General features: G+C 38.5%; 49 protein-coding genes and 1 pseudogene (2 of these 50 cut by a window edge). 31 read left to right on the top strand and 19 right to left on the bottom strand.

Features of this window, described 5'->3' with window-relative positions; genetic code table 11:
* A protein-coding gene (locus IPJ83_07630; GenBank protein MBK7880412.1) for a hypothetical protein crosses the window boundary here: on the bottom strand, positions 1-1,917 show its 5' portion. The gene continues 1,539 nt to the left of window position 1, outside the view; the window shows 1,917 of its 3,456 coding nt (coding positions 1-1,917); it begins with the start codon at positions 1,915-1,917; its stop codon lies off the left edge, out of view.
* Positions 1,918-2,063: 146 nt separating this feature from the next.
* Here IPJ83_07630 and IPJ83_07625 point away from each other — a divergent pair, with 146 nt between their 5' ends.
* Complete coding sequence (locus IPJ83_07625) at positions 2,064-3,050, top strand: Omp28-related outer membrane protein (GenBank protein MBK7880411.1); 987 nt, start codon at positions 2,064-2,066, stop codon at positions 3,048-3,050.
* Between the two features lie 127 nt (positions 3,051-3,177).
* Positions 3,178-5,037 carry a molecular chaperone HtpG gene (gene htpG, locus IPJ83_07620; protein MBK7880410.1) on the top strand — a complete coding sequence of 620 codons (1,860 nt, stop codon included), beginning with the start codon at positions 3,178-3,180 and terminating at the stop codon, positions 5,035-5,037.
* A gap of 5 nt (positions 5,038-5,042) precedes the next feature.
* Here htpG and IPJ83_07615 read toward each other — a convergent pair whose 3' ends face one another.
* From IPJ83_07615 to IPJ83_07580, 8 genes are all read right to left on the bottom strand, one after another.
* Complete coding sequence (locus IPJ83_07615; GenBank protein MBK7880409.1) at positions 5,043-6,086, bottom strand: rhodanese-related sulfurtransferase; 1,044 nt, start codon at positions 6,084-6,086, stop codon at positions 5,043-5,045.
* Between the two features lie 13 nt (positions 6,087-6,099).
* The gene (locus IPJ83_07610) at positions 6,100-7,821 is read right to left on the bottom strand and encodes a S8 family peptidase (protein MBK7880408.1); all 1,722 of its coding nucleotides are present in this window, start codon (positions 7,819-7,821) and stop codon (positions 6,100-6,102) included.
* A gap of 110 nt (positions 7,822-7,931) precedes the next feature.
* A complete protein-coding gene (locus IPJ83_07605) occupies positions 7,932-9,038 on the bottom strand; it encodes a hypothetical protein (protein ID MBK7880407.1) in 1,107 nt (368 codons plus the stop codon).
* A gap of 217 nt (positions 9,039-9,255) precedes the next feature.
* Positions 9,256-11,580: a gliding motility-associated C-terminal domain-containing protein gene (locus IPJ83_07600; GenBank protein ID MBK7880406.1), complete on the bottom strand. Its 2,325-nt coding sequence runs from the start codon at positions 11,578-11,580 to the stop codon at positions 9,256-9,258.
* A gap of 485 nt (positions 11,581-12,065) precedes the next feature.
* Positions 12,066-13,430: a peptidylprolyl isomerase gene (locus IPJ83_07595; protein MBK7880405.1), complete on the bottom strand. Its 1,365-nt coding sequence runs from the start codon at positions 13,428-13,430 to the stop codon at positions 12,066-12,068.
* A gap of 57 nt (positions 13,431-13,487) precedes the next feature.
* The gene (locus IPJ83_07590) at positions 13,488-14,366 is read right to left on the bottom strand and encodes a hypothetical protein (GenBank protein MBK7880404.1); all 879 of its coding nucleotides are present in this window, start codon (positions 14,364-14,366) and stop codon (positions 13,488-13,490) included.
* 5 nt (positions 14,367-14,371) lie between these two features.
* Positions 14,372-16,342: a peptidylprolyl isomerase gene (locus IPJ83_07585; GenBank protein ID MBK7880403.1), complete on the bottom strand. Its 1,971-nt coding sequence runs from the start codon at positions 16,340-16,342 to the stop codon at positions 14,372-14,374.
* Between the two features lie 196 nt (positions 16,343-16,538).
* Positions 16,539-16,811: an HU family DNA-binding protein gene (locus tag IPJ83_07580; GenBank protein MBK7880402.1), complete on the bottom strand. Its 273-nt coding sequence runs from the start codon at positions 16,809-16,811 to the stop codon at positions 16,539-16,541.
* A gap of 183 nt (positions 16,812-16,994) precedes the next feature.
* On the opposite strand from IPJ83_07580, the gene IPJ83_07575 reads away from it, so the two are divergent.
* A complete protein-coding gene (locus IPJ83_07575; protein ID MBK7880401.1) occupies positions 16,995-17,237 on the top strand; it encodes a hypothetical protein in 243 nt (80 codons plus the stop codon).
* A gap of 34 nt (positions 17,238-17,271) precedes the next feature.
* Here the strand turns inward: IPJ83_07575 and IPJ83_07570 are convergent, their stop codons facing one another.
* Positions 17,272-18,264 carry a bifunctional phosphoglucose/phosphomannose isomerase gene (locus tag IPJ83_07570; protein ID MBK7880400.1) on the bottom strand — a complete coding sequence of 331 codons (993 nt, stop codon included), beginning with the start codon at positions 18,262-18,264 and terminating at the stop codon, positions 17,272-17,274.
* A 42-nt stretch (positions 18,265-18,306) separates the two neighbouring features.
* Here IPJ83_07570 and IPJ83_07565 point away from each other — a divergent pair, with 42 nt between their 5' ends.
* Both IPJ83_07565 and IPJ83_07560 read left to right on the top strand, forming a co-directional pair.
* The gene (locus IPJ83_07565; GenBank protein MBK7880399.1) at positions 18,307-18,663 is read left to right on the top strand and encodes a YraN family protein; all 357 of its coding nucleotides are present in this window, start codon (positions 18,307-18,309) and stop codon (positions 18,661-18,663) included.
* Positions 18,664-18,987: 324 nt separating this feature from the next.
* Positions 18,988-19,398, top strand: coding sequence for a hypothetical protein (locus tag IPJ83_07560; GenBank protein ID MBK7880398.1), 411 nt, complete (start codon positions 18,988-18,990; stop codon positions 19,396-19,398).
* A gap of 75 nt (positions 19,399-19,473) precedes the next feature.
* Here the strand turns inward: IPJ83_07560 and IPJ83_07555 are convergent, their stop codons facing one another.
* The 3 genes from IPJ83_07555 to guaB form a co-directional block, all read right to left on the bottom strand.
* Entirely contained in the window at positions 19,474-21,024 is a 1,551-nt protein-coding gene (locus IPJ83_07555; protein MBK7880397.1) for a glycine--tRNA ligase, read from the bottom strand.
* Positions 21,025-21,179: 155 nt separating this feature from the next.
* A complete protein-coding gene (locus tag IPJ83_07550) occupies positions 21,180-23,486 on the bottom strand; it encodes a hypothetical protein (protein ID MBK7880396.1) in 2,307 nt (768 codons plus the stop codon).
* A gap of 379 nt (positions 23,487-23,865) precedes the next feature.
* Entirely contained in the window at positions 23,866-25,347 is a 1,482-nt protein-coding gene (guaB, locus tag IPJ83_07545) for an IMP dehydrogenase (GenBank protein ID MBK7880395.1), read from the bottom strand.
* A 46-nt stretch (positions 25,348-25,393) separates the two neighbouring features.
* Here guaB and IPJ83_07540 point away from each other — a divergent pair, with 46 nt between their 5' ends.
* The 7 genes and pseudogenes from IPJ83_07540 to IPJ83_07510 all read left to right on the top strand — a co-directional run bounded on the left by IPJ83_07540 (position 25,394) and on the right by IPJ83_07510 (position 31,822).
* The gene (locus tag IPJ83_07540) at positions 25,394-25,852 is read left to right on the top strand and encodes a nucleoside deaminase (protein ID MBK7880394.1); all 459 of its coding nucleotides are present in this window, start codon (positions 25,394-25,396) and stop codon (positions 25,850-25,852) included.
* Positions 25,853-26,110: 258 nt separating this feature from the next.
* Complete coding sequence (locus IPJ83_07535) at positions 26,111-26,803, top strand: succinate dehydrogenase cytochrome b subunit (protein ID MBK7880393.1); 693 nt, start codon at positions 26,111-26,113, stop codon at positions 26,801-26,803.
* 5 nt (positions 26,804-26,808) lie between these two features.
* Positions 26,809-28,811 (top strand): annotated as a pseudogene (locus tag IPJ83_07530) (fumarate reductase/succinate dehydrogenase flavoprotein subunit).
* A gap of 103 nt (positions 28,812-28,914) precedes the next feature.
* On the top strand, positions 28,915-30,180 hold the full coding sequence (locus IPJ83_07525) for a hypothetical protein (GenBank protein MBK7880392.1): 1,266 nt from the start codon (positions 28,915-28,917) through the stop codon (positions 30,178-30,180).
* A gap of 42 nt (positions 30,181-30,222) precedes the next feature.
* Entirely contained in the window at positions 30,223-30,483 is a 261-nt protein-coding gene (locus IPJ83_07520) for a DEAD/DEAH box helicase (GenBank protein ID MBK7880391.1), read from the top strand.
* Positions 30,471-30,899, top strand: a complete 429-nt coding sequence (locus IPJ83_07515) for a hypothetical protein (protein ID MBK7880390.1) — start codon at positions 30,471-30,473, stop codon at positions 30,897-30,899. The genes IPJ83_07520 and IPJ83_07515 overlap by 13 nt, the downstream gene beginning before the upstream one ends.
* A gap of 44 nt (positions 30,900-30,943) precedes the next feature.
* Positions 30,944-31,822 carry a DEAD/DEAH box helicase gene (locus IPJ83_07510; GenBank protein MBK7880389.1) on the top strand — a complete coding sequence of 293 codons (879 nt, stop codon included), beginning with the start codon at positions 30,944-30,946 and terminating at the stop codon, positions 31,820-31,822.
* A 14-nt stretch (positions 31,823-31,836) separates the two neighbouring features.
* On the opposite strand, the gene IPJ83_07505 is transcribed toward IPJ83_07510, so the two are convergent.
* Positions 31,837-33,003 (bottom strand): FAD-binding oxidoreductase, encoded by a 1,167-nt coding sequence (locus tag IPJ83_07505; protein ID MBK7880388.1) that lies wholly within the window; start codon positions 33,001-33,003, stop codon positions 31,837-31,839.
* A 19-nt stretch (positions 33,004-33,022) separates the two neighbouring features.
* Positions 33,023-33,355, bottom strand: coding sequence for a cation transporter (locus IPJ83_07500; protein MBK7880387.1), 333 nt, complete (start codon positions 33,353-33,355; stop codon positions 33,023-33,025).
* Between the two features lie 132 nt (positions 33,356-33,487).
* Here IPJ83_07500 and IPJ83_07495 point away from each other — a divergent pair, with 132 nt between their 5' ends.
* The 3 genes from IPJ83_07495 to IPJ83_07485 all read left to right on the top strand — a co-directional run bounded on the left by IPJ83_07495 (position 33,488) and on the right by IPJ83_07485 (position 34,751).
* On the top strand, positions 33,488-33,922 hold the full coding sequence (locus IPJ83_07495; GenBank protein MBK7880386.1) for a DUF4293 domain-containing protein: 435 nt from the start codon (positions 33,488-33,490) through the stop codon (positions 33,920-33,922).
* A 70-nt stretch (positions 33,923-33,992) separates the two neighbouring features.
* A complete protein-coding gene (locus IPJ83_07490) occupies positions 33,993-34,247 on the top strand; it encodes a 30S ribosomal protein S20 (GenBank protein MBK7880385.1) in 255 nt (84 codons plus the stop codon).
* 96 nt (positions 34,248-34,343) lie between these two features.
* Positions 34,344-34,751, top strand: coding sequence for a 6-carboxytetrahydropterin synthase (locus IPJ83_07485; protein ID MBK7880384.1), 408 nt, complete (start codon positions 34,344-34,346; stop codon positions 34,749-34,751).
* Positions 34,752-34,806: 55 nt separating this feature from the next.
* Here the strand turns inward: IPJ83_07485 and IPJ83_07480 are convergent, their stop codons facing one another.
* Both IPJ83_07480 and IPJ83_07475 read right to left on the bottom strand, forming a co-directional pair.
* The gene (locus IPJ83_07480) at positions 34,807-35,505 is read right to left on the bottom strand and encodes a T9SS type A sorting domain-containing protein (GenBank protein MBK7880383.1); all 699 of its coding nucleotides are present in this window, start codon (positions 35,503-35,505) and stop codon (positions 34,807-34,809) included.
* 395 nt (positions 35,506-35,900) lie between these two features.
* Complete coding sequence (locus IPJ83_07475) at positions 35,901-37,913, bottom strand: T9SS type A sorting domain-containing protein (GenBank protein MBK7880382.1); 2,013 nt, start codon at positions 37,911-37,913, stop codon at positions 35,901-35,903.
* A gap of 246 nt (positions 37,914-38,159) precedes the next feature.
* Here IPJ83_07475 and IPJ83_07470 point away from each other — a divergent pair, with 246 nt between their 5' ends.
* The 4 genes from IPJ83_07470 to IPJ83_07455 all read left to right on the top strand — a co-directional run bounded on the left by IPJ83_07470 (position 38,160) and on the right by IPJ83_07455 (position 44,166).
* Positions 38,160-39,596 (top strand): hypothetical protein, encoded by a 1,437-nt coding sequence (locus IPJ83_07470; GenBank protein MBK7880381.1) that lies wholly within the window; start codon positions 38,160-38,162, stop codon positions 39,594-39,596.
* An 81-nt stretch (positions 39,597-39,677) separates the two neighbouring features.
* The gene (locus IPJ83_07465; protein ID MBK7880380.1) at positions 39,678-41,399 is read left to right on the top strand and encodes a gliding motility-associated C-terminal domain-containing protein; all 1,722 of its coding nucleotides are present in this window, start codon (positions 39,678-39,680) and stop codon (positions 41,397-41,399) included.
* 86 nt (positions 41,400-41,485) lie between these two features.
* A complete protein-coding gene (locus IPJ83_07460; GenBank protein ID MBK7880379.1) occupies positions 41,486-42,841 on the top strand; it encodes an NAD(P)/FAD-dependent oxidoreductase in 1,356 nt (451 codons plus the stop codon).
* Positions 42,838-44,166: a 4Fe-4S binding protein gene (locus IPJ83_07455; protein ID MBK7880378.1), complete on the top strand. Its 1,329-nt coding sequence runs from the start codon at positions 42,838-42,840 to the stop codon at positions 44,164-44,166. The genes IPJ83_07460 and IPJ83_07455 overlap by 4 nt, the downstream gene beginning before the upstream one ends.
* A 108-nt stretch (positions 44,167-44,274) precedes the next feature.
* On the opposite strand, the gene IPJ83_07450 is transcribed toward IPJ83_07455, so the two are convergent.
* Together IPJ83_07450 and IPJ83_07445 are read right to left on the bottom strand one after the other, a co-directional pair.
* Complete coding sequence (locus IPJ83_07450) at positions 44,275-45,747, bottom strand: T9SS type A sorting domain-containing protein (protein MBK7880377.1); 1,473 nt, start codon at positions 45,745-45,747, stop codon at positions 44,275-44,277.
* A gap of 98 nt (positions 45,748-45,845) precedes the next feature.
* Entirely contained in the window at positions 45,846-47,015 is a 1,170-nt protein-coding gene (locus IPJ83_07445; GenBank protein MBK7880376.1) for a T9SS type A sorting domain-containing protein, read from the bottom strand.
* Positions 47,016-47,664: 649 nt separating this feature from the next.
* Between IPJ83_07445 and IPJ83_07440 the strand changes: the two genes are divergently transcribed.
* The 12 genes from IPJ83_07440 to nuoL all read left to right on the top strand — a co-directional run.
* A complete protein-coding gene (locus IPJ83_07440; protein MBK7880375.1) occupies positions 47,665-48,048 on the top strand; it encodes an NADH-quinone oxidoreductase subunit A in 384 nt (127 codons plus the stop codon).
* Between the two features lie 26 nt (positions 48,049-48,074).
* Complete coding sequence (locus IPJ83_07435; GenBank protein ID MBK7880374.1) at positions 48,075-48,620, top strand: NADH-quinone oxidoreductase subunit B; 546 nt, start codon at positions 48,075-48,077, stop codon at positions 48,618-48,620.
* Positions 48,621-48,685: 65 nt separating this feature from the next.
* Positions 48,686-49,126, top strand: coding sequence for an NADH-quinone oxidoreductase subunit C (locus IPJ83_07430; GenBank protein MBK7880373.1), 441 nt, complete (start codon positions 48,686-48,688; stop codon positions 49,124-49,126).
* Positions 49,127-49,138: 12 nt separating this feature from the next.
* A complete protein-coding gene (locus IPJ83_07425; GenBank protein MBK7880372.1) occupies positions 49,139-50,365 on the top strand; it encodes an NADH-quinone oxidoreductase subunit D in 1,227 nt (408 codons plus the stop codon).
* 263 nt (positions 50,366-50,628) lie between these two features.
* Positions 50,629-51,117: an NAD(P)H-dependent oxidoreductase subunit E gene (locus IPJ83_07420; protein MBK7880371.1), complete on the top strand. Its 489-nt coding sequence runs from the start codon at positions 50,629-50,631 to the stop codon at positions 51,115-51,117.
* A 1-nt stretch (position 51,118) separates the two neighbouring features.
* The gene (gene nuoF, locus IPJ83_07415; protein ID MBK7880370.1) at positions 51,119-52,456 is read left to right on the top strand and encodes an NADH-quinone oxidoreductase subunit NuoF; all 1,338 of its coding nucleotides are present in this window, start codon (positions 51,119-51,121) and stop codon (positions 52,454-52,456) included.
* Between the two features lie 122 nt (positions 52,457-52,578).
* A complete protein-coding gene (locus tag IPJ83_07410) occupies positions 52,579-53,547 on the top strand; it encodes a (2Fe-2S)-binding protein (GenBank protein MBK7880369.1) in 969 nt (322 codons plus the stop codon).
* Positions 53,538-54,557, top strand: coding sequence for an NADH-quinone oxidoreductase subunit NuoH (nuoH, locus tag IPJ83_07405; protein MBK7880368.1), 1,020 nt, complete (start codon positions 53,538-53,540; stop codon positions 54,555-54,557). The genes IPJ83_07410 and nuoH overlap by 10 nt, the downstream gene beginning before the upstream one ends.
* Positions 54,558-54,618: 61 nt before the next feature.
* Positions 54,619-55,080: an NADH-quinone oxidoreductase subunit NuoI gene (gene nuoI / locus IPJ83_07400; protein ID MBK7880367.1), complete on the top strand. Its 462-nt coding sequence runs from the start codon at positions 54,619-54,621 to the stop codon at positions 55,078-55,080.
* Entirely contained in the window at positions 55,077-55,586 is a 510-nt protein-coding gene (locus IPJ83_07395) for an NADH-quinone oxidoreductase subunit J (protein MBK7880366.1), read from the top strand. Before nuoI ends, IPJ83_07395 begins: the two co-directional genes overlap by 4 nt.
* Positions 55,587-55,596: 10 nt before the next feature.
* Positions 55,597-55,929: an NADH-quinone oxidoreductase subunit NuoK gene (gene nuoK, locus IPJ83_07390; protein ID MBK7880365.1), complete on the top strand. Its 333-nt coding sequence runs from the start codon at positions 55,597-55,599 to the stop codon at positions 55,927-55,929.
* A 29-nt stretch (positions 55,930-55,958) separates the two neighbouring features.
* On the top strand, positions 55,959-57,671 hold the 5' portion of the coding sequence (gene nuoL, locus IPJ83_07385; protein MBK7880364.1) for an NADH-quinone oxidoreductase subunit L. The gene runs 165 nt beyond the window's last position; only the first 1,713 of its 1,878 coding nucleotides appear in the window; its start codon is at positions 55,959-55,961; the stop codon falls past the right edge of the window.

Raw genomic sequence — 57,671 nt, 5'->3', positions numbered from 1 at the left:
ATCATTCCATTGAATACCCACTTCCTGTTTGCTTCCTTTAAAGCCTATGGAACGATCGAAAGCCTTGTATTCTGCAAAGGAATTCAAATGCTTTCCAAAAATCATGTTCGCGCGTCCGGTATAGATTTGATCTCTGGAACCGGTTTGAGATTGAATGTTCCAATCTCTGCTGAATTCCTGATTTCGGTAGGGATTTAAAGCAACAAACCTGTAATCGTTAAACTCATGATTACCCATCATTTGAATGCCAAACCACTTTTTGGAATATTTCTGGCTACGAAGATCAATTCGTGAGGCGAAACCAATATTGTCACCATCATCTTTGGATGAAATCCTGTTTTTGTCCAATAGTGAAATTCCCGTCTCCAAATTAAAACCGGCTTTATCCTTTTCTAATGAGTTATAGTGGACACCTGTCATCAGCATGCTGTGACTTCGTGGAGCGATAAGCGGAATTGCAGGGGTATAAGAACCCAATAAAACACCAGTTAATGGATGGTATCCTACCCATTCATATACTCTGCCATTTGCATTAGAACGTTTAAGTTGATAAGTGCCTTTCCCGGGTCCTATTTCAGCAAAAGAGGCCTGCAAGGAATTGCTGTCCGGCATGTCATTATATTCCAGTATACTGAACAAACGAAGCTGACCCTGGATCAGAACACTGGTATCTTTTAAGGAATAATATATTCTGTTTGGATTAAATTGATTTCCACTTTTACTTATGCTTGACCTTACAGCCAATTCACTTTGATCACCACTGGCAAATAAAATTACCCGATCTGTAGAATCCTGGTCGGAAGATACGGCGGGTCTTTTACTGTCTTTCTCCTGGTAAAAATTTAGGTAAGTAAACCATTTTCCCTTAGATGCCTGAGCATTGTAGGTGTTTATGGTCCGTAGATAATACTGATCAGCATATTCGAATTCTACAAAGACCCTCATTTGGTCCGTTACCAGGCGCTTTGGTGTAAAACGAATTTCCGCAAGATTGTAATCCATTACATAATCCGCATCCTCCCCTCTGGTCAGCTGAATTCCATCAATAAATACTTTTTCTGTTCCAGCCAATAGAATGATAAAGCTTTCTCCATCACGGCCCTTAAGTCTGTATGGTCCTTGATTGCCGTTAACAATGAGGATATTTTGCCGGTTGAATTTACCTCTTGAAATTCCAAGGGATAATTTATGATTTAACTTCCATTTGCCTAGATTATGATAGTAATCGATTAATCCACCCTGAGATTTTTTGTAATAATTTTGGAAATAACCGATCGGCCTGGTCAGTTCAAAATCTCCGGCAGTGAGACTGTTTTTCCCTTTGCTCAATTTTAGAAACAACCGGTCGAATTCCTGTATTTGCCGGGTATTTCCATCGGGCTGGATGGGAATCTGATTGTCCGAGATGGCACCTGTCAAGGTAATTCCATCTCCAAGATCGCCACTCAGCTGAAGGTTAAGTGCAGAATTCAAAATTAAGGATTGGTTGCTACCTAAACTCAATCCACGGGTATAGTTACCTGAATATTCGATGCCTTTGGAATCCCACCAGTCTGTATTTTTCTTTGGACGGTAACCTTCCAGGGCATAATCCGGAATAGCAGCATTTTGGTGGAGGGAAGAGTCCAGAATAAATTTATATTTGTTGAATACAATTGGAAAGACACGCAGGCTAAGCCATAGAGAGTCGTATTGCTTAATCAGTTCAGGGCCAAAGTATATGGTAGACCCTGAAATTTTTAACTTTTCATAGCCAAAACTTACTGAACGATCTTTGGAATAACAGAAGGATTCGGGAAAGTAAAAGTTAAGACTGTCCGAAAGCCTTAAACTATCTTTAGTGGCTAGGTAATAATCTTGCCGCAAGGTCTCCTGGGCATAACAAACCCTACTGATACAGACAAATATGCCGATCAATGTAAACCGTTGGAAAACAGAACCCCAATAAAATTCCCGCAATCTATGCAAGTCAAGATAATATTACAAAAATAATTAATATGTTGAACATTATGCAATATGGCGATGTTTAATTATTTTTGTAACTGATATTGCAATACATGCTTATGAAAAGAATTCTACTCCTCTCTTTATTGATCATCCAAATAGCTTCTGATATCAACGCGCAAGCAAAGCGTTATATTTTTATGGAGCACTTTACAAATACATATTGTGGCATCTGTGGTGCTAGAAATCCTAGTTTTTATAGCCTTCTCACAAAGTATGAAGGAAATTATCACCACATGACGGTGCATCCTTCATTTCCATACACAGCTTGTACTTTATACCAGGCCAACAAAACAGAGAATTCGCTAAGAGCAAATTATTATGCAATAAACAGCACACCCACACTGGTTATTCATGGTACTTCCAAAAAATCTCTATCATCCGTTAATGCTGCTGTATTGGACGCTGAGTTAAACAAGACCTCCCCCGTGCAAGTGGTGGTGAAAGAAACCGGTTCCAGCTTAAGGAACATCAGTGTAGAAATAAAGACTGTTGGAAATAAGCCATCAGGGACATTTAGGGTATACGCAGCGGCAGTAGAGCGAAAAATAAACTTAGCTTCTCCAAATGGAGAAAAAGTACACCATAATGTATTTCGAAAATTTATCAGCCAGGCTGATGGCGACCCTATTTCCCTTTCCGACAATGGTGGAAGTCAAAATTTAAGTTATTCATTAACCATTGACCCTTCTTGGGTTGAGAATGAAGTCTATGTATTGGTTTGGGTTCAGGACATCAATACCAAGGAGGTGTTAAATTCCGGGAACAAGTTTGACATTACCAGCTCAACCACCAATCCTTCAGGCGGACCAGACTTTCATGTTCTGGCCAATCCGGTAAAGTCTAATTTGATTCTTCAATTAGAGAAGCCGGTTAAAGGAGAGTACTATGTGCTTAATCTCATGGGTCAACTTATTGAAAAAGGTAGTCTTAATCCATACAATACCAATTTGGAATTGGGTGTGGATCATTATAAAAAAGGCATTTACCTGGTCAGAATCCAATCCGGCGGACTCAAAACAACCAAGCGTTGGATTAAAGATTAAAAATCAATCCTTGATAAATAAAATCCCGGTCAAATGACTGGGATTTTTCTTTTTTACAATTGTCATTTTGTCAGTTTTTAACTGACTGGCACAGGCTTTGACAATACAAAACCAAATTTAAAAGACTATGCAAAGCGGTAAGATATCTGTACAAACGGAAAACATTTTTCCAATTATCAAAAAATTCCTTTACTCTGAACAAGAGATATTTTTACGTGAATTAATTTCCAATGCTATTGACGCAACCAGTAAATTAAAAGCGCTCTCCAATAGGGGAGAAATGAAAGGAGAGCTTGGAAATCTGAATATTGAAATCATTCCGGACAAGGATAGTAAAACACTGACCATTCGTGATCGTGGCATTGGTATGGACGAGGAAGAAGTAAATAAATACCTTAACCAAGTCGCCTTTTCTTCTGCTCAGGAATTTTTAGACAAATACAAAGATGAGTTAAATATTATCGGACACTTTGGTCTTGGATTCTATTCTGCTTTTATGGTGGCCGAGAAAGTAGAAGTGATCACGAAATCTTACAAAACAGATTCTGTGCCGGTAAGATGGACTTGTAATGGTGAGACCGAGTATACCATTCAGACGGATGAAAAAGCTGATCGTGGGACGGATATAGTACTTCATCTAAGTGCGGATGCACAGGAATATCTCGAGGAATTCAAATTGCAAACCTTATTGGATAAATTCTGCAAATTTTTACCTGTTCCAATCCAACTGGGTACAAAAAAAGAAACCATTAAAGAAGGAGAAGAAGAGAAGGAAATAGAAGTTCCGAACATCATCAACAACACCAATCCACTTTGGAAAAAATCTCCGAATGACATTACAGAAGAAGAATACAAAGCCTTCTATCAGGAGTTGTATCCATTTTCCACAGAGCCTTTATTTTGGATTCATTTAAACATTGATTATCCTTTTAATCTTACCGGAATACTTTATTTTCCAAAAATCAAAAATCAATTTGAGATTCAAAAAAACAAAATCCACCTGTATTCCAATCAGGTTTTTGTGACGGATGATGTAAAAGAAATAGTACCTGAATTTTTGATGTTATTGCATGGGGTAATTGATTCACCGGATATCCCGCTCAATGTTTCCAGATCCTATTTACAGTCTGATGCCAATGTCCGTAAAATAACAGGTTACATAACCAAGAAAGTAGCAGAAAAACTACAGGATCTGTTTAAAAAAGATCGTGCTGATTTTGAAAAGAAATGGGATGACATTGGGACCTTTATCAAATACGGATTAATTTCAGATGAAAAATTTGCTGAAAAGGCAATGGCTTTTTCACTATTCAAAAATGTGGATAAGGTTTATGAAACCATAGAAGAATATAAGGAAAGAGTTAAGGACGTACAGACAGATAAAAACAAACGATTGAATGTTTTGTATACTCATGATCCGTTATTGCATCACGGTATTATACAACAATGTAAAAATAGAGGATACGATGTCTTATTGATGGATCAGGTTATCGACAATCATTTTATTCAGCATTTGGAATACAAGGCAGAGATGAGTTTCAAACGTATCGATTCAGACACGGTTGATAGACTCATAGATCTTGATGAAAAACCAGAGTCTGTATTAAATGAAGATCAGCAAAAATCTGTAACAGAATTATTCAAACAATTGTCTGTTAATTCAGCTTCAAGTACTGAAGTAAAAGCACTTTCTCCCAATGACCCACCTATTCAGATTGTTCGTCCTGAATTCTTGAGACGAATGTCTGAGATGCAACATATGATGCATATTGCTCGTGGTGAGCAGGATGACATGTTTAAAGATTCCCATACCGTAATCATCAATTCAAATCATCCTGTCATTGCTCAAAAACTGGTCACTATTACGGAGGATTCTTCCAGACAGGCACTTGCTACCTATTTATTGGAACTGGCTCTCCTGGAACAGCAAATGCTCAAAGGAGCAGCCCTGACTGATTTTGTAAAAAGAAGTATGGAGAAAATCTAAACAGATTATGTTAAATCGAGGTGTTCATCTTTTCCCAAGGCTTTGTAGCGACCTTTGGAAAAGGCAGAGCCATTAAACTCTAATTTTCCGGCCAGTTCATTTTTTAATTCTTCCGGAAGTAAAAGAAAATCGGCACATCGCTGACTGCAACATTGATGATACTTTTCCGAGCAGGTTGGGCATTGGATAAAGAGTATGTGGCATTGATCGTTAAGACAATTTGTGTGACTGTCACAGATTGCTCCGCATTGGTGACATTTACTGATCACCTGTTCGGATATTCTTTCCCCTAACCTTTCATCGAAAACAAAGTTCTTGCCGATGAATTTATTTTTAAGTCCTTTTTCTTTAACCTGTCGGGCATACTCAATGATACCTCCATTCAGTTGGTAAACATCTTTGAATCCCCTGTACTTCATATATGCGGAAGCTTTTTCACAACGGATCCCTCCTGTACAATACATGATCACAGGATGGTCTTTTTTTTCTGCCAATAAATCTGCAACAATGGGCAAAGATTCTCTAAAAGTCACTACATCCGGGGTAATTGCGTTTTCAAATTTGCCGACCTCACTTTCATAGTGATTTCGCATATCTACCACTATCACATCTTCTTTATCGGTTAATTTATTAAATTCTTCTGCATCCAAATGTATTCCAGAATCTGTCACATCAAAACGAGTATCATCTAAACCATCGGCAACGATTTTAGGACGAACTTTTATTTTAAGCTTGAAAAAACTTTTTCCATCATCATCGATTGCATAATTCAAGCGGATGTCTTTCAGAAAAGTGATTTCTGATATTTCAGATTTAAATTGATCCAGAAATTCATTGGGTACAGAAATCTGTGCGTTGATACCTTCATGCGCAATATAGATTCTTCCCAGTACATTTAATTTATCAAAAATCAAATACAAGTGATCTCTGAATAGTTCTGGATTCGCAATTTTTACGTAGTTATAAAAAGAAATTGTAGTTCTCTGGACACTACTTTCCTTCATTTTTTTTATCAGGATTTCTCTATTGACCTTGTTATGTAGTTGGATGGCCATTTAATCATCAGATTTTCAAAAACAATCGGGAAAGTCCGCTTTCTTTTACTTTAAATACACAAATTCCTTTAGGTAGATCTGATATGGAAACAAGACTGATTTTCTGGGTGATTATTTTTTCGATTAACAGGTGGCCAAGCAAGTCATAAACCTGAATGGTGCGATATTCGTCATCCATGAACTCTAATTTAATCAAATCTGATGCCGGGTTAGGGCTTATAGTAAAACCGGTTAGCATTCTTTGCTCTTCTTCGATTTTTAAAAGAAGTGCCATTTTGACAGCAGCATCTGCCTGAATTTTACCATAGCCATATACATGATTTGGGCGAGCAGAATTAACCAATCCTTCGCAATCAATGATTGCATCATCCGGACGTGCACTTAACTCAATGATGGTTTCAATTTTTTCAACTTGTCCTGCCAGAGCCGGATGCGCACTTATGATCAATGCAACCAATCCGGCCACGTGAGGTCCGGCCATACTTGTGCCAAACCACCCTTGTAATTCTCCGGACAGGGTTCTGGAAATAACATAAGAGCCTGGGGCAACAACATTTGGCTTTATTCTGCCACTGCTGTCGATTCGGACCGGTCCTGCGCTGCTAAAACCACTGATGGTATCATTTGATGCAAAAGAACCTACCGTAAAACTGTTTTCGAACATAGCAGGAGGATTGCTGATTGTACCACAACCTACACCATCATTTCCGGCAGAAACCACTACCACAATTCCGGCCTTTTTCAGATTGTTGATGACTTCCTCCATGTACACATAATTGGAAGCATTACAGCCTTCTGACTGACTGCAATACCAACTGTTGTTAATTGCATGAGGAGCAAGTTCTGGTTTAGGATTTTTTCCATCCAGATCCGTAGGCGCAAGAAAAAATTGAAAACATTCAATGTAAGTGGATGGCGCTCCATTACCTCGTTCCATATTTCTGCATCCTATCCATTTAGCTTTAGGGGCAACCCCATACAAATTGTCCGTAGTACTTCCTACCATGGTGCCGGCAGTATGAGTGCCATGGCCATTGTCATCACAAGGTTCTTTAAGACTTAGTCCACAAGGGTTGAGGCTGTCCGCGCTCAAAACGCTGATGGTGTGAATGCCATCATGCCAATTGTAGTTATGGTCCACGGAAGTTCCATTCCATCCTCTATATTTCTCTTTTATGCCTTCCAGATCCCATTTGTATCCGGTGTCTTCTCCAGCGAGTGTTACGCCTTGTCCCTCAAATCCCATTTGCCAAACCTTATCTGCCCCAATCCTGGTCAACCCCCAAGTGATTTCCGGAGCCCTTTGCTGCATTTTATTAAAACTCAGGTCCTGTCCTAAATTATTGGAAAAAGGCTCATCAAAAAATATGGCTTTGACGTTTGGATTTGAGGCAATCTCTTGTAAAAGGCTTTGATTAATTTTAACTCTAATGGCATTGACTATCCAAAAAGATTGGTGTTCAAGACCTAATTTATTAAAATGGTCACAAAGAGATTTTTGGCTTTTGGCCGCAAGGGTTGACAGTTGTTGAAACACATAGGTGGATTTTTCTTCCTTTGACCAATTTTCCCTGTAAAGCGGAAAGTCAGCCTTTTCCTTTAAAAGTACAATCACATCAACTTCCGTCCGCTGTTTTAATTTATCGTAAATGGTAGGATGAACGTAAGCCGATTGTCCGTAAGAAACCATACTGAACAACACTGCAAAAACAAACATTTGAAAACGCATGGACCAAAATTTTTGCAAAGTTAAGAAAGTCAGAGGCTATTTGTAAAATTAGAAAGGCCCGAAAATATTTTCGGGCCTTTCTAAAGGGTGTTCTCATGTTGTGATTTATGCTACTTTTTTGTATTGAATCCAATAGAGAGTCCGAATCTTGGACTATCTTTTCTAAGAACTACATAGGCATTTACTGGGAAGTTAACGTGACCACTTCTAAAGGATTTTCCAAAACCAATGGCTAATCCGCCTTCAATCTTGGTAATACCGCTTTGTGTAAGGGATTCTCTGGAGTTACTAAGTTCCTCCATAGTTAAAGGCCTTTTAGGTTTTTTGACGGAGGTCCATCCTTCATCAAGGTAAACTCCCTCCGTTCTTCTTGTTGTATTGAATGTAGGTCCAATGGTAAATTCCAAACCTGTTTTATTTGACCGGATTCCATGAAGGAAGGTAAAACTGGGTATGAAGGAGCCATATTCAACACCGGAGACCAAAGGAAGAAATTCAAATAGCCCCTGAATATTACCTTGGTTCAAGTAAGAAATCTCAAACTGATAGCCAAAATGGGAGAGGATCGGTGAACTTCCCCAGCCACCTTCTTTTTCAGGTCTGCGGAAATCTTTTGCGTCCGGACCTGCAATGAATCCAAATCCAAATCGGGGACCACTCAAATTAAGCCGGGTGATCTTTGGATTGTTTAAAGTGCTTTCGAGACTTTGGATTGAAGTTAGTGTTTTCAGATTTGCCTCATCCACTTCCAGTCCATGCATTTTTCTTAGCGTAATCTCAATCATCAACGGAATACGATCTGGAAAGGCCATAAATTCCTGGCTATATGTTTTCTCCATATTTCCTCCGGGGACATTCAGCAAACGAAATGAGATATATATTTTTTCACCAAATTGTTCAATGCTGCCTCCGATCACTTTTTCTACACCAAGGGCTTTTCCAATTTGGGTCATGCATTGTTTGCTCATACAATTGGTAAGATCAATGTTATTTTCTTTCGCTGAAAACTCTACATCTTTTTGGTTAAGTACATCATAGATGTTTAATTTTTTCAATTCATACATACAGATATTGACTAATTGATTGGAGTCATTTGGAAAACCTTTAATTTCTATTCCGGCAATAAGTATTCCCGGCATAACTTCAGCAGATCTTAGAGAGGAAATTAAACCTGATGCAAACAACAAAAGGATAGTGAAATTTAATTTTGATTTCATGGATCATAATTTTTATGTGATTAATGAATCAAAATTAGATTGGACACCCAGGTTTATATTATCCATGTCTGATAAAAACATATTTATAATTCTATAATATGTATAAATTATTATTAGATTAATGGAATTCCGGAAAATGCATATTTAAGGCACTGTTCAAAGATGAAAACGATCTTTCCTGATTTTCCGAGTCAGAACTTAAATGATACGATCTCAGTTAACGGATCAGCGTAAGATCTCCGGAAACCGTTTTATGAAGGGTTTGATATCGATCATCATAACCTGTGTAGGAAAAAACATAAACATAAACTCCAGGTACCATAACCTGACCATTTGCTGTGCCGTCCCAGCCTGTGTTTGGATCTTCAGATTGGAAAAGTAACTCTCCCCATCTACTGAAGATTTGAAGTTTGTAACTATTTAAATAAGTAGTTTTTGGTAAAAAGAAATCATTTATTCCATCACCATTTGGTGAAAAAATATTCGGAAAGAAATATTCTGCGGGACAACGCTCTTCCAGGAGGATCGAATCTGTTCCAATACAATAATATTCGTTCGTGACCTGGATGCTGTACAGACCTGCCTTGTCTGCAATAAATTCCGGATTCATTGATCCATCCTGCCAAACCAATCCGGAAGAATAAGATGTTTTCAAAATGACACTTTCCCTTTCTGGGCAGAAATACAGATCTTTTCCTAAATCGGGCTTTGGATTTTCATGAACTATAACAGACAGGTTTTTAGGAAAGCTTGCGCAGCCATAATAATCACTCATTACGGTATAAGTTCCTGACTGCAGAACATCTGTAATGGTCAATCTTGGATCTTGTAGGTCTGAGTTAAACCCATTGGGGCCTGTCCATAGATAGCTGCTCTCATCCCGGTCAACAGCATGAAGAGTAATTTCCGAACCAATACAAACTGTTGTATCCGGATAAGCTGTTAAGCCTTGTCTAAGCGTTACGAGTATCTTTTTATCCAGAGTATCGAATGTATTTCTGCATAAATCATGGACAAATAACTGAACCGTATAATTTCCCAATGCCTTGAAACGATGTTTAAATTCGTGAAGATTTGAACGTGTTCCATCCCCTAAATCCCAGGAGACTGTAAATCTGGAAGGAGGAAGTCCGGACTTCATCAAAAGACTGTCGTTGAGACAGGAACCATCAGGAATGGGAATTTGATTAATTTTAAAAAAATTAGCCCCACCTCCATAGGCATAGGATTCAGCTTGACCATAACCATAGGCTACCGCAATGAGACCACATCCTTGTGAAATAAGTGTGTGTGGTCCATCTTTTACCTCTAATTGAACGAAAGCAAACTGATTGGAGTCGCCCACTGTAGTTAGATTAGCTCCCCATTGGTTCAATGTTTTCCCATCAACCGTCAGTTTTGAGCTGTCTCGAGATTGTATGATGATGTTTATAAAGTTGTTGATGATATTTTCATAAGGTGAATTAAATAAGGTCACGGTATCTCTGTATTGTTCAATGCTGTTGAGCAAAACCATAGAAGGGTCACCGAGTCCATTCAATCCATTGCAATTGCCACCTACTAGAAACTGAGCCAACATTACCGGATGATTGCTCTTAATGTAAGCGGATTTTTGGCTTAACCTGAATTCACGCCATTGTCCTTTATTCAACGTTATGGTTTGTTGCGAGGATGGATTATAAGTGTGAATCACCACTTCTGTAAAGTCCTCTGCTGCCAAAACTCTAAACAAATCATAGTTGACAAATTTTGAAGGAACGGCGATAAATTCTTTACCCCAGGTTTCAATGGGATACATTTGCTCCAAAGTATTATCCCTATTTCCGCATCCTGTAGGAATTTGAGTCCATCTGTTGCCACTAAACACGGCGAAATTTTTATTTCCCCTTAAATAAGTCCCGCTTAAGTCATCCGTTACTTTAGCAGCTTGTACTTGATACGTTTCTCCTTTATCAAGCGTTATCTGCTGTGTACTGAATTTTTTTTGACCACCACGGGTATCGGCTGAAAACTCCAAATCTATCATGGTTTGGTCCTGGGTGGCAACAAGGACAAATTCTGAGGGATAATGGTCATCATTGTTTTCATATCCTGAGTAGGTCATGGCATAATATTCACTACCCAAAGAGCTTATGGGCAATACGAGCGCTGCATCGGAGCGAAATTCATGAAACTGGTGTATATAAACCGAACTCGGCAATTGTGTTATGACGTTTACCCCTTTGCTGGCTTTAATTTCAGATCCAAAGTTTTCTGCTTCGGGAGGGATAGATATGGTGATGATGGTATTCGCTGGTAAATTAAAGTTGACTGACCATCCAATGGCATCCATACTTATTGTTCCAGAAGTATTATGTTTTGAACTAATCATGCACAACCTGGCATTTCCCCTGTCTCTGTGTTCCAGAAAGCTGAACCAAAATTCCGTTCCTTCATTGGACTGAGCAATTAAAAGGGGATTAATTATGGCTAAGAATATAAAAACCAGCAGGCTTTGTATCAAGATCATTCGAGACCTGGTGGCAGTTTTTATGCATTTCATAAGCAGAGATGTAAGCATAACGGAACAGTTGAGGCGCAATTGTTCTCTAACCATTTAGTTTATATATGTAATATAGAGTCTGGATAAGATTTTTAAACCGAGATAGACATGCAATGCAAATTAATATAAATTAGTAAGGTTTCATAATTTGTTGTAATTCAAGAATTTACAATATGATTTAAATTAATTCTCGATAAATATTAAAAAAAATTAAATTTTTTAAAAAATTGGCAAGGTTTCTGCAATAGAATAATTGTCGGAGAAATCCGGTAAGTATCCAAGAAATTAGATACAACAATTTCTGAGGTCGGTTCGCTGGGGGGTATGAACCGATCTCTTTTTTTTTGTCCATTTTGAAGAATAGAAAATTAGAATTCTTCTAATAGCAGTAAACCCATAAAGGTAATTTGCATCCAAACAAAAATGCTTTAAAGATTTATATCACAGGCAATCCCTAGGTCCTGTTTCCAATATGTTGAAAAAAACTAGTTATGGGCACCTCCCCAAGATTGTAAATTAGGACAATTAGATTTTAGGTCCGGATCCACTTCAGCATATATTTTTGGAATCTTTTGGTCCAACCATTTCTTAAAGTGTTCATTCTTTTTCAATTCTTTTGCAGCAGTTTGGATTTTAGCATAATCGGCTTCCAGGCTTGCTTTGTGGGGATTGGTCCGGGATTGTAATTTAAAGATCCTGAAATACTTTTTTCCTTCCTGGTCATTTGAGCCAACAGGTTTAGAAATCTCCCCAACTTTAAGTGCATCGATTGCAAAATAAACATCTGGTTCCAGATCAGCAACTTCGAAATAGTTATTTCCGGTTTTAGGATTAATCAATTGACCTCCGTTGTTGTAAGTTTCCGATTTTTTATCAGAAAATTGTCTAACCGCAAGTTCGAATGGCATGGAGTCCTTAAGGATTATAGTTCTTATGCTATCCAGAAATTTTTCAGATTTTTTGTAATCTTCCTCTGTGATTTCAGGTTTAATCAGGATGTGGCGAGTATTGATATTATTTCCTCTTCTTCCGAGCAATTGAATGATGTGGTATCCAAATTCAGATTCTACAATGCCTGAAACGGAATCTTTTTCAAGATTAAATGCGACGGCTTCATATTCAGGAACAAGATTTCCTCTTTTCATCCACCCAAGACTACCACCTGCTTTTGCGGAACCCTGATCATCGGAATAGGTTTGTGCAAGTTTTTCAAAACTTTCTCCGTTTTTGATCCTGATTAAAAGTTTATTTAGTTTTTCTTTTGCATTTTTGATGGCTTCACTATTTGGTTTTGGTTTGTGGAGGATTTCGGAAATCTCTACTTCAGAGCTGAAGTAAGGAAGGCTGTCTTTAGGAATCCTGCGAAAGAACACATCGGTTTCCTGTGGAGTTACACTCACATTACCTATCACTTTATTTTGAAGTCTTTCAGTAAGCAATTGATTTTTCAGATCTTCTCGGAATCGATTTCGTACCTGTGCAATAGTTTGGCCGTAGTATTCTTCAAACTTTTTAGTATCGTTGTTCATGTATTGCAGAATCTGGTCAATTCTAGCATCCAACTGTTGTTCAACTTCTTCATCTCTCACCTCGATACTATCCAATTTAGCCTGATGAATCATAAATTTTTGAAGAAATAAATTCTCTAATATGGCACAATCATCGCTTTCGTTCAAAGCTGCTCCCTGCCTCTCCTTTACATAAGCTTTTTGATCCTGGAGATCGGAATAAAGAATAATTTCTCCACCTATTTTGGCAATGATACGATCTACATATAAATTGTTCTGTGCATTAAGCGTTATGCTAAAAATGTTCAGAAAGACGATAATCAGATATATTATAATTTTCATAATTGTTTGCTGTTGAGGTATCTGGGGCCTATGGATAACGCAGGAGATCAGATTAAATTATTTTACAAAATTCTGGATGGACTTATTTTTTAGTTCTCTTTCGTAAAGTTTTGATTTGGCTTGTTCTATGATTTTTTCTTTGCGATCATGCAGAATAGACTTGGTAGCCTGAATTTTAAAAAAAGATAAAGGTGGGGTTTCGTTGGGTTTTACCAATTCACGAATCTTTAAAAAATAATTGTATTTAAAATCTGCGAATTCTCTATTTAGTCCGCTTTGTAAAGTATTCAGATTGACAAACTTTGAGGGCATAATTTCTTTTATATCATTCCATTTATTCCATTTATCCATTTGAAGCAAACTTACTTCCGCGTTGTTTTGGCAATATTTTTGTAACTGCAATAACCTTGCACCGTCTGGTTTTTCCCAAAGTGGATTAAATATTTTCTGATCGAGATTTTGTTTCAAAATTTTCACAAACATCATTCTCAAAATCGGACTCTCTAATTTGTATTCAGCTTTTTTTTGATTGTAATAGTTGAGATACTCCTGATCTGAAATACTGCTGTCTATTTTTTGATTGAATAAATTCTCTTCAAAAGCATCAAGAATTAAAGAATTTCTATAATCTTCAACCAATTTATCAATTTCCTCGTTGCTTTTAAAATTCATCTTGGCTTCTTCCAGATAAACCTTATTTCTGATCCACTTTTCCACCAAAACAGATATGAACTGAACACTGTCTTCTGAAGATTGAAAGACAGGAAGCAAAGGTTCTATGTCAGTAAATTCAAGTTTTTCGTTTTTATATTTTGCCAGGAGATTATTAGTGGATCCTTCTGTGGATGATTCAGGATTATTGTTCTTACACCCAATTGACGAAAGCAAGCACAAGTACAAAAAAAGTACTCCTGCAAGATCAAAGGGTTTCAACATATGATTTACTTTTTAACTAGGCTATTTAAGACATCCTGATGGATATCCACTTTATATTTTTGCTTTAGCTCATCAATCCACAAGGCTTCAAGGTGATCCTGATAATCAGCAATGATAAAACCTCTTGCTTCATCAAGTGATTTATAGTCAATCGGCAGAATCTGTTCCACTTTTCTAAATACATATCCTTTTCCATTTTCATTTTTTGTCAACGGAGTGATGAATCCAGTATTAAACTGTAATCCTTCATAAGATTCTGTATTTTTCTTCTCGGTAGTATTTTTTTGGAAGGCAATAAAATCTTTTTTCTTATCAAATTTATCTATTCCTTTGGAAATACTTTTCTTCGCCATAAACTTATATATTTTATTGGCAAGCTTCATGTCGGATGTGTCGATGGAAACATAATATATTAAAGCTCTTTCATCCCACTTGTATCTGGCTTTATTTTTTTCATAGAACATTCTCAATCCGGTGGTATCCTCAGAGGCTCTGTCCCAAACCACATTTTTTGTGGCCTCAAACAATAGAATTCCTTCGCGGTATTCCCTCATCAATGCTTTGAATTCAGGATATTTATCTTCAAGTCTTGTCTCTTCATATTGAAGACATTTTTGCGCAACATAATCATTGAACATAGTCTGGATGGTCGCCCTTACTTTTTGATCTTCAGAACCCTGAATTCTTTGTCTGGTGTTTGATTTCACAAACTCGGCAAAATCCTGGCTTTTAAGTTTAATGTCTCCAAGGCTACCCAATTCTTCATTTTCTAGAAATTCAGGAGCCTTCCATTTATAAGTGAAAAAGTTTGTATCCATTTTGGCAGCAAAACGGTCCAGAGCAGCTGAATTTTCTTTAAACTTTGCTTCTATTTTAATTTTTTCAATCAGGCTACCTTGTGCTTCCTTGAAACGGCTGTCTCTAGTGATTTCAGATTGAATTTTTTTCTTGGCTCTTTCGTATGGAAGTTCTTCTTCCTTTCGAAGCCTTTTGATGATATGCCATCCGATGCTGGTCTCAACGGGCTTAGCGATGTCGCCATCTTTTTCCAAAGAGAAAGCTGCATCTTCAAAATTGGACTCATACTGATTGATTCCAAAGAAACCAACATTTCCTCCAATCATGGCAGTGGTTTTATCTTCACTTACCAATCTAGCCTGATCTTCGAAACTTGCTCCTCCTTTAATCAATTTATAAATGCTGTCTACTTTTGCCTGCGCCAAAATATCAGGTTTTCCTTTAACACCTTTTCTAAATAGAATATGTGCAGCCTCAATTTTTCGCCTGGCAGGTCTGATGTCATTTACTTTTAAAATATGGTAACCAAGTCTGGTTCTAAGCGGATAAGAAATTTCTCCTTTTTTAAGATGGTAAATGGTATTTTCGAATTGATAGAATCCGTCCGGCAGCATGGCCGTAAACCAACCGAGGAAACCTGATTTTTGAGCAGTGCTGATGTCGTTGGAATATTTTTTAGCCGCAGCATCAAAATCGTTATTTTTTTGAATAGCACGATAAGCTTCCATGGCCAAATTATACGATTTTAAAGTGTCTTCCGGTAAAGCATTAGGGCTAAGGCTAAAGAGTATGTGACTTACAGAAATATCTCTGGTTTGGCGTTCGAAAACTTCTTTAGCCAACTTATCTGTAACCTCTTTATCATTTAAATAATTGGTAGTCAGCTGTTGTCTGTAACCTTCCAATTCTTTTATCAGTGCAGGAATGGTATCCAGTTTCATGTCGCGCGCTGCCTGAACTTTTAATTTAAACCTGGTGTATAGATTCAGGTATTCATCTAGAGATGCTTTCGTAAAGTTGGCATCTTTGCCATTGTTTTTATTATAAATATATTCAAATTCTGATACTTTAACTGGATTGCCATTCACAGTAAATAATACAGGATCACTGGTTTGAGCATCAATAAATTGAGTGAGTAAAATGAAAAAGGCATTTAAAACAATAGTTTTCAGTTTCATAATAAATAAATTATAACGGGCAAAAATAGTCAATTATACAGGTTTTGGTGCTAATATTTGGTTAATGTTCTGAGGCTTAAGCCACTACAGGAATTGCTCTTTTGTGTTTTGTAAAATTGAAAATGTTGGGGCTTAAAAAAGGAAAGCCTCCAAACCGATTACAGGTGTGGAGGCTTATTTTTTAGTTAGATAGCTACTAGTTAAGTTTATCTGAAAGACCTTTTCCGGCTTTAAAGCGAACCACTTTTTTCTTAGGTATTTTAATGGTTTTACCGGTAGCAGGGTTACGTCCTTCTCTAGCTTTTCTCAAAGAAACAGAGAAAGTACCGAATCCTACTAGAGTAACTCTATCTCCTTTCTTAAGACTTTTTTCAATTGATTCCAAAACAGAATCAACAGCTGCAGCAGCTTGAACTTTAGTTACTTCAGCGGCCTTGGCTACATTGTTGATCAAATCACCTTTGTTCATTTTGATAAGTTTAAATTATAAAATAATGAGACAAAAATATATGTTTTTTTATAATATACAACATATTTAAAAATAATTTATGTTTCAAGAGTCCACATATATAAGCATTTTTTACGTTTAAGCTGGGAAAACAGTAGTAAAAACGTTAACTTTGCAGTTGATAATCAATAAATTGCCCATTTTATGGAGAGATTTAGCAAAATAGTCCGATTTATTTTTGTAGGTGCCTGTCTTTCGACCATATGTATGTTTTCCTGTAACAGGGGTACAGGTTGTCCGGCTGAAGACGCAAATGTGAAAGTGGATAAACATGGCAATCCAAAGCGTAAAGCCTCTTCAGGACTGTGGGACAGTAAAAAAAGAATGAATTCCAGTGGTTCCGTTAAGAAGTCAGATAAGCGAAAACCCAAAAAGAGAACTAATTGATCGGTGGCGGCCTGCCAAATTCAGGGTGGCAGACCTAGTTGATAACTTTCGATAATTCATTCTTGAGAAAATCAATTACTTTGACTTCGACTGCATCTACTTTATTCAAGTCTGCAAGATATACACTTGCGTAATCCAGGAGATGTACCAGATAGAGAGATCTTTCAATCAGGGAATGCCCTTTCGAATAAAGCTCAATGGTGGTGCCAGCATAATGAGAGACTACTTCTTTAGTCAATTCAATTCTTAGCTCATTTCTAGGGTGATCGTCATTGTTTCTAAGAAAAATTACAGCTAGTGTTGGATCTGCTTTTCTCCAGCCAACGAGTTCATTGTGATTCATCTCAGGGATGACATGATGCCAGCACAATCTCTTGGCATTTTCATTGATTTGTTGCCGGAATCTAATGGAAACTGGCTCGATACGATCAGAGGAGTAAATTACTGTATTTTTATTAAAGAGGGTATTTGCCAGATGTTTGGCCTTTTCCTGAATTTGCGGGGTGTCTTCCTTTAACATTTTGATGGATTGGTTTAGCTCCGCCTCAAAGTCATGCCCCCAAAGTCCCAGGTGTTTCAAAATATATAACTGTGCCACTGTGGAATAACCCAGGCAGGCCCTCGGAGATGCCCAATTGTCAGGCACCTGAATATAGTCCAAACCCTTTTCTTTTGCCATAGCAATCAATTTGCCACCTGAAGCAACACAAATTATTCGTGCTCCGGTGTGCAGGATCTGGTCTATTGCAGAAAGCGTTTCTTCCGTGTTTCCACTGTAAGAAGAGGCGATTACCAGGGACTCTTTATCAATGAATGCAGGAGCTTCATAGGACTTTCCCACCAAATAAGGAATTTTAGCCTCAGCCGCAATAAATGAGGCCACAAAATCAGCTCCTATTCCTGAACCGCCCATACCGGCGACAAAAACAAGTTTTGGCACAAAATCCAGTGGGGTTAGTTTCGCATTTGAACCAATCTTCATTGCTTCTTCTAACTGAGCGGGAAACCGTTTTACCATGTCAAACATAAGCGGGAAGGAATTAATTTTGAGCGGCTAAATTACAAATACTTGAGCAACAACCATGATTTAGGTAAAAAGGGTGAGAAAATTGCAGCCAGATATCTTCAGGGAGTCGGGTATGAGATATTGGAAAAAAACTGGCGATTCAGCAGGGCTGAAATTGATCTTATTGTTAAAGATGGTGAAGTTTTAGTATTCGTTGAAGTTAAGACCAGAACAAATGTTTATTATGGTCGTCCGGAGGAATTTATCAATGAACGCAAAAGACAATTGATCGAAGATGCCGCATCTCAGTATATGGTTAAATCAGGTCATGAATGGGAAATTCGGTATGATGTGATATCTGTACTTTTAAAAAAAGATGGGGTGGAAGAAATAGAACATTTTAAAGATGCTTGGTTTTAAAAAAAAATTAGCAAATTAGATAATTTGAAAATTCGAGAATAAGGGATAATTGAACGAGTTCAGCCTTTGGTGGATATGCCAGACTTATGGGCAATGTTACCTGACAAGGACTTGCAGGATACTGCATATGCGATGGACAAGAATTGGATAATATGCGAGGGTTAGCATTTATAATGAGATAAAATCTGTGAATAAATTCATTTCCAAAAAAGTGATAAGACTAAAGCCTTATTCTAACTGGTTAAATAAAAGTCGCAAATCGAAGGATTATTTCGGCACTTATGTATTATGCTTTTATATTTACGAAAAAATAAATCGGGTGTAATGAGTAATAAAATTATGGCAATTCTGGCAGGAATTATTGCAGGTAATGTAGGTGTCATGGCTCTTGAATGGCTCAGCATGACATTATTTCCTATTCCGGAGACTATCAATGTCCGCACGCCCGAAGGATTAAAGGAATATATGGAACAAGCTCCTGTAGGGTCCCTATTATTGGTGGTGGTTGCCTGGGTGGCAGGTGCATTTTTAAGTGCATTGGTTTGTACCATTTTAGCAAAAAGTGATCAACTTAGACTTGGGTTGATATTGGGTGCACTAATGCTTGTGTTTACCCTGATAAATTTAATAGGTTTTCCTCATCCATGGTGGATGTGGGTCATGGCAATCACCGGAATTATGCCTGCAGCTTATTTGGGTGTAAAAACTGGTATGAAGAAAACAATTGTCCCTTAGTTATGCTGGAGGATAAAAGGCTTCTTTAGATTCTTGAATAAAAAAAAAGAATCGAACAAGTCTAGACAAGAATTTCTAAAATAAATTGGTCCATGAAATTCTAGATTCAATAGTTCTAACTAAATCTTCGATTGAAATTCTTTCTTGTTTAAGCGTATCCCTATCTCTTAAAGTAACAGTGCCATCGGTAAGGCTGTCAAAGTCCACGGTGACACAGTAAGGGGTACCTATGGCATCTTGTCTTCTGTACCTTCTTCCTATGGCATCTTTGTCATCGTATTGGCACTGGAAAGAAGATTTAAGTTTGCCAAGTACTTGTTTGGATAATTCTACCAATTCGGGTTTATTTTTAACCAACGGCAATACTGCGCATTTTACCGGAGCAAGAGCCGGATGTAATTTTAAAACAATTCGTGCGGCATCTTGTCCATCCGCATCCGGAACCGTCTCCTCCTGATAAGCATGGGATAAAATGGCGAGGAACATGCGGTCACAGCCTATGGAAGTTTCCACAACGTATGGGACGTAGTTTTCATTTTCTTCCGGATCAAAATATTGTAATTTTTTGCCGGACAATTCCTGATGACTTTTCAAGTCAAAATCAGTTCTTGAATGTATGCCTTCCAATTCTTTAAATCCAAATGGAAAATCAAACTGAATATCCACTGCTGCATTTGCATAATGTGCCAGATTTTCATGATCGTGAAATCTTAACTTTTCAGCAGGCGTTCCTAATGCAAGATGCCACTTCATTCGTGTGGATTTCCAATGATTGTACCAGTTCATTTCTTCTCCCGGTTTTACAAAAAACTGCATCTCCATTTGCTCAAATTCACGCATCCTGAAAATAAATTGTCTGGCAACAATTTCATTTCTGAAGGCTTTGCCGATTTGGGCTATGCCGAAGGGAATTTTTTGGCGGGTGGTCTTTTGGACATTTAAAAAATTCACAAAAATACCCTGAGCTGTTTCGGGTCGCAAATACAATTTACCTTCTTCGCCGGCGATATTGCCAAGCTGGGTATTAAACATCAAATTAAATTGTCTAACATCCGTCCAGTTTCGTGAACCGGAATCAGGATCAGTTATTTCGAGTTCGTCAATGATGTTCTTGAGTTCGGCCATATCATTTTCCGTCATGGCCTTATTCAACCGATCATTGTAATCGCTGCTTTTTTTCAAGTATTCTGAAACACGGGGATTGGTTTCACGGTACAATTTTTCGTCAAAGCTTTCTCCAAACCGAGAGCGGGCTTTTTCAACTTCTTTTTCTGCCTTGGCGACTATTTTATCGATGGCATCTTCTATAAGCACGTCGGCACGGAATCTTTTCTTTGAATCTTTATTGTCTACCAATGGATCATTAAAAGCATCAACATGGCCGGAGGCCTTCCATGTTTTCGGATGCATAAAAATGGCTGCATCAAGGCCTACGATGTTTTCATTCATCTGGACCATACTTTTCCACCAGTAGGTTTTGATGTTGTTTTTGAGTTCAACACCATAGGGACCATAATCATAAACGGCGCTTAGTCCGTCATAGATTTCGGAAGAAGGATAAATAAAACCATATTCTTTGCAATGGCTTACCAGTTTTTTGAATACATCTTCCAATGAAATTGCCATGTTTTTTACATTTTGGAGGGCAAAGATCGAATTAAGCCGAATATAAACCTATGGAATGAAAGAAAATATTAAATAAAAAAGATCCACCCTTATTAGGATGGATCTTTAAAAATTAAAAGTTTAAACTTTTATAGAGTTAGGACAATATCAAGCAATTAATTGATAAATGGTCTTGTTTGATCTTTATCCTTGTGTATTAATCTGAATAAAAACAAACCCTTGATTTGCTGTTGCCATTCCAAATTAAAAAACTGTTTTGGCTCAGATTTAAAAATATTTTTAGAGGTTAATATATTTCCATTTAAGTCTAAAATTTGATATTGAATTTCACCTATCCAGGAGTTGTCAATGGTCAGATTTATGGAACGGTTATCATTGGACAAAGCGACGGACCACTGCATAGATTCTTTTATGTCCTTGGTTTGAATGATCGCACCAAATTCATAACAACCTTTATCGGGCATGTTATCTCTGATTCTTCCTTCAATATCCAATTTGAAAACATCCGGATGGCTGAGGCCTCTATTTACGCAAGGACTTGTAGCCTTTAGTTTGAAATCATCGTTTAATTCATCTACAAACAAAGGGTCTTTTTCCGTATCGTCATTTGTGCCATTTAAGTTAAAAGTTTTGTCAGAGGCCAGGTTCCCACCAAGACTTTTGAAAACAGGGTCACCGCCTTCGACTTCATAATTATTTCCATTTGGACTGTAGAAAATATTATTCAGAGCGTGGATGTTTAATTCCGATGCGCCATCAGTAAAAGGTGCTATTGCGGATCCTAATACTGCCTGATTAAGTGCAAAGGTATTGTTGATAAACTTTACGGTGGTATTATCACCGTCCGACACATTGATCGAAAAGGCTCCACCTGCACCAGTTCCTTCCAGGGCAAAATTATTAGAGAAGATACAATTGTTGATATATGAATCTGCATTCTGAAGATTAACTGCACCGGCTTGTTCCAGTCCACTGTTGTATATAAAACTAGAGTTGGTCAGGGTGAGCTGGGTCAAATCCAATGAATCTTCTACGATATACATTCCACCTCCCACAGTAGCGGAGTTGCCTTCGAATTTGCATAGGTCCACCAGGCATTTCATGCCTGCATTGATGCAAAAACCGCCTCCATTATCTGAAGCGTTGTTTGTAATAAAATCAGAACCAATGAGGCTGACTTCTGTCTCATCATTTTGTGCAAATACCCCTGCACCAAAACGAGCGGTATTTTCTGTAAAAGTGCAATTCTTAAAACTTGCTTTTACTTTAAAACCATTCGAAACAGCTCCGCCGGAAGTAGAGGCAGAATTCTTAAAAAAACTACAATCTTCATATTCCACCTTGAGGGCCAAAGGAGTTGCAGTGGATGAATTGTAATTGGTTATCGCTCCGCCAAAATTTGCACTGTTGTTGTCAAACTTGCATCCGATAAATTTAGTAGATACATTTTCTCCATTCACATGAACAGCACCACCTGAATTAGTAGCACGGTTATCCGAGAATTCACAATCGGAGATGGTTGCATTGCATGAATTCACAAATAGAGCCCCTCCTCTGATCCCGGAAGTCCCGGTGATGGTATTTCCAATAAATTTAAGATTGACCAAACTCGAAGTGGATTGTGACATGTAAATGCCAGCTCCTCCGGCATTCGTAGTGCCTGTCATCACATTGGATTCAAAGACAGAATTCTGGATGATGGTTCCGGAACTTGCGATATAAATTCCCGTGCCATAGCCAGCAGATTGATTTGCTTCAAAACGGCAATTGTCCACTAAGCCGCCGGGTGTTACAATATACATCCCGCCTCCAAAATCGGCGGTGTTGTCGGTCAACAAACAGTCTTTTAGGATAAAGTTAGCAACCCCACCTCTTGGATAAAATCCTCCACCGTAATACCCGTAATTATTACGAAACACACAATTGGTGATGGCCACTGCGCCAAAGCAAAGGAATCCTCCACCACGTCTGTCATCATTAACACCTGTACTTCCAGCAGTGGATCCTCCTGAGATCGTCAATCCGTCCAGGGAGGTGTTGATGACCGCCGAACCTGCATAAAATGTATGTTTGGCATTGTCGGTGCGATTTTTTTTGTTGTCTGCAGGATCATCGTCGCCATTTTTATCTCCACTGATGGTGGTGAGATTTTTTTTCACATCTCTTTGGCTTAAACTTGTTTCGGTGCCTGCAAAACCGCCGTAGAGACTAAGGTTGCTTTTTAAAGTAAAACCATTTGTGATGGGCACTGCTCCTGCAGGTCGGTAAGTTCCTTTAGCAATCCAAATTTCTGAACCTTCGGCTGTGACATCAATGGCCAACTGCAGATCTGTAAAAGCGTCTTTCCAACTGGTGCCGTCTTTGGCTCCTGAAGCGGAAACATTTACATAAACCACGGACTGAGCATTTAATCCGATGATGAAAGTGAATAATATGGACAATAAGGAGGTAAAAATTTTCATAAGCAGACTAGTTAAAAAATTATTTGAAACAATACTACGAAAATTGATTGGAATACATGCATCAACAAGTGTTAAAGTTTAGGATAAGGATTAAAATAATATGTTTGGGAATTGAAAACATCATGCATCAAAAGCAATATTTTGGGTATACAACAATGCATTAAAAGATGTAAGATTTAGGATGAACCCCTCAATTTTTATTTAGTGTGGTGACTTTTAAAATTGAAAGAATATTACACAGCTTATGAGCAAAATATTTTAAATTCCAGTACTTGTAACACATTAGAATGGTACGGAGAAATATCAAATTACCTTATTCATTCCGGGAAAGCTGTGAAAAAATCCTATGTAAATTTACTTAGGCTAATAAAGTTTGTTTCTATCTGCGGGAGTAATTAGGTGATTCTTTTGTAATGGTAATGTTATGCGGATGGGATTCCGTTATACCGCTATTGGTAATGCGCACCATGTGGGCTTTCTGCAGATCAGGAATTGTTTTGGCTCCCACATAACCCATGCTGGCCTTAAGTCCACCGATGTATTGCACCATTACCTCTGAAACTTTTCCTTTGAATGGAAGTCGTCCTTCAATTCCCTCCGGTACTAATTTTTTAATGTCCTCTTCCACATCCTGGAAGTAGCGATCTTTGGAACCTTGTTGCATAGCTCCCAATGACCCCATCCCCCGGTACACTTTGAATTTTCGTCCTTCGAAGATGATGGTTTCCCCAGGGGCCTCTTCTGTGCCTGCAAACAAAGATCCACCCATTACCGTGCTGGCTCCTGCAGCAATTGCTTTTGGAATGTCGCCGGTATATCTTATTCCTCCATCACCTATGACAGGGATACCTTTTTTCTTAAGCGCCTGCGAAGTAAGCGCGATGGCTGTGAGTTGCGGTACTCCAACACCTGCGACCACTCTGGTGGTACAAATACTGCCGGGACCAACTCCCACTTTCACTGCATTTACACCGGCTTGAACAAGTGCAAGTGCTCCTTCACCTGTGGCCACATTTCCACCTATGATCTGCAGATGTTTATATTGTTTCCGCACTTTTTTTACCATATCCAAGACTCCTTTGGAATGCCCGTGAGCCGTGTCCAGACAAATTACATCCACATCCATATGGACCAGGGCTTCCACCCGTTCCATAGTGTCTGCCGCAATTCCGACAGCTGCACCGACAACCAGACGGCCTAGCTTGTCTTTACATGAATTTGGAAAATTTTCCAGTTTCATGATGTCCTTATAGGTTATCAAACCAGCTAAAGTTCCGTCCTTTTTAATCACTGGTAGTTTTTCAATTTTGTATTGCTGAAGAATAGCTTTTGCCTGATTTAGCGTGGTTCCAAGTGGGGCAGTGATTAGTTTTTCGGTAGTCATGATCTCATGTATCGGGCGATTGGGGTGGGCTTCAAATCTTAGATCACGGTTGGTTAAAATACCTACCAGTTTGTTGGATTTATCCACAACTGGAATTCCCCCTATACTATGCTGAGCCATGAGCAAGAGTGCTTCTTTTACTTTTGCAGAGGCTTCCAGTGTGACAGGGTCGATGATCATTCCACTTTCAGACCGCTTTACACTGCGCACCTGGGAAGCTTGATCTTCAATGCTCATATTTTTATGAATGATTCCGATTCCTCCAGCCCGAGCCATAGCAATTGCCAGATCTTTTTCAGTCACAGTATCCATTGCAGCTGAAATAATGGGTACATTGATTCTGATATCCGTAGTCAAAAAGGTACTGATGTCCGTCTCCCGGGGCAAGACTTCAGAATAGGCGGGAACTAAAAGTACATCATCAAAAGTCAGAGCTTCCTGACTTGGAAAGTGTTGTGAGAAGAAGTTTGATTCCATGTGCAAAGATATATCTTTACATGCTGATTGCAAAAAATCGAACCCGATGTTGAGTGTTTTTAGTGATGAATATTTTATGAAGCTCGCATTTGCAGAAGCAAAGAAAGCTTTGCTTGCCGGGGAGATTCCGATTGGGGCTGTATTGGTGCATAAAAACCAGATTCTTGCAAAGGCCCATAACCAAACCGAATTGTTGCATGATGTTACTGCGCATGCAGAAATGCTGGCCATCACTTCAGGCTCCGAATTCCTGGGGAGTAAGTATTTAAAGAACTGTACTTTATACGTGACTCTAGAGCCCTGTGTTATGTGTGCGGGGGCTCTTCGATGGGCGCAAGTCTCCAAAGTGGTTTATGCTGCGGAAGATGAAAAGCTAGGTTTTATGAGGTATGGTAAAGATTTATTGCATCCCAAGACTCAGGTTGAATTCGGACTAATGGGGGAAGAATCTATTGAAATGTTAAAAAGCTTTTTCCATAAAAAAAGAATTAAGTCCCGAAAATAGCCCTCTGATTAATAGCAGTCTTGAGAATTTTAATGAACTTTCGATTAAAGCAAAGAGGACCGGTTGTAAGAAAGTTTTTTTAATACGAATAGCAAGTTTGAAATTGAACAAGGTCTGCCGGTCGATCCTTAATTAAAAGGATTATTGTTTGATTTTTATGTTTTTCATAAATTCGGGATCCATATTTTATCACCTTGTTTATTTGTTTGGACAGGTTGTTGCCATCATTTACCTTTGCGATTTCAGTGAAACCTCATTATGAACTGGTTAATCAACTTCTTATTTAAGTCGTCCATCGGACAAAAGGTCGTCATGAGTTTGTCAGGCCTCTTTCTCATCATTTTTTTGGTGGTTCATCTGCTGGGTAATCTCCAGCTGTTGTCTGATGATGGCGGAATGTCTTTCAATACGTACACCTATTTTATGACCCATAACCCGGTGATCAAGTTGGTGTCCTACCTATTGTATCTGACCATATTGCTTCATACGATTCAAGGTCTGGGTCTTTGGCTTCGAAACAGAAAGGCCAAGGGTCAGGGTTATGCTGTAACAACCAATACCGGGAGCAGTTATTTTGCCCGTTATATGGCGGCGTTTGGGATTATCATCTTTATTTTTCTTTTGATACACATGTGGCAGTTTTGGTTTCAGATGAAATTTGGAAATCTGGACATGGTCAATTATCCGGGTAAGGAGCACAGCTACAAAGACCTTTACACACCTGTGAAACTTGCTTTTGCAGAATTACCGTATGTGATTTTTTATGTCTTAAGCATGGTCGTGGTTTCATTTCATTTAATACATGGCTTCCAGTCTGCATTTCAGAGTCTTGGAATCCATCATAAGAAATATACTCCTGCCATTAAGACCATTGGTTGGGCCTATGCCATCCTTGTGCCGGTAGGTTTCGCCATACTTCCGATTTATATGTACATCATTCAAAATTCCTGAATTCTATGATTTCAATTAATGCCAATATACCAGAGGGTGCCTTAGCTGATAAATGGACAAAATACAAATCCAAAGTGCCGTTGGTATCCCCGGCAAACAAACGCAAACTGGATGTAATCGTAGTCGGTACCGGGCTTGCGGGTGCATCGGCCGCGGCCAGTTTGGGAGAGTTGGGTTACCATGTCCAGTGTTTTACCTTTCATGACAGTCCAAGAAGAGCGCACAGTATAGCGGCCCAGGGCGGTATTAACGCCTCAAAGAATTATGCAAATGATGGGGATAGTGTATACCGATTATTTTATGATACCATAAAAGGTGGCGACTACAGGGCGAGGGAAGCAAATGTATATCGTCTTGCTGAAGTCAGTGGGAGTATAATAGACCAGTCAGTAGCACAAGGTGTTCCATTTGCCAGAGAATATGGAGGCTTATTGGAGAACAGGTCTTTTGGTGGCGTTCAAGTCAGTCGTACTTTTTATGCAAGGGGACAGACCGGACAGCAATTGTTGATAGGAGCATATCAGGCATTAAGCAGACAGATTGCACTAGGCAATGTAAAGATGTACAACCGCCATGAAATGCTTGATTTGGTAATGGTCGATGGCAAAGCCAGAGGAATCATTGCCAGAAATCTCCTGACCGGTAAGGTGGAAAGATTTGGAGCACATGCAGTGGTGTTGGGAACAGGTGGATATGGGAACGTATTCTATCTTTCTACCAATGCAATGGGATGCAATGTTACAGCAGCATGGAAAGCTACAAAGCGTGGAGCGCTTATGGCTAATCCATGTTTTACCCAAATCCACCCGACCTGTATACCGGTGTCCGGTGATTATCAGTCCAAGCTTACCTTAATGTCAGAGTCACTTAGGAATGACGGTAGAGTTTGGGTTCCGGCAAAGAAAGAAGATGCTGTGGCCATTCAAAAGGGTCAGAAAAAAGGAACAGATATTCCAGAAGCAGACAGAGATTATTTCCTGGAAAGACGATATCCTGCTTTTGGTAATCTGGTCCCAAGAGATGTGGCTTCCAGAGCATCCAAAGTAGAATGCGATAAAGGTCATGGGGTGAGCCCTACCGGATTGGCAGTATACCTGGATTTTAGTGCAGCTATTGAGCGGTACGGAAAGTCCAAAGCAAATACTTTGGGAATCCATGATCCGGATGCGGGAACCATAAGAAAACTGGGTGTGGAGGTGATTTCCGAAAAATACGGAAACCTCTTCGAGATGTATGAAAAAATCACAGGGAAGATCCGTACGTATATCCAATGAAAATTTATCCTGCGGTTCATTATACCATGGGTGGATTGTGGGTAGATTACAACCTGCAAACCAATATTCCCGGATTGTTTGCTATGGGTGAAGCCAACTTTTCAGATCATGGTGCCAACAGGCTTGGGGCTTCTGCATTGATGCAGGGTCTAGCGGATGGGTACTTTGTCTTACCATATACCATAGGAAGTTTTCTCGCCAATGAAATTCGTACACCAAAAATCAATACATCCGCACCTGAATTTGAGGAAGCAGAAAACAAAATTCGCGGTGAATTACAGAAAATTCTGGACATCAAAGGAAATCAGTCAGTAGAATCCATCCACAGGAGATTAGGCAAAATCATGTGGGATTATTGCGGCATGGCAAGAAATGCAGAAGGACTTACCAAAGCAAGAAAAATGATTCAGGATTTGAGAAAAGAATTTTGGTCAGATGTATTTGTGCCCGGTGAATTGCATGAATTTAATCCGGAACTGGAAAAAGCCATGCGGGTTGCTGATTTTCTTGAATTAGGTGAGTTGATGGTGGTGGATGCGCTAAACAGGAATGAATCCTGCGGAGGACATTTTCGGGAAGAATACCAGACGGAAGAAGGCGAAGCTTTAAGGGATGATGAAAATTATTCCTATGTTGCAGCCTGGCATTGGACCGATTTGAACGCTGAACCAAGTCTCATCAAAGAGCCATTGATTTACGAAGAAATTAAAATTGCTGCACGCTCTTACAAATAAGAGCAAATACATTATACTTATTTCATAATGATAATCTCTCCATAACAGGAGTCTTCATTGTCATTTCTAATAAGCAGTTCAATTCATTATTTTAGGTGCGGGTATGAAATATTGCATAGTATATAATCTTTTTTTTGAGGAAAGGATAAACAGCTGGTTGCCCAATGCATTTCTCGTGGAGCAAGACGAAAACGGTCTGTTGAGGTATATGGATCGGATAGCAAATATGGATACTTTGACCTCAAGTGCAATTGAGTTATATGATCCCATTCATGTAAAACTTATTGGTTTGTGTCAGGAGTTACAGTATGATTCCCTCGAAGCGAAATACACTAAAACTTCAAAGAAGAAAACCACATTAAAAGACTTGCTGAACGACCAGAAATTAAAGAATCATATTTTTAAATGGCTGGAGCAGAAAAAAGAAGAATTCTTCCTGACACTCATTCAGGCAAATTGTATTCTATGCAAGGATGTCAAGAGAAAAGTGCTTGTTGAAAATCAAAAGATATTTACGCATGTCCAATCTGTTGAACCAAAATTATTTTTTAAAAAAACCGATGACGGGCTTGAATACCAAATGCAATTGGATTTTAATGGGGCGCTGAAAAATCCAAAAGATTGCTTTATCGAATTGGTATCCAATGATCCGGGCTGGATATTGAGTAAAAATCATTTATACAAATTAGAAAAATTAAATGCTCTAAAGCTTACTCCTTTTCTTCAAAAGTCAGTCATTCAAATTCCAAAACATTTGACAAAAACATATTTTGAGAAATTTATTGTAGAATTGATTGGAAAGGTAGATGCAGAAGTAGAAGGCTTTGAAGTGCTTCAGGAAGATGAAATCAAGAGCGTGTTTTTGCAAACTACCTTTGATTATATCAGAGAAGTATGGATGATTGAATTATTTTTTGATTATGGTTCGGTAATCTTTAATTATGCAGATCCTAGAACAAAGCGAACCAAACTTACGGTAGATGAATCAGGAGAAGTTAGTGTGCAACAAAAAATTCGATCAGCTCCTTTAGAAAAGCGTTACGCAGCAATATTGACGGACTTAGGTTTGGTTTTGGAATCCAACAAGAGATTTTATTTTGAGGGAGGGTGTTATGCAGTGATGGACTGGCTTATCAGAAACAAAACAGAGATAAGCAAGGAGATTGAAATTCCAGTGCAGAAGTTGGATGAAAAGGAATTGGTTTTAGAGCAAGTTGGCCTTAGTTTGTCGACACATCAGGGAAAAGATTGGTTTGATGTAAAAGGGGTAGTGAAGGTAGGAGAGGTAAATATTCCATTTTCATCCTTGGTTAAAAATTTACGTACAGGTGAAAGGTTATTTCCGTTGAAAGATGGAAGATTTTTTTAATTCCGGAAGAGTGGTTTAATACTTATAAAGACCTGGCAAGCTATGGAGAAGAAGGTGAAGGGGGTTATTCGTATGCCAAAAAGTCATCTGAAGCGATTTAATGAATCTGACCAGGAGCTTGTTAAGATTGTCCGTGATAATAAATTCGGACAAAACCAAAACATCGACTTGCCAGATGGACTGCAGGCAGAATTGCGTCCTTACCAGAAGGATGGTTACAGATGGTTAACGGAGCATTATCATCAGGGACTTGGTGCTTGTCTTGCAGATGACATGGGTCTCGGAAAACACTGCAAACCTTAGCTGCATTACTTTATGCAAGAGCACAAAAGAGAAGTCACGTAAAGAGCAAAGTAATTAAAGGTCAGCCAAGAGATTTATTTAATTCTGATCCAGAGGTTGAAATAGGTCATGATTTTTTAGCACTGATCGTTTTGCCTTCTTCATTGGTTTTTAACTGGAAAAATGAAATTATGAAGTTTTGTCCTTCCTTAAAAGTGATAGAATTTACAGGAATGGATCGGCATGAACGTGTAAAATATTTTTCACAATATGATGTCATATTAACGAGTTACGGTGTTGCCTTAAGAGATCACAGTTTGTTACAGAACTTTCAATTTGATTATATAGTACTGGATGAAAGTCAAAGAATCAAGAATAGGGCATCGAAAACCTTTAAATTATTGTTTGATCTTCCCGCAAAAACAAAATTTCGTTAAGTGGTACGCCTATTGAAAACAGTTTATCAGGCCTGTGGTCTCAGATGGAATTCATAAATCCAAAAATTCTTGGAAGTTATGATTTTTTTAAGAAGAGATTTTTAAAACCTATTAAGGGTGTAGATAACGAAGATTCTATTCGTGAGCTAAAAGAAATTATCCGGCCATTTATTCTCCGGCGTACAAAAGAAGAGGTAACAATTGATTTACCCGAACTTACAGAGACAGTTTATTACTGTGAAATGGAAGAGGATCAAAGGACAATGTACGAAAAAGAAAAATCTGCGGCAAGGAATCTCCTATTGAATATCGATGGTCAATCCATGCAACAGAAATTCGTATTGTTGAGTTCGCTTACCAGATTAAGGCAAATTGCCAATCATCCCTTGCTTGTCGAGAGAGACGGTCATTTTACTTCAGGTAAGTTTCAGGAAGTTGTTGATTCCATGCTGACTATCATTGGGAGTGGGCATAAAATTATTTTATTTTCTTCCTTCACCAAACATTTGGACTTGTTTGAAAAATGGTTAGAGGAAAAAAGTATTTCATTTGTGGTATTGACAGGTGAGACAAAAATCGAGGAGCGTGAAAAAAACGTTCAAATTTTTCAGCAAGATGATTCTGTCAGGATCTTTTTAATCTCCATTAAAGCGGGTGGCACTGGTCTTAATCTTACTGCAGCAGATTATATTTTTATTCTCGATCCATGGTGGAATCCATTTGTGGAAAAGCAAGCAATTGCCAGGGCACACAGGATAGGGCAACTGAAGCCGGTACAAGTTTTGCGTTTCATTGTAAAAGACAGTATAGAGGAAAAAATACAAATGCTTCAGGAGGAAAAAAGACAGATGTCTGAAGCACTCATCGATGAGCATGCCATGCCGGATTGGATTGGTGAATATCTACCAGAATTATTGGCATAAGAAATACAACGGATTTATTTTTTCAACAGAATGAGCTCTGCCACATCTTGTCCAACCAGAGTTCCAATGGCAACACCCATGCCGCCCATTCTTACGGCAACTGCTACGGAAGGGCTGATCATTTCTATAATTGGTTTTTTTTCTGGCCCTAGTCCAAGAATTCCGGTCCAATGGTCGGTAATACGATAAGGGATGTTTTGTAGCAGATGCCTCTCTGCAAAAGCAATCAGATAATTGGTTATGGTCGGATTAAAATCCCATTCCAGAGTATTTTCTGATGTGATGTCCAAATGTCGTCCGCCACCGATCAAAAGATGGTCGCCTACATTTCTGAAATATACGTAGCCCTTATGAAAATGAAAGCAACCTTTAATTTTGAGCGGAACATCGGTCTTCAGCACAAGAACCTGATTTCTCGCCGATTGAACTTCCAATTGTGGAAGTAAATTAGGGGCAAAACCATTTACTGCGAATATCAGTTTGCGGCAAGTGAATTTAAGATTTTCATGCAAGGTTACATGGACCTGATGGCCTGCATCTTCCCAATGAGTTAGGGAGGTAGAAAATAAAATTCTCCCACCCATGCCTTGAAAAATGTTGATCAACCCGGCAATCATCTTCATGGGATTCAGGGAGGATTCATGTGGTGTATAGATGAGCTGATCAAAGTGTTGCAGTCCAAATTTATCTATCAAGTCCGGCCTGAAAGAAAAGTACCCATGGAGTCCCGTATATTTTTCAATTTCTGTATTCAGGTATTTAAGGGTATCCTCATTTATGGAATCTTTGAGAGTGGTTGAGTCAAAAACTTCGTATCCGCCATCTTCATTTAATTGGATATCAAAAGCTGAGGTTCTTTTTTTGAGCGCTTGTATACCCTGGTACCTGCGGGCAAATAAACCAAAGACTTGTTCAGGCGACCTGTGTTCCAAATCATCTAAAAGTTCGGTAGGGCTCCCAAAGCAGGCAAATCCTGCATTTTTTGTACTGGCCCCTTGCGGAAGTTTACCTTGGTCAATGATCAGAATTTTATATGCAGGATTTTTTTCAAGGAGATGAATGGCTGCATTAAGACCTACAATTCCACAACCCACCACCAGGAAATCAAGATGGTTGAAATAATGGTCGCGTTCCCAAAAACTAAATGGAGGAGTTTTTGACGAGGAAGAACGGGTATCCATAAATTGATCAGCTTAGGATTTACTTTTTGCGATCGTAGTGGCAACAACTGTGTAGGGAATCATAAGTCTCATCGTTGGCTCTGTACTTAGGTGTATCATAACCTGCGGCAGCAATTTGGAGCTGGATTTTATCAAGTCCCGTTAACTTGGGATCATAAGTAACGGACAAAATTTTAGTTTTTTTATCCCACTTTGCCTTTTTAACTCCTTTGACGGCAGCTGCTTTTTCAATCGTTTTCTTGCACATGTTGCAATTGCCCATGACTTCAAACCGAGCATTTTCCCAGGAAGTCTGTGCCATGAGCGAGAGGCTTAGAAAACAGCAAAACGATACCAACACTAAAAATTTCATCAGAAGATTTATGTTATAAACCTTTGAATGGTGGTTTGGGTTCAATTGCTTTTTTCAAATGGGACTAATTTATTTTGATTGAGGCAGTCAGGTAAATGATATTCAGCTAATTTTGTTCCTTATTCAAAATCCATGATTCAACGAATTCAAACTATCTGGTTGTTATTGTCAGCAGTGCTTTTTAGCCTTGCCCTGATGCCTTCTATATTTCTGGTCAGAACGACCAGTCCCGGTCCCGGTCCTTTTTCAGACAGCGTCCTTCAGTCTTTGGAGAGTCCGATTTTAACTTCAGGGGCGATAGCATCTGCATTTTTGGCTTTAGTGGCCATATTTATGTTTAAGAACAGGACCAATCAGATTCTAGTGGCCAGTTTGGCAGGACTTACTCAGACTGGGTTGGTGCTGGTTTCATGCTTTTATATGCTGTACCGTTTAGGTAAATTTGAAGAAATGCGGATGGATGCCGGTATTTATTTTGGGCTTGCCGGGGTATTATTTGTTTGGTTGGCAAGCAGAGCCATTCGGAAGGACGACGAAAAAGTGAAGTCCATGGACAGACTGAGGTAAATATTTTGAATAAATTCATTGAGAATTCGGCATAGACGATTATCTTTGCACTCCTTTAAATAAAATTCTTATGGCAAACCATAAATCTTCCTTAAAAAGAATCCGCCAGAACACGGTCACCAGAATGGCTAACCGTTATTATAAGAAATCTACGCGTACAGCGATCCTGAAATTCAGAGAGTTAACAGATGCGGCAGAGTCTAAAAAGTTCCTTCCTAAAGTAGTGAGCATGATCGACAGGCTTGCGAAGAAGAACACCTGGCACAAAAACAAAGCAAGCAACCTCAAAAGCAGTTTGATGAGGCATGTAGCCAAAATCGCATAAGATTTGTCTTAAACTTATATTAAATCGTGCAAGAATGAACTTCTTGCACGATTTTTTTTTGTTATTGTGGTCTGGGTCAAAATTTAAATTTATAAAATGAGGGTCGCAATTTTCAGAAAAGGACATTTCAATGCAGCACACCGACTTTTCAATCCCGCCTGGGATGATGAAAAGAACAGAGAAGTCTTTGGGATATGCAGTAATTCCAATTTCCACGGACATAATTATGACCTTGAGGTTAAAATAATGGGAGAGTTAGATCAGGAGACCGGGATTCTCATGGATCTGGAGCAACTTAAAGAGATTATAGAAACTAAGGTAGAAGTGCGTTTTGACCACAAGAATTTAAACCTGGATTGTCCGGAGTTTATAGATAAGATACCTACTGCAGAAAATATCTGCATTGAGATTTATAAAATCATGCGCAAGGAAATAGCTCCTGAACTTGATGTCCAGATCAGGTTGTACGAAACTGCCAGAAACTATGTAGAGTACCCTGTTTAGCAAGAATATTGCCAGGGTTTGTTATGAATTCTAAATTAAAGCGGCTGCACTGATACTAAGAGCGCAAAGATCTTTTCTGAAGTCTGAGCGTTTTGATCGTTTGGTTGTTGGATCCAATCAGTTTCACCATGTACATCCCATCCTCCAAAAAGCTGATGTCATAGCTTTTAAAATGCTGAGCAGAATAAGTGGTCACCTTTTTACCCAAAATGGTATACAGTTCGACTCTTGATAAGCCGGTATTAAAATCAATAGTGAAAGAGTTGTAAGCAGGATTAGGGTACATTTTAATTACCTGGTTGTTCAAAACTCCATTGGTGCTCAATGTTTTATTGAACAGATAATCAATTTTTAACTTCTTGGTAGTGTCTTCTTTTTCAAAAACCCAAAGCACTATGTGAGCTTCTCCCTGCATCCCACCATCAGCAATATGTACATCAAGGAGTATACTGGAATCTACCAACAGTTTATTGTAGTTGTCTTCCGGGCATTTGGTCACAAAGCTGGAGTAGCATTGTTCATTGTCACATATATAAGTCTCCCAGCCAGAAGGTAACATTAAATCTTCTCTTTCCCAAAGGATGTTGAGGGTTTTTCTAGTTCTGTTGAATAGTCTGTTGTGGCAAAATTGGTCCGGAACCATGGGATCGGCAATGTATTGCAACTTGCATGGGTTCATTTCAGCTTCAAATCTGGCTTGTCCAAAGAGACTTCCAAAGCAAAATAGAAAAGCAACAAAGTATAAATTTTTCATAGTCGGCAATTACGTCCTTAATCAGGCAAATATAAAGCTAAAATCACGATTTGAGATTTTTTACGTAGAATTTAACATTTTGAAAATAACCCACATTATGTATTAGAATTTCTATTCCAAGTCAAAATACCTTCAAATACAAGCACTTCCTCGATTTTTCTCCTTCAACATAGGATCCACTATGTCTTGTCAAAACCCACCCACCATCTGACGATGTTCATTCACTTAATGAACTGTCGTTCATTACTTTGATGGTAATCAAAGATCGTTTATTCATGGGAGTGCTCGTCTTTTTTGGTCTTTTGCCTTTCGTAACGAAACTCTAATCCATAATATGGGATAAAAAAAGCCCCCTTGTGTGAACAAGGAGGCTTTTAATTATTTAACGTATTTTCTTAGAATACAGTGATTTTCTGAGTTTGAATGCCCTTAGCAGTTCTCACTTCCAATTGGTATAAACCTGATTCAAGATTTACCGGGAAAGAAAGCGTATTGAAACCTGAATTGAGGTTTTTCTCAGATCCAAGGACCGCAACACGTTTGCCGTTCATGTCATAAAGGCTGATCGCAGCTTTTGCAGACTCGGCCATTCTTAATTCAAGATTAATCTGGTCATTCACAGGATTAGGGAATACATTCATGGAAGAAATGATACCTGCGTCCTGAACGTTAACGCCGGAAGCATTTTTCACATTTACATCATCCAGGAAATATCCCCATCCACCACCGGCAGTACCTTTAAACCTGATCATTAATTCAGGGGTACCATCAAAAGCAGAAAGGTCCAGTTTTTCCTGTTTCCATTGGTCAGGAAGAGGCAACCAGAATCCAGGAATGTGGCTGTTAACTACATCCACATTTGGAACAGAAGCCAGGTCCTCACCGGATTTGGAGTAAACCGCAGTCCAGCTGTCTCCGCAGTCAGAAGAAACTGCAATTTCCATATTATCTGTACTACCTGCTCCTTCTTTAACTGCATAAGCATAATTCCACTCCATCTGGGTTTTTTTGCCACCTGAAAGATCAAGCTTATCGATAACCAGAGTTGCGTTTGGTCCAACTCCACCATCAGAGAAAGCGAAGAACACATTCCAAATGGATTGTCCAAATCCACCCAATGGAGTAGGGAAGTTACTTCCCTGTGCGGCGCTGGCTCTGAAAATTCTTAAACCATTGGCTATAAAATAAGTATTTGGAGATGCAGTAGTTCCGGTACCGGTTTCAAACGATTGAGAAAGCGTAGTGCCTATGGTGCCTGCAGGGAAAGTCAGGAATGAAGTCTGGTCTTTAAAGTTATTGATCACGTTCACGTCCTTCAAAGTACCGTTATTGATTTTGTCGATATACATGTTGAAAGTAGCTGCACCGAATGCAATGGCTAAGTTATTGATGGTGTGTACTACTTTTTGGCCAGGCAACAGGACTCCGTTCCAGGTCACTTTAGGACGGGCAGCGCCTGAATTCAATTGGATGAAATCAATTGACTTAATGGTATCTGTACCGGTAGAAAGATTTTCTATGGTCATTTCATAAGAGATCGTTGCATCGCAATTGGATATTCTGTTTTTAACAGTGGCCAGGGTCATAGCTACATCATAATAAGGAGTTCCTTTTGGTTCAACAGCAAAACTCTCAGCAGCCTGGATGACAGATTTTGCATCCGCACCTGTAGTGGCATTGTTTTGCACAAAAGCAACTACGCCCAATTGATTTAAGGAATAGATATATGCAGGTTTAGCCACTTTGAAGGTGATGGTTTTGGTTGCACCAGGAGCGATAGGATCTACCAGTTTTGTTCCGGAAGCATTTGGCACCATTTTCCTCATGACATTCGAGAATTCAATTTCGCCGTTGGTTGCAGCTTGCTTAGGAAATCTGATGTCTTTTTCTGTGATGGCTACCTGAAGGAAGTAGCTGGCACCTGTAAAATCAGTGGAGCTAACATTTTTGATGTTAACTGTAATTTCCAAAGAGTCTTTACCATTGTCCAGAGTAAGCGAATGTTCTACGGACATTTCAATTGGGGATGTCACGGCCAATCGGGTATCAATTGGTGTAGGATCCTGAACGAAGAGAATGGGATGTCCATTTCCGTTGGTCTTTCCATCTATACGACTGGAAGGGGCAGAGTTGATACCATAGTAGGTATGTCTTGCTTGAGATTCGGTGGTGTTAGCACCGTACATCGGATCTCCTGTGACTGGAATATAGGATTGATACTTCAATACCACTAATTTTTGACCATAGGAAGCAAGTAGCGGATCAAAAAGCGGATTGGTGGATGCGCAAGGCGGGCAGGTTGCCGAAGTCCATTCTTCGATCAGGACCTTTCTGACAGCCTGAGCATTTACATTGGTGTTCATGGTAACGAGCACCAGAAAGAGAAATGCGGTAAAAATTCTATTCATATTGATTTGTTTTGAAGGTAAAAATATATTTTGTTGCGAAAATAGATAATTTATATGATTTAATATTGAGTTTACCTGTGTTAACCTTTAAAATATTTTTTAAATCCTAAAATGGCTGCTAGAATCAAAAACAACCCTAATTGTTAATTATATGTTAATGTTAGTAATATCTTTGGAAATTGATTGCGTATAAGTAATTTTGAAAGCTAGGATTATTTTTTAATTAAACTCTAAAAAAATCATAAAATGAAGAACATTGAATTGGATTTAGTATATCTGACAAAATTAAATAGTGTTATTAATTTGTTGCTTATTTTAACGTTTTCAATCTTTATAAGTAGCCGGCCAAATTGCCAAACAACAATTAGTGTAAGCGGGACAAATAAATTCAGAGGGTATTCAAGTTTAGGTGTTTCAGATCATTATTATTACATTTATTATTATCAACAGAATTTGACCTCCTCATTCAATGATTTTTCTATTTGCAACAATGGATCATATGGGGGGGATATGGAGGTTAATACATCAACTGACATATCAATCATAGTAACACCATCTTCAGAAAATGATTTCGCTGATTATGCAAGTGGTCTTTCAGTTGCGGATGGGGTTGAACTTGGCGAATATTTAGATAACCAGACAAACTCAATAACTGGAAACCCTTATAAAATTGTAGCTGCAGATGTTAATTTTTCAAATAGTATAACTGTAGATGATAAGGATATGATATATGATTTAATAATAGGGCGTATTCAAAATTTTGATAGGAATAGTTGGGAATGGTTTAATGAAGCAGATATAACTAACAATTCAACATCTTTTAATAGCAATCCTTATTCATTTACACTTTCAGCAAATACAACACCTCATCAGGAAGAGTTTTATTATTTTACTGCAGGTGCATTAGCAAACTCATCAACTCAAGCTATTGTATTCAATTATAAAACTACAAAAGTTGGAGATTTAATATATACCTCCACAAACAACCAATGGGTTTGTGGTACTTATAGTTTTAAAGGGACTATAAGCAATAGAACTTCTACCATATTAAATCTTGAAAATTCTACCCAAAAGGTTAAAAAGGGAGATGTTGTTAAACTTAGATTGAGTTTGGAAAATTCATCCAAAATCCATTCATTGCAAATACCATTAAAAATTAATCCAAAATTAGCTAAAATTATAAGTAGTAAATTACATAAAAGGATACAAAATAATTCAAAGTCGAAGATTTCTGACAATGAATTGATTGTTTTGTTTCCATATGAGAAAATAGATGATGGTTTTTTTGAAAATTCAGAATGTTTAGTTGAGTTTGAAATTCAAATATTAAATGATTGTAATCTAGACTACACCGAATTAATAAGTCAGAACGATAGGTTTAATATCGAAATTCTTGATTTTAATAAAAACAACATCAATTTGAAATTTGGAACAGATATCCATAAATGTAATGAAGTTATTTATTTAAACTCACTGAATTCAATTTCTTGGATGCAACAGGAAGATGAAAATGTTGAAATTAATTTGTATTCGATGAACGGATCATTGATTTTTAACACAAAATATCAAGCATTAAAAGGAGCCAATTATTTTGAGTTGCCATTTTTCCCTAAGGATTTAATTATTGTTTACGTCAAAGGCCAAGAGTTTAATCTTAGAAATTATGCGATAGGTTTTAATTAATTCCTCAATTGTAATATATTTGTTGAATTTAGCATGCAGTATAAAATTGTAAATTATATATTTTTTATAAGTATATATTTTTTGTTTATAAATATTTCAACAGGACAACAATTTATTATCAGTGGGAACACAAAGATAGATAATAGTAATAGGCATTATGAAATATCAGATTTATTTAAAGCTACATTACATAAATGTAGTGATGATTTTGATGGGTTAATTTACAGGAATGACCATAATATTGCTTCATACAAAATTGAAAACTATAATTCAATATATATAAATTATTTGTCAGACAATTGTTCAATTGAAAGTAAATTTTTTCTTAAAGATATTGGAGATTTTATTTCAAGAGTCAATATTTTTGATGATGAAGGAAATTTTTACCTATCTTTTAAGAATAAATTGAATAATAAATTAACCATACATAAATCAAATTTCTTATCTGGAATATCAGAAAATTTTGATTTGAACATTACTTCAAAGAGAGGAATTTCATTTACAAAAGAAAATATATTAATCCTAAGAGATTTTCAAAATTTAGAAATTTATGGGTGGAATTTTGTCTTGATCAAAAATATCGAATTGCCTGTCCCAGTTTTGTCAATTCTTAATATTAATCTTGACTGCGAAAGCAGTAAGATACTTTTTCTGTCGCCTGACAAGTCATTGGAAACTTTTAATATATTGAAAGCTAATCCATTTGTTTACAACAGTGATTCTATATTATTATTGTATGAGTACAATATCCATGCAAACACTGTAAAAGCCTATAGTCCAATTATTGTATTACCACAAGAAATATTGCATGATAGAATTCAAATATCAAGCTCTTATGAATTTAATTACATAAGGAAAGATTGTGAATTGTATTTTACCCCAGATTTGAACAACGATAATTCGGATTTTAATTTTTCGTATAAAAAAATTATTTGTAATGAATTTTCATCAAGCATTGTAGATAAAGATTGTTATCTTAATTCAACTGAAAATATAGACAGTATTTTAATTTTACTAAAATCTACAAACGACGGCAAATTAATTTTTCCAAACAATGATAAATTAAAAACTGGACATATCAAAAGTAATTGTTATAGTATTATACCTGATAAAGCAATTGATGTAACAAGCATTCAAAACTATCTTAAACAAATTATCTACCAATTAAAAAATACATCTGATCAGGATACAGTAAATATCAGCTTCCATATATTTAGTAATGGAAACAGTAACACATCAGGAAAATCTACTTTGTTATTTTATAATATTTCAATTGAAAGAGAGAAGATTTGTATTGATTTAGATCGTAAGTTTAGGATAAATATAAAGGGAAAAGATATGTCAGAGGGATCGTTTATTTTTGAGCCAAGTTGTGATTTTGATGCATATTCAGATTCTTTAATTGTTTTAAAAAATTTGAAAACAAATTTTTTAAAATTAGTTGCGAACAATTCCATTGGTTGTAAAATCGAATTTAACTTTGAATTGGAAGATTGTGACAAAAATTATATAACCTTTCCAAATGTATTTACCCCAAATTCTGATGGCTTAAATGACTATTTTAAACCTATAATTCAAGATTTGGGCAAATCAGATATATTTCTAGAAATTGACGTTAGAATATATAATAGGATGGGTTGTGAGATTTACAAATTTAATGGATTGGAAGAGTCATGGGATGGAAAATCAAGTTCAACTTTAGTAAATAGCGACACTTATATGTATACAGCTTCAGCCCTGTTCAATTTTGATGGTAAAATTATTCGAAAAAGTTATAAAGGAGTCGTAACACTAATCAGATGACAATCACCCAATACAGATTTTGTTAATAGTGTACAATTTCATTTATAAGCCGTAGTTAGTTCATAAAATTGTGGTCAAATTGGCTTATGTCAAAGATTGCTATAATCGGAAACGGTATTTCCGGAGTAACCGCAGCGAGGTTTATCCGGAAAAATTCAATGCATGAGGTAGTCCTTATTTCTGAAGAGTCTGAATATTTTTTTAGCCGTACTGCCCTGATGTATGTGTACATGGGACACATGCGCTGGAAAGACATACAACCCTATGAACGAGGTTTTTGGAAAAAAAATAAAATAGATTTGATTCAAGCTCGTGCGGAAAGTATCCAATTTGATAAAAAGTGCATCCAGCTAAATAATGGATCCACTGTGAATTATGATTATCTCATCCTGGCTACCGGCTCAAAGTCTAATAAATACGGATGGCCTGGTCAGGACTTGTCGGGTGTGCGTGGCTTGTACCATAAGCAGGATCTGGAATATCTGGAGCGTTGTTCCCCGGGGATCCGGCGTGCGGTCATCGTGGGAGGAGGATTGATTGGGATTGAGTTGGCTGAAATGTTTCAGTCCAGGAACATTCCGGTGAGCTTCCTTGTGAGGGAGCCACAATTCTGGTCCATGATTTTACCCGAGGAAGAATCTAAGATGATCAACCGGCACATTCTGGAGCATGGAATAGATCTTAGATTAAATAGTCAGTTGAAAGAAATAAATGGAAACGAAGCAGGAAATGTGCATTCCGTAACACTTGATTCGGGGGAAGAAATTAAATGCGATTACGTAGGACTTACAGCTGGAGTGAGTCCCAATATCAAATTTATTGAGTCTTCTGAAATAGAAACCGACCGCGGAATTTTAGTAGATGAATACCTCAGAACAAACATTCCGGACGTCTTTGCGATAGGAGATTGTGCACAACTTCGGAAACCGAGAAAAGGAAGAAGAGATATAGAAGCAGTCTGGTACACCGGACGCATGATGGGGGAGTGTGTTGCACAAACCATTTGTGGAAAACAACAGATTTATGATCCCGGCATTTGGTTTAATTCTGCAAAGTTTTTTGACATAGAGTACCAGGTTTATGGTCAGGTGCCGTCCAAGATGACAGATGATTTGGAAAGTTTTTACTGGGCGCATGAAAATGGGAAAAAATCCATCAGAATCGTGTATGAAAAAACACAACAAACGGTCGTTGGATTTAACCTGATGGGCATTCGGTTCAGACACGAAGTGTGCGAACAATGGATACTGCGGAAATCAGCTCTGGATAAGGTTTTGGAAGAAATCAGGCTGGCATTTTTTGATCCTGAATTTTATGAAGATTGCAGTGCAGAACTGCTGGAAATTTATCGACAAAAATCCGGTAAAAAAATAGAGGCCACAGCCGGCTGGCGTTTGGATGAGGCCAATCTTTTTTTAAATAAAAATAATCAAAAAACATGAGCACTTTTGGAATTAAAATTTTGCAAAAAGGGCGAAACAAAATGTGGTCAGTAGTGATTGGATTTTCCGGATTCCTCATGCTTGTTGCTGCAACATACGATCTGCTTCCTGTTGGTTTGTTTATTTTAGTCATCAGTCTTACTTTGATTTCATTTGGGATTATACTGTATGCTTATGAGGCATATCGTGACGTTCCGGAAGGGATAAAAAATAACCATAATTTTTTCAATTCTTTAAGTTCGAGAGGATGGCTTGGATGGCTTACAGGAATGGTGCTTACCGGATTTTATATTTTACTTTATTGGTTTCCGGAATATCTGGGTCAGGGAGACAAAAGTAATACCGGCCTGGTGGCATTCTTTGATCCACTGAGTCAGTTGTTAAAGAAGCAAAATGCCAGTCAGTGGTTTGTATATGGAGTATTGTACACCCTGGCTATCTTGATTATGGGTGTAAAATTTATTTGGAAATACAGACATTCCAAATACCAATTGATAAGGACTTTGTCTGTCATTTTTTTTCAACTGGCCTTTGCCTTTCTCATTCCTGAATTCATGTTGAGGCTTAACATGCCTTACAACGATTTTAAAAACATGTGGCCATTGAATTATTACTTTTTTGATGGCTGGCACTTGCAGGAAATGATGCAGAATGGAAATATAGGTTGGTTGATGTTGATTTGGGGTGTGTTGATGATTGTAGTGGTGTCACCGGTCCTCACTTATTTTTTTGGCAAGAGATGGTATTGCAGTTGGGTCTGCGGATGTGGGGGACTTGCAGAAACGGCAGGAGATCCATTCAGACATTTGTCGGATAAATCGATTGCTGCTTGGAAAGTAGAGAGGTATTTAATTTATTCTGTACTGGTTTTTTCAGTAGTCATGACTGCAGGGGTTCTTTATAGTTTTTATTCCGGGCGACCAAGCATAGCCGGAATCGATACTGCTTCTTTAAGATCCATTTATGGATTTTTAATTGGGTCTGCTTTTTCGGGCGTGATAGGAGTAGGATTTTATCCTTTGCTGGGCAGCAGGGTGTGGTGTCGTTTTGGATGCCCCATGGCGGCCATTTTGGGTATTCAGCAGAAGTTTTTTTCCAGATTCAGGATCACCACCAACGGTGGTCAGTGCATTTCCTGTGGGAATTGTTCTACCTACTGTGAGATGGGCATTGATGTAAGAGCTTATGCGCAGAAGGGTCAGGACATTGTTAGAGCCTCCTGTGTGGGTTGTGGAGTTTGTTCGGCCGTCTGTCCCAGAGGCGTCTTGCGATTGGAGAATGGGAGCATAGATATTTTTGATCGTGCGAAAAAAGTGAGAAATTAAATTAATTAATTTTTGAGTTATTTAACTACTGCACGAACTACATAGATAGGATTAATTAATTGTAAAAATCCGAATTTATTAAAATCGTTATCTAAGAATTATTCAAAACTATTCCTTCACAAAGCTTTTATGCCAGGATCTATCAGTGGGGGTGATCAGATAGATTCCTGAAGGTAAGCCGCTCATAGGGATGTTAATTTGTTCTACTCCTGGTTCTATTTGTGCAGCTTTTACTTTCTTGCCGCTGTAATCATAGATCTCAAGCTGCCTACTCTTAAAACCACCAGGACTTGCAATATAAATATGATCGCGCACAGGATTGGGATAAATCCATTCCTCATCAGTGCCTTCTTTAGGATCATCCACAGCTGTATCTAAACACGAAATATCATCACAGCCCAAACTGTCTGTTTTCACCAGCCAGTTTCTAGCCTGATGATTGTCTTTGATCCAGCTTTTTCCACCAAGATAATATACTCCATCAAGTGCAGCTGTAAAATTAGATATCTGCTCTCGATTAAAATCGCAATTGTCCAGTACTTTCTCCCAAATTATATCTGCATCCATTGTCATTTTTAAAATCCATCCATCGATCCATTGATCATAAATGGGTCTGGAATCACCTCCACACACCAGCGTGCTGTCTGATAACAAGATGCATCCATCAATGGAATTTCCAAATGATTTGTTCTTTATATTTGTCTTTAGTATATTCCCGGAGCTGTCCATGACCATGGTATAAATATAAGATACTTTTTCTCGATTAAAAAAATTAACCGGATCGGCAGTATTCCCTACCAATAAAAACTGATCATTCGCCAAAGCAAAAGCATTTCCGAAACTAATTCCATAATGGGCAAATGGGTAAATCTTATGCCAAAGTAATTCACCTGAGGAAGAAATTTTTATCACAAGACCTTTAAAATTTGGAAATTCACCTAAAGGTAAAAATGCACCGAACACGTAAAAATTACCTTGACTGTCCTCTAAAACTTTTGTAGCCTCAAATTGATCTTTTGGCTTTAGAGAGTCCCATACTTCATGGTACCATTTCATTTGACCCGTAGAATCTGTCGAAAATATAACCGCTTTCAACTTATCAGTTGCACCATTACCGCGATCATTTAACATATTATCCAAGGCACAAAAAACATAGTCCCCTTTGGATGAAATCAAAAAATGACTAATGTCAGCTTTGTTATGAGTACCTGGATAAATATGTTCTTCCAAAATATTCAAGTCCATATCAAAAATTCCATACCAATATTTAGCAATATCTCTTTCTGGCGGATATTTAAATCCAGCCATCATGATTCTATTATTTGAAATAAATTCGTAATGACGTGGAAAAAAATATCCCAAAGAGTCTGAGATGTATTTATACTTTAAAACATTTCCATTCGGATCCACTCCTGTGGCAATTATAAAAGCATAATACGGACCAAGCAATGGCAATCCAAATGATAAAAAATAGGCTTGACTGTTAGACAAAGGTATTGTCATGATTACCTGATCAACAGTAAGTAATTCTGGTCTAATGGAAGGGAAAATTTTATTATAAACCTGAGTATTTCCTATCATGTTAAAGGCAATAAAAAAAATTAAAAATATATACTTCACCATAATACAAAAATTAAAAGCTGTCTTGTCACTACAACAAGACAGCTCTACAATAAAAATTAATATTTAATAAATTTTGACTTCGAAACAATCATGCCCTGATCCCTTAAAATGACAAAATAAAGGGAAGGATTTAATTCTCTAAGCCCAATACTTACAGTGGAATGTGAATTGGAGATTCTTTGGGTATAAACTAATCGGCCTTGTCCATCCAGAATTTGAATTTCAGGGTTGATTAAATTATATTGACTTAAAGAAATATCTACACTTTCATGTACTGGATTTGGAGCAAGATATAGGGTATTTGGATTACGATCCTTATTTTCTATTTTTTCTTTCCTAGATCTATATTCCAATGTAGTATCAGGAAATTCAATAGGAATCAAAAATTCATATCCATAATAATAACTTAAAATCCCTTGAGCCATGTAGGCAGCCTGCGTGCGGTTTAAACTTATGCTGTCAAGAGTCAAGACCTGAGTTTCGTTCAGTTCATCCAAACCATAATCATTCATTTTTTGATATCTGACTACTGAATACAATTTATTAAAATCCTGATTTTCCGGATCTGATCCATTTAAAGTATTGACTACAGCTTGAGCTCCTGTGAGATTGCCATCATTGACTAATACTAAAGCGTAAGATCTTTTAGTAGGTTCGTCAGTCATGGTAGCAATAAGAGATTTAAAATTGGCCGTATCATCAGTTTTACCATAATACCTCAACAATTCATTTCCAAGCATCCTGCGCTCCATTCCATCGCCCATTCTGTTATATTCACCTTGTCGAGTGGCCACTGTAGTATCATTTACTGGGCCCCACGGGTCGCATCCTGAAAGGATTCTACCTTCTGTACAAACATCAACATTGACAACGCTACTCGTGTTATAAATTGGACGATATTGTTGGGTAAATGATGGTAACCAATAATCAAAAGAAGTAAAACTCTTAATATGGTTCTCAGGATTATTTTGGTCTGCACCATCTTTAAATTGATTGTCCGGTGTCCAAGATCCAAACTGGTCACAAAAGCCTTGATCCTGAAAGTTACCTGTGATAAACCAGGCCTGCTTTTGCTCTAGAAAACTGTTGCAAGTAATAAATAATCCAGAGTTGTCCTTTTGAGCCTGATCTCCAAATTTTAACCTAAAGAAATCATTTTTCTTATGCCCACTTGGTGCGGAAGTGCTGTTGTAAACAAAGTGTTCCACTATTAAAAATTTAAACATTACAAAATGTATTCAAGACTCAGGTATTCAATAAAAAGCGATGCCAAGCCTCTACTGCGATTTTTAATTAAATCCTAAGTGTGTTACGAATCACTTCCTGGTACATCTCGGGTGCACATCGGGGAGTACTTGATGTGTTCGTTGCCTGTGCGCACGCTCAAAAATTGACTGAATCAGGCTTATGAATCAGTTTATTTTGCTCAGCGTCTTCAGGCTTGTAAGGTATAAAATAATTTTAAATAAATTCCAAATTTTTTTCAATATTTTTTTGTTTCAACCAAATTTTAACTAAATCCTATAAAATTAATCCGGATGTAAGTACAAGGCAAGGAATATTTGGATAGGTAATGCAATGGAATTCTATTTAAAAATCTTTGAATCGGATAAAGTCTTCTGTCGGGCAAAGATTTCAATTATCTTAGTTACGGACACTGCCCATAGGGAAGAAACCACAATTTCCAAACGTAGGTTTTCCAGGAAGTATGACCTGGTTTAGGGTTTTGGTTTAACAGGTTGTTTTAGCCAGAGTGAAGGGTCTAAGAACGGATTTCATTATTTTTTTAAAAGTTGGGATACATTATCCATTTTCCTTCACTTTTCTAAGGTCTTCGGATTATATTTGCGCCAAATCTGGCCAAACAATTGACTTATGAACCACATGCCTTTTGATTACCTGCCGATTCTCCTTCAGTTTTTAGTAGCAGCTGCTTTTGTGGTAGTGGTTCTGGTGGCCACTCACCTGTTGGGTCCTAAATCTAGTGGGGTGCGGCACGACAATTCCTTTGAGTGTGGTCTGGACAGTGTAGGCAACGCAAGGAGTCCTTTCTCAGTAAAGTATTTTATGACTGCCATCCTGTTTGTGTTGTTTGATGTGGAGATCATTTTTTTGTATCCCTGGGCGGTTAATTTTAAGAAATTGGGCTGGTTTGGATTTGCAGAAATCCTAGTGTTTTTAACCCTGTTGATGGCCGGTTTTTACTATGTCATTTTTAAAGGGGTACTTAAATGGGAGACCAGAGAGGAAAGAGAATAGAACAGAAACCTTTGAAATAAAAAATCATGAGTGCCGAAATAAAAATGGCTAAAGCGCCACCGGGAATTGAAGGGCAGGGATTTTTTGCCACCTCGCTGGACAGTGTGGTGGGATTGGCCAGAAAGAATAGCATTTGGCCACTTCCGTTTGCTACCTCCTGTTGTGGGATCGAATTCATGGCGACCATGGCTTCGCACTATGACCTGGCGAGGTTTGGCTCCGAAAGATTGAGCTTTACCCCCAGACAAGCGGATCTGCTCATGGTCATGGGTACCATTGCCAAAAAAATGGGACCTGTATTGCGTCAGGTTTATGAGCAAATGGCTGAACCGCGATGGGTTATTGCAGTAGGGGCCTGTGCGTCCAGTGGAGGCATATTTGACACTTATTCCGTACTCCAGGGTATTGATCGTATTATACCTGTGGACGTCTACGTGCCCGGTTGCCCACCGAGACCTGAGCAGATCATTGAAGGCGTCATGCGAATTCAGGATCTCATCGGAAAGGAAAGTATCCGCAGAAGGAATTCTGAGGAATACAAAAAATTAATGGACTCCTATTTTATCAAATAATGAGCGGAATTAGCCACGAACAGATTTCCAGTCATGTGACTACCCAACTTGGGGACGTCTTAACCATGATCCCGGATGAATATGGAATATTTACAGCCGAGGTTCCTTTAAATCAGCTCTACCGGGTCGTGCATTTTTTGTTTAAAGATCCGGCCCTGGAATTTAACTTTCTCACAGACATCTGTGGGGTGCATTATCCTGATGATGCGGGCAGGGAGCTTGCCGTTGTTTACCATCTCCAAAGTATGAGACACAATACCCGGACGCGTTTAAAAGTTTTTGTCCCGATCACCAAACCGGAAGTGCCAAGCCTCACCGGAATTTATGCCTCTGCCAACTGGATGGAGCGCGAGACTTATGACTTTTATGGAGTGCAGTTTCTGGGACATCCTGATTTGAGGAGAATACTTAATATGGACGAAATGGTTGATTTTCCATTGAGGAAAGAGTTTCCTTTGGAAGATCCGCTTAGGGAGGATAAAAAAGATTATCATTTTGGCAGATAGACCAGTCAGAACATGAAGACCAATCTTGAATTTACAGCAGAATTTCATCAACCGGATATTCCGGATATTCCATACAACACCCTGAATCTGGGTCCTACCCATCCGGCGACGCACGGAATTTTTCAGAATGTGCTTAAGTTGGACGGGGAACGAATAGTGAGTGGAGAACAAACCATCGGATACATTCACCGGGCATTTGAAAAAATAGCAGAAAGAAGACCTTTTTACCAGATTACTCCGCTGACAGATCGTTTGAATTATTGCTCAGCGCCCATAAACAATACCGGTTGGTATTTGACTGTAGAAAAGTTGTTGGGACTTAAAGTTCCCAAGCGAGTGGATTATATGAGGGTGATGGTCATGGAGCTGGCGAGAGTTGCCGACCACCTGATTTGCAACAGTATTCTTGGTGTGGATACCGGAGCCCTTACTGGCTTCACCTATGTGTATCAATACCGAGAAAAAATATACGAGATCTACGAGGAAATTTGTGGTGCCCGTCTGACTACCAACATGGGGCGTATTGGCGGTTTTGAGCGTGATTTTAATCCGCGTGTATTTGAATTGACTCGTAAGTTTTTGCAGGAGTTTCCACCTGTCTGGCGTGAATTCGAAAATCTGTTAACCAGGAACAGGATATTTATGGACCGCACCATCGGCACTGGTGGCCTGGGTGTTGAAAGGGCTTTAAATTATGGTTTCACAGGTCCTAATCTGAGGGCATGTGGCATCGATTATGACCTGCGCACTGCTGAACCATACTGTTCTTATGAGGATTTCAAATTTGACGTACCGGTAGGAACCACGGGAGATACCTACGACAGATACGTAGTTCGGAACGAAGAGATCTGGCAAAGTTTGAGCCTGATCGAGCAAGCCATCAAAAAAATAGAAGCTGAACCTCCCGGTGTGTATCACGCAGACGCCGACCATTATTACCTACCTCCAAAACAGGAAGTATATAAAAATATGGAAGCGTTGATCTATCACTTCAAGATCATCATGGGTGAAATTGATGCACCTGTCGGAGAAGTTTACCAGGCTGTAGAAGGTGCTAACGGTGAATTGGGATTTTACCTGATCAGTGATGGCGGAAGAACTCCGTACCGTCTTCATTTCAGAAGGCCTTGCTTCATATATTATCAGGCCTATCCTGAAATGGTGAAGGGGCAGATGTTGTCGGATGCCATTGTGGTGATGAGTAGTTTGAATGTGATTGCGGGGGAGCTGGATGCGTGATTAATTAGTTAATTAGTTAATGAGCTAATTAGTTAGTGAGGAAATTAGGAAATGAGGGATGACTGAGCGATCTCTGCTGTAAGCAGAGTATCGTGCGACAGCACGATAAGTGAAGGAACCGCGAAAGCGGCTAACGAGAGAAAGAGGAAATTAATTAATTAGTTAGTGAGCTAATTGGAGAATTAGGGAATGTGAGAATGAGGAAGAGTGGGATTGTAAAAAATAAAGTCTGAAGGGACTTCAAAGAAATAAAAATACAGATCATGGTTTTTAGTGAATCAAGATTAAAAGAGATCGAAGAAATTAAGCATCGTTATCCGGAAGGAAGGCACAAGTCTGCTCTGCTGCCTGTGCTGCATCTGGCGCAAGAGGACCACGGGTGGTTACCTGTTGACGTGATGGATGAGGTTGCCAAAGTATTGGATCTGCATCCAATTGAAGTGTACGAGGTGGCTACCTTCTACACCATGTTTCATGTAAAACCGGTTGGGAAATACGTTTTGGAGGTTTGCAGGACGGGACCTTGCTGTAATGTAGGCGCCGAGGAATTGATTATATACCTGGAAGAAAAATTGGGAATTCATTCAGGGGAGACAACATCAGATGGGTTGTTTACCATCAAGCCGGTGGAATGTCTGGCGGCTTGTGGTACCGGTCCGGTGCTTCAAATTGGTCCTAAGTATCATTACCATGAACACCTTACGAAAGAGAAAATTGATCAACTCATTGATGATTTAAGAGCTAAAGCCTGATATGGGAAAGAAAATATTACTAGAGCATGTAGCAGTACCGGGGATCCATACCCTTGAGGTTTATCGCAAGATGGGAGGCTACGAATCGGTTCGTAAAGCCTTGAAAGAGATGACTCCGGATGGCGTGGTCGAGGAGGTCAAGAAGTCCGGACTGAGGGGAAGAGGAGGCGCAGGCTTTCCGACCGGGATGAAGTGGTCTTTTTTGGATAAAAAGTCTGATAAGCCAAGATATTTGGTGTGTAATGCCGATGAATCTGAACCCGGGACCTTTAAAGACAGGTACCTGATGGAGAGGATTCCCCACCTGTTGATTGAAGGAATGATTACATCTTCTTTTGCCTTAGGGGCAAGGACTTCTTACATCTATGTGCGCGGAGAGATGATGTACGTAATTCGCATTCTGGAGAAAGCCATTGCAGAAGCTTATGCAGCCGGATTTTTAGGAAAAAATATTTTGGGTTCGGATTATTCTTTGGACCTCCATGTGCAACCGGGAGGTGGGGCCTATATCTGTGGTGAAGAAACAGCTTTGTTGGAATCACTGGAAGGAAAGAGGGGCAATCCACGCAATAAGCCACCTTTTCCGGCGGTCTGGGGATTGTACGGATGTCCTACGGTAGTGAATAATGTGGAAACCATTGCAGACGTTCCATGGATCGTTAACAATGGTGGAGACGCCTATGCTGCGATTGGGATTGGAAAAAGCACCGGAACAAAGCTTATTTCTGCCTGTGGGAATATTAGCAAGCCGGGAGTATATGAAATTGAATTAGGACTTTCCGTGGAGGAATTTCTTAACAGTGAGGAATATTGTGGAGGTATAGCCAATGGGCGTGCGCTAAAAGCCGTCGTAGCGGGTGGAAGTTCGGTACCGATATTGCCTGCCGAATTGATTCTTACCACAGCCAATAACGAAAAGAGATTGATGACATATGAATCCCTGAGTGATGGAGGATTTGTAACGGGTACCATGCTTGGGTCAGGAGGTTTTATTGTGTTTGACGATCAACAATGCATCGTTAGAAATCTTTGGAATTTTACTCGTTTTTATCACCACGAATCCTGTGGGCAGTGCAGCCCTTGTCGGGAAGGAACCGGGTGGATGGAAAAAGTATTGCACAGGATAGAACATGGCCATGGCAAAATGTCGGATATAGACCTGCTGGTTGATGTTGCAAAGAAAATTGAAGGAAAAACCATTTGTCCGCTTGGGGAAGCCGCTGCGTGGCCGGTAGCCAGTGCGATAAGGCATTTCAGAGCGGAGTTTGAAGAGCATGTGCGCAATCCTGATTCATGTGTGAAAAAACATTTGCATCGGGAGTTGGTGCATGCGCATTAATTAAAAAAAATGAATTCGCTTATTCAAAGGAAAAGGCGATTCAATCATTTGGAAATAAATAATAGTTTATAAAATTTTGTTGGCTGAAGCCGACGGAAGAAAAAAGCTAAGAAGCTAAAGATATGAGCGATTTATTGAAAGTAACGATAGATGGTCGCAGTATAGAAGTTCCTAAGGGCACAACTATATTACAAGCTGCGCGCATGATAGGAGAGCATTATCCTCCCGCAATGTGTTATTACACACCTCTTAAAAACACAGGTGGAAAATGCAGAGTTTGCCTTGTTAAGGTGGCACAGGGATCTGAAGCCAATCCAAGGCCAATGCCTAAGCTCATGGCCAGCTGTCTCACGCAGGTGGAGCATGGTATGGTGGTTGAAAATGAGACTTCACCGGAAGTGATGGAAGCCAGAAATGGGGTAGTTGAATTTTTATTGATAAACCATCCTTTGGATTGTCCGGTATGTGATCAGGCAGGTGAGTGTGATTTACAAAATCTTTCATACGAACACGGAAGGGAACAAACCAGGTATGAAGAAGGAAGAAGAGAATTCAATAAGATAGACATTGGACCTTATGTGCAGCTTCACATGACTCGATGCATACTCTGTTACCGCTGTGTTTATGCTGCGGAGCAATTGACAGACACCAGGGTGCACGGCGTGCTTAACCGTGGAGATGTATCAGAGATCAGCACTTATATACAAAATGCAATAGACAAGGATTTTTCCGGAAACATCATCGATGTTTGTCCGGTAGGCGCATTAACTGATAAGACTTACCGCTTCAAACAGAGGGTGTGGTTTTCTAAACCATTCAATGCCCATCGTTCCTGCACCAAGTGTTCCGGCAAGACAGTTTTGTGGATGAAGGGAGATGACATCATCAGAACTACTGCGAGAAAGGATAAATTTGGAGAGGTAGAGGAGTTTATTTGCAATGAATGTAGGTTTGATCATAAACATGCAGGTGATTGGGTCATTGAAGGACCGAGAGACATGGGTGACAAATCTGTAATTTCAGCAAACAAATATGAATTACCGGTAATCTCACCCGCTGTAAACGTGGACGCTAAATTTGTATCAGAATGAGCCTAGTAATTTTTAAACTGATCTTCATTGCCGTTGTATTTGGGCTGTCGCTTTTTATTGCGATGTATTCTACTTATGCAGAGCGCAAGGTGGCGGCTTTTCTGCAGGATAGATTAGGCCCAAATCGTGCGGGACCTTTTGGACTTTTGCAACCATTGGCAGATGGGGTAAAATTATTTTTCAAGGAAGAGTTTATTCCATTAAAAGCAGACAAATGGTTGTTTCTGATGGGACCCGGTTTTTTTATGCTGACAGCCCTGATGACCAGTGTCGTGATTCCATTTGGACCAGATATAACTATAGACGGACAGACCTATGCCTTACAAGGCACAGATTTGAATGTGGGCTTATTGTATATTTTTGGGGTGGTTTCACTGGGTGTTTATGGCATTTTGATTGGAGGATGGGCCTCGAACAATAAATTTTCGCTTTTGGGGGCCATCCGGGCTGCATCACAGAACATCAGTTATGAATTGGCAATGGGATTGTCGATCATTGCGTTGGTGATGACCTCTTCCAGTCTTTCATTGCGCTCGATTGTAGATCAGCAAGCAGGATGGCATTGGAATGTATTGTACCAGCCATTGGGATTTTTAATATTCATCATTTGTGCATTTGCAGAAACCAATCGTGCACCATTCGATCTTCCTGAATGTGAGACAGAATTGGTGGGTGGATATCATACCGAATTTTCTTCCATGAAGCTCGGTTTTTATTTATTTGCAGAGTACACCAATATGTTTATTTCGAGTGCGATACTTGCTACATTATATTTTGGGGGATATCATTTTCCATTTGAATCGCACTTTGATCCGGGGATATTGAAGACATTACTTTCTGTAGCAGTTTTGTTTGGAAAAATTTTCTTTTTTATTTTTCTTTTTATGTGGATCAGGTGGACGCTTCCACGATTCCGATATGATCAATTGATGAATCTTGGGTGGAAGGCACTTATTCCACTTGCCGTAATAAATATAGTTTTAACAGGAGCTATAATGCTTTTAAAATGATGAAATCCTTATGAGTGTAATCAAGCTAACAAACAGAATAAAAGTCATGGAAAGAAAGCCAATGACTTTTATGGAAAAAATATATCTCCCTGCGATTCTTAAGGGAATGTCCATTACCATCAGCCATCTGTTTAAGCGTAAGGCCACCATTCAATATCCGGAACAAAAAAGACCGATGAGTGAGGTTTTCAGAGGTCTTCATATTCTGAAAAGAGATGAAAAAGGGGCCGAGCGGTGTACTGCATGTGGATTGTGTGCATTAGCCTGTCCTGCGGAAGCGATTACCATGACCGCAGCAGAAAGAAAGCCAGAGGAAAAGAATTTGTATCGCGAGGAAAAGTATGCTTCTGTTTATGAAATAAATATGCTCAGGTGTATTTTTTGCGGATTGTGTGAAGAGGCATGTCCCAAAGCTGCAATCTTTCTTCAGAATGATAAAACTGCACCGGCAAGTTATGAAAGAGAAGATTTTATTTTTGGAAAAGATCGATTAGTTGAACCCTTTCTTCAAAGCAAATCATGATTGACAAAATATTTTTTATCCTGTCTGCTTTAACCATCATTAGTGCAACCATGGTGGTGGTATCCAAGCATCCTATAAGAAGTGTACTTTTTCTGGTATTGACTTTCTTTTTGATTTCTGCTCATTATGTTTTATTGAATGCGCAGTTTTTGGCATTGGTGAATATCGTTGTTTACGCCGGGGCCATAATGGTTTTATTTTTATTTGTGATTATGTTTTTAAATCTCAACAAAGAGATAGAAACGGTCAAAGGTTATTTTCCATGGTTTGCTGCCGTAATATCGGGAGGATGTCTAATGCTTATTGTTATTTCTGCTTTGGAGAAATCCAGTATTCGTCCAAAGAGTACAGTATCGGATTACTCTATCGGTTTGGTAGAAAATCTGGGCATGGTACTTTATAAAGATTATCTGGTGCCAATGGAATTGAGTGCTGTTTTATTTTTTGTTGCCATGGCCGGAGTAGTATTGTTGAATAGAAAAGAAAGAATTATTTCATCTCATTGAAATCAAACTTATGAACAATCAGATACCTGAAATATTTACGACCATTCCTTTAACCCATTATCTTTTGCTGGGCACGATATTATTTGTTGTGGGACTGATAGGTGTTATGGTAAGGAAGAATGTCATCATTGTATTTATGTGTATTGAGATCATGCTCAATGCAGTGAATCTGATGCTGACCTCAACTTCAGCATATTTTTCCAATTCTTCCGGTCAGATCATGGTGTTTTTTACGATGGCAGTTGCGGCTGCGGAGGTATCTGTCGGATTAGCCATTATCGTGATGATTTATAAAAATCTTCACACGACCAATATTGATTTATTCAGTAAGCTTAAAGGATAGTTTATTCGCCAAATTTTCAAAAAGAAAAAATGAGTTCAATCAATCTGATACATTTCATCATCTGGCCTCCACTGATTGGATTTTTGGTCAATGGAATTTTTGGACATTTACTACCGAAGAAATTTGCCGGAAGCCTGGCTTGTCTAGGGCCATTGATGAGTTTTATAGCATCTGGACTTTTGTATCTTGGGTTTACAGCACCGGTAAGTTTATCGTATTACACCTGGTTTAATATAGGAGGACAGACCTCTGTTGATTTTAGTTTTTATGTGGATCAGTTGACCATACTGATGTTGATGATTGTTACCGGTGTAGGTACATTGATTCATGTATACTCTATGGGGTATATGGATCATGATAAGGGCTATACACGATTTTTCACCTATCTTAATTTATTTCTGTTTTCCATGTTATTGCTGATCATGGGTTCCAATCTCATCATGTTGTTTGCAGGATGGGAAGGTGTGGGATTGTGTTCATTTCTTTTAATTGGTTTTTGGTTTGGAAACACAGAATACAATAAAGCTGCAAGGAAAGCTTTTGTGATGAACAGGATAGGTGATCTTGGATTTATTCTGGGCATATTTTTATTGGGCATTAAATTTAAATCTCTTGACATACAGACCATACTTGGAAGTTTAGAATCCATTAGCATAGGAGATCCCGCCATTGTACTTATCACGATATTGTTATTTATCGGAGTGACCGGGAAGTCCGCACAGATTCCTTTGTTTACCTGGCTTCCGGATGCCATGGCAGGTCCTACACCTGTTTCTGCATTAATACATGCTGCAACCATGGTTACTGCAGGTATTTATCTGGTAGCCCGAATGGGAGGATTGTTTAATCTGGCTCCTTTTACCTTATCCATAATAACCATCACCGGACTTGCAACAGCTTTTGTTGCGGCAACCATAGCTTTGAAGCAGAACGACATAAAAAAAGTACTGGCTTATTCCACCGTTAGCCAATTGGGTTATATGGTAGTTGCATTGGGTTGTGCAGCTTATGGCACCGCTATTTTTCATGTGATGACCCATGCTTTTTTCAAGGCTTTGTTATTCTTAAGCGCAGGTAGTGTCATTCATGGTTTGCATGGTGAACAAGACATCACTAATATGGGAGGACTGAAATCTTCCATGAAGTGGACACATTTGGTTTTTCTTATTGGCACGCTGGCCTTGGTTGGTTGTCCGCCTTTGGCCGGATTCTTTTCCAAGGATGAAATCTTGGCAGTGGTTTACAGTCATAGTTTATGGTATTTTGTGATACTGGCATTTACTTCGGTATTCACTGCCTGGTATATGTTCCGGATTTATTTTGCAACTTTTCATGGATCTTACCGAGGTGATCCGCATACAGCCTCAAAAATTCATGAATCCCCTGCCATTATGCTGATTCCGTTGGTTGTACTCGCCATTTTATCCGTCATTGGAGGTTTTGCAGGTATTCCGGAAATTCTATTTCCAAAACATTATGTGACTGAATTCTTAAGTCCTGTGCTCAAAAGTGAAGGCCATCATGTCTCCCATTTTTTTGAATATTGCTTGTGGGGAATAACCGTTTTAGCGCTGTTGGTAATTGGATACTTTACTTTCAGACGTTACGGGACTTCTGACAAAACAGTTTTTAATAAAACCCCAAATAGTATAACATCAATTTTGAAAGAGAAATATTATCTGGATGAACTCTATTATTTTGTTTTAGTGGCGCCATTAAAATCCATGGGCAGTTTTTTTAAG

Origin of the sequence: Candidatus Vicinibacter proximus (assembly GCA_016713905.1) — a bacterium.
In the GTDB taxonomy this organism is placed as follows: Bacteria; Bacteroidota; Bacteroidia; order Chitinophagales; family Saprospiraceae; genus Vicinibacter; species Vicinibacter proximus.
The sequence above is the reverse complement of the archived record's forward strand: the minus strand, read 5'-3'. Positions and strand labels throughout refer to the sequence as shown.

Excerpts from the sequence above, each read along its gene's own strand:
- IPJ83_07625 (MBK7880411.1), top strand. The coding sequence starts at position 2,064 with ATGAAAAGAATTCTACTCCTCTCTTTATTGATCATCCAAATAGCTTCT.
- htpG (MBK7880410.1), top strand. The coding sequence starts at position 3,178 with ATGCAAAGCGGTAAGATATCTGTACAAACGGAAAACATTTTTCCAATT.
- IPJ83_07610 (MBK7880408.1), bottom strand. The coding sequence starts at position 7,821 with ATGCGTTTTCAAATGTTTGTTTTTGCAGTGTTGTTCAGTATGGTTTCT.
- IPJ83_07605 (MBK7880407.1), bottom strand. The coding sequence starts at position 9,038 with ATGAAATCAAAATTAAATTTCACTATCCTTTTGTTGTTTGCATCAGGT.
- IPJ83_07600 (MBK7880406.1), bottom strand. The coding sequence starts at position 11,580 with ATGAAATGCATAAAAACTGCCACCAGGTCTCGAATGATCTTGATACAA.
- IPJ83_07595 (MBK7880405.1), bottom strand. The coding sequence starts at position 13,430 with ATGAAAATTATAATATATCTGATTATCGTCTTTCTGAACATTTTTAGC.
- IPJ83_07590 (MBK7880404.1), bottom strand. The coding sequence starts at position 14,366 with ATGTTGAAACCCTTTGATCTTGCAGGAGTACTTTTTTTGTACTTGTGC.
- IPJ83_07585 (MBK7880403.1), bottom strand. The coding sequence starts at position 16,342 with ATGAAACTGAAAACTATTGTTTTAAATGCCTTTTTCATTTTACTCACT.
- IPJ83_07580 (MBK7880402.1), bottom strand. The coding sequence starts at position 16,811 with ATGAACAAAGGTGATTTGATCAACAATGTAGCCAAGGCCGCTGAAGTA.
- IPJ83_07575 (MBK7880401.1), top strand. The coding sequence starts at position 16,995 with ATGGAGAGATTTAGCAAAATAGTCCGATTTATTTTTGTAGGTGCCTGT.
- IPJ83_07570 (MBK7880400.1), bottom strand. The coding sequence starts at position 18,264 with ATGTTTGACATGGTAAAACGGTTTCCCGCTCAGTTAGAAGAAGCAATG.
- IPJ83_07560 (MBK7880398.1), top strand. The coding sequence starts at position 18,988 with ATGAGTAATAAAATTATGGCAATTCTGGCAGGAATTATTGCAGGTAAT.
- IPJ83_07555 (MBK7880397.1), bottom strand. The coding sequence starts at position 21,024 with ATGGCAATTTCATTGGAAGATGTATTCAAAAAACTGGTAAGCCATTGC.
- IPJ83_07550 (MBK7880396.1), bottom strand. The coding sequence starts at position 23,486 with ATGAAAATTTTTACCTCCTTATTGTCCATATTATTCACTTTCATCATC.
- guaB (MBK7880395.1), bottom strand. The coding sequence starts at position 25,347 with ATGGAATCAAACTTCTTCTCACAACACTTTCCAAGTCAGGAAGCTCTG.
- IPJ83_07540 (MBK7880394.1), top strand. The coding sequence starts at position 25,394 with ATGTTGAGTGTTTTTAGTGATGAATATTTTATGAAGCTCGCATTTGCA.
- IPJ83_07535 (MBK7880393.1), top strand. The coding sequence starts at position 26,111 with ATGAACTGGTTAATCAACTTCTTATTTAAGTCGTCCATCGGACAAAAG.
- IPJ83_07525 (MBK7880392.1), top strand. The coding sequence starts at position 28,915 with ATGAAATATTGCATAGTATATAATCTTTTTTTTGAGGAAAGGATAAAC.
- IPJ83_07520 (MBK7880391.1), top strand. The coding sequence starts at position 30,223 with ATGGAGAAGAAGGTGAAGGGGGTTATTCGTATGCCAAAAAGTCATCTG.
- IPJ83_07510 (MBK7880389.1), top strand. The coding sequence starts at position 30,944 with ATGGAATTCATAAATCCAAAAATTCTTGGAAGTTATGATTTTTTTAAG.
- IPJ83_07505 (MBK7880388.1), bottom strand. The coding sequence starts at position 33,003 with ATGGATACCCGTTCTTCCTCGTCAAAAACTCCTCCATTTAGTTTTTGG.
- IPJ83_07500 (MBK7880387.1), bottom strand. The coding sequence starts at position 33,355 with ATGAAATTTTTAGTGTTGGTATCGTTTTGCTGTTTTCTAAGCCTCTCG.
- IPJ83_07495 (MBK7880386.1), top strand. The coding sequence starts at position 33,488 with ATGATTCAACGAATTCAAACTATCTGGTTGTTATTGTCAGCAGTGCTT.
- IPJ83_07490 (MBK7880385.1), top strand. The coding sequence starts at position 33,993 with ATGGCAAACCATAAATCTTCCTTAAAAAGAATCCGCCAGAACACGGTC.
- IPJ83_07485 (MBK7880384.1), top strand. The coding sequence starts at position 34,344 with ATGAGGGTCGCAATTTTCAGAAAAGGACATTTCAATGCAGCACACCGA.
- IPJ83_07480 (MBK7880383.1), bottom strand. The coding sequence starts at position 35,505 with ATGAAAAATTTATACTTTGTTGCTTTTCTATTTTGCTTTGGAAGTCTC.
- IPJ83_07475 (MBK7880382.1), bottom strand. The coding sequence starts at position 37,913 with ATGAATAGAATTTTTACCGCATTTCTCTTTCTGGTGCTCGTTACCATG.
- IPJ83_07470 (MBK7880381.1), top strand. The coding sequence starts at position 38,160 with ATGAAGAACATTGAATTGGATTTAGTATATCTGACAAAATTAAATAGT.
- IPJ83_07460 (MBK7880379.1), top strand. The coding sequence starts at position 41,486 with ATGTCAAAGATTGCTATAATCGGAAACGGTATTTCCGGAGTAACCGCA.
- IPJ83_07455 (MBK7880378.1), top strand. The coding sequence starts at position 42,838 with ATGAGCACTTTTGGAATTAAAATTTTGCAAAAAGGGCGAAACAAAATG.
- IPJ83_07450 (MBK7880377.1), bottom strand. The coding sequence starts at position 45,747 with ATGATAGGAAATACTCAGGTTTATAATAAAATTTTCCCTTCCATTAGA.
- IPJ83_07445 (MBK7880376.1), bottom strand. The coding sequence starts at position 47,015 with ATGTTTAAATTTTTAATAGTGGAACACTTTGTTTACAACAGCACTTCC.
- IPJ83_07440 (MBK7880375.1), top strand. The coding sequence starts at position 47,665 with ATGAACCACATGCCTTTTGATTACCTGCCGATTCTCCTTCAGTTTTTA.
- IPJ83_07435 (MBK7880374.1), top strand. The coding sequence starts at position 48,075 with ATGAGTGCCGAAATAAAAATGGCTAAAGCGCCACCGGGAATTGAAGGG.
- IPJ83_07430 (MBK7880373.1), top strand. The coding sequence starts at position 48,686 with ATGATCCCGGATGAATATGGAATATTTACAGCCGAGGTTCCTTTAAAT.
- IPJ83_07425 (MBK7880372.1), top strand. The coding sequence starts at position 49,139 with ATGAAGACCAATCTTGAATTTACAGCAGAATTTCATCAACCGGATATT.
- IPJ83_07420 (MBK7880371.1), top strand. The coding sequence starts at position 50,629 with ATGGTTTTTAGTGAATCAAGATTAAAAGAGATCGAAGAAATTAAGCAT.
- nuoF (MBK7880370.1), top strand. The coding sequence starts at position 51,119 with ATGGGAAAGAAAATATTACTAGAGCATGTAGCAGTACCGGGGATCCAT.
- IPJ83_07410 (MBK7880369.1), top strand. The coding sequence starts at position 52,579 with ATGAGCGATTTATTGAAAGTAACGATAGATGGTCGCAGTATAGAAGTT.
- nuoI (MBK7880367.1), top strand. The coding sequence starts at position 54,619 with ATGACTTTTATGGAAAAAATATATCTCCCTGCGATTCTTAAGGGAATG.
- IPJ83_07395 (MBK7880366.1), top strand. The coding sequence starts at position 55,077 with ATGATTGACAAAATATTTTTTATCCTGTCTGCTTTAACCATCATTAGT.
- nuoK (MBK7880365.1), top strand. The coding sequence starts at position 55,597 with ATGAACAATCAGATACCTGAAATATTTACGACCATTCCTTTAACCCAT.